At 64.9% G+C, this 57,671-nt stretch carries 18 protein-coding genes; 11 read left to right on the top strand and 7 right to left on the bottom strand.

The genetic code is table 11. The features are described from left to right. Nucleotides 1-29 precede the first annotated feature (29 nt). On the top strand, nucleotides 30-920 hold the full coding sequence (locus tag MFF34_RS06955; protein ID WP_099430907.1) for a LysR family transcriptional regulator: 891 nt from the start codon (nucleotides 30-32) through the stop codon (nucleotides 918-920). A gap of 77 nt (nucleotides 921-997) precedes the next feature. Here the strand turns inward: MFF34_RS06955 and MFF34_RS06950 are convergent, their stop codons facing one another. Beyond that, on the bottom strand, nucleotides 998-1,252 hold the full coding sequence (locus MFF34_RS06950) for a PAAR domain-containing protein (protein ID WP_283236615.1): 255 nt from the start codon (nucleotides 1,250-1,252) through the stop codon (nucleotides 998-1,000). A 707-nt stretch (nucleotides 1,253-1,959) separates the two neighbouring features. Here MFF34_RS06950 and MFF34_RS06945 point away from each other — a divergent pair. The 3 genes from MFF34_RS06945 to MFF34_RS06935 all read left to right on the top strand — a co-directional run bounded on the left by MFF34_RS06945 (nucleotide 1,960) and on the right by MFF34_RS06935 (nucleotide 3,930). Next, nucleotides 1,960-2,403, top strand: a complete 444-nt coding sequence (locus tag MFF34_RS06945) for a carboxypeptidase regulatory-like domain-containing protein (RefSeq protein WP_238211680.1) — start codon at nucleotides 1,960-1,962, stop codon at nucleotides 2,401-2,403. A 57-nt stretch (nucleotides 2,404-2,460) separates the two neighbouring features. Then, nucleotides 2,461-3,207 carry a phytanoyl-CoA dioxygenase family protein gene (locus MFF34_RS06940; RefSeq protein ID WP_238211677.1) on the top strand — a complete coding sequence of 249 codons (747 nt, stop codon included), beginning with the start codon at nucleotides 2,461-2,463 and terminating at the stop codon, nucleotides 3,205-3,207. A 201-nt stretch (nucleotides 3,208-3,408) separates the two neighbouring features. Next, nucleotides 3,409-3,930: an acyloxyacyl hydrolase gene (locus tag MFF34_RS06935; RefSeq protein ID WP_027596791.1), complete on the top strand. Its 522-nt coding sequence runs from the start codon at nucleotides 3,409-3,411 to the stop codon at nucleotides 3,928-3,930. Nucleotides 3,931-4,044: 114 nt separating this feature from the next. Here the strand turns inward: MFF34_RS06935 and MFF34_RS06930 are convergent, their stop codons facing one another. From MFF34_RS06930 to MFF34_RS06915, 4 genes are all read right to left on the bottom strand, one after another. Further along, the gene (locus MFF34_RS06930; protein WP_186676896.1) at nucleotides 4,045-6,180 is read right to left on the bottom strand and encodes a TonB-dependent siderophore receptor; all 2,136 of its coding nucleotides are present in this window, start codon (nucleotides 6,178-6,180) and stop codon (nucleotides 4,045-4,047) included. Nucleotides 6,181-6,474: 294 nt separating this feature from the next. Then, nucleotides 6,475-7,365: a universal stress protein gene (locus tag MFF34_RS06925; protein ID WP_238211675.1), complete on the bottom strand. Its 891-nt coding sequence runs from the start codon at nucleotides 7,363-7,365 to the stop codon at nucleotides 6,475-6,477. A 55-nt stretch (nucleotides 7,366-7,420) separates the two neighbouring features. Continuing rightward, entirely contained in the window at nucleotides 7,421-8,887 is a 1,467-nt protein-coding gene (locus MFF34_RS06920) for an efflux transporter outer membrane subunit (RefSeq protein ID WP_238211657.1), read from the bottom strand. 17 nt (nucleotides 8,888-8,904) lie between these two features. Then, the gene (locus MFF34_RS06915) at nucleotides 8,905-9,687 is read right to left on the bottom strand and encodes a helix-turn-helix transcriptional regulator (protein WP_238211655.1); all 783 of its coding nucleotides are present in this window, start codon (nucleotides 9,685-9,687) and stop codon (nucleotides 8,905-8,907) included. Nucleotides 9,688-10,102: 415 nt separating this feature from the next. Between MFF34_RS06915 and MFF34_RS06910 the strand changes: the two genes are divergently transcribed. The 5 genes from MFF34_RS06910 to MFF34_RS06890 all read left to right on the top strand — a co-directional run bounded on the left by MFF34_RS06910 (nucleotide 10,103) and on the right by MFF34_RS06890 (nucleotide 53,654). Beyond that, nucleotides 10,103-16,471, top strand: a complete 6,369-nt coding sequence (locus MFF34_RS06910; RefSeq protein ID WP_238211652.1) for a non-ribosomal peptide synthetase — start codon at nucleotides 10,103-10,105, stop codon at nucleotides 16,469-16,471. Between the two features lie 303 nt (nucleotides 16,472-16,774). Next, nucleotides 16,775-39,106 (top strand): non-ribosomal peptide synthase/polyketide synthase, encoded by a 22,332-nt coding sequence (locus MFF34_RS06905; RefSeq protein WP_238211651.1) that lies wholly within the window; start codon nucleotides 16,775-16,777, stop codon nucleotides 39,104-39,106. Beyond that, nucleotides 39,103-50,427: a non-ribosomal peptide synthetase gene (locus tag MFF34_RS06900; RefSeq protein WP_238211649.1), complete on the top strand. Its 11,325-nt coding sequence runs from the start codon at nucleotides 39,103-39,105 to the stop codon at nucleotides 50,425-50,427. Before MFF34_RS06905 ends, MFF34_RS06900 begins: the two co-directional genes overlap by 4 nt. A 63-nt stretch (nucleotides 50,428-50,490) precedes the next feature. Continuing rightward, complete coding sequence (gene macA, locus MFF34_RS06895; protein ID WP_238211647.1) at nucleotides 50,491-51,648, top strand: macrolide transporter subunit MacA; 1,158 nt, start codon at nucleotides 50,491-50,493, stop codon at nucleotides 51,646-51,648. Between the two features lie 2 nt (nucleotides 51,649-51,650). Next, on the top strand, nucleotides 51,651-53,654 hold the full coding sequence (locus tag MFF34_RS06890; protein ID WP_027596799.1) for a MacB family efflux pump subunit: 2,004 nt from the start codon (nucleotides 51,651-51,653) through the stop codon (nucleotides 53,652-53,654). Between the two features lie 149 nt (nucleotides 53,655-53,803). On the opposite strand, the gene MFF34_RS06885 is transcribed toward MFF34_RS06890, so the two are convergent. Beyond that, nucleotides 53,804-54,448 (bottom strand): LuxR C-terminal-related transcriptional regulator, encoded by a 645-nt coding sequence (locus tag MFF34_RS06885; protein ID WP_238211645.1) that lies wholly within the window; start codon nucleotides 54,446-54,448, stop codon nucleotides 53,804-53,806. A 220-nt stretch (nucleotides 54,449-54,668) separates the two neighbouring features. On the opposite strand from MFF34_RS06885, the gene hisN reads away from it, so the two are divergent. Continuing rightward, nucleotides 54,669-55,460: a histidinol-phosphatase gene (gene hisN, locus MFF34_RS06880; protein WP_238211642.1), complete on the top strand. Its 792-nt coding sequence runs from the start codon at nucleotides 54,669-54,671 to the stop codon at nucleotides 55,458-55,460. An 88-nt stretch (nucleotides 55,461-55,548) separates the two neighbouring features. Then, complete coding sequence (locus MFF34_RS06875) at nucleotides 55,549-56,280, top strand: hypothetical protein (protein WP_238211625.1); 732 nt, start codon at nucleotides 55,549-55,551, stop codon at nucleotides 56,278-56,280. Between the two features lie 8 nt (nucleotides 56,281-56,288). On the opposite strand, the gene MFF34_RS06870 is transcribed toward MFF34_RS06875, so the two are convergent. Then, nucleotides 56,289-57,263 (bottom strand): LysR family transcriptional regulator, encoded by a 975-nt coding sequence (locus tag MFF34_RS06870; protein ID WP_238211623.1) that lies wholly within the window; start codon nucleotides 57,261-57,263, stop codon nucleotides 56,289-56,291. Nucleotides 57,264-57,671: the final 408 nt, after the last annotated feature.

The following is a 57,671-nucleotide window of genomic DNA, read 5'->3' as shown; positions in this document are numbered from 1 at the left end:
AGCGAAACATTCACGTTTGGAGAATGACTGTGGACCTGGTGCAACTGGAAATCTTCAAGGCAGTGGCCGAGCAAGGCAGCATCAGTGCCGCCGCGCAGCATATCCATCGGGTGCCCTCGAACCTGACCACACGTATCAAACAGCTGGAGGAAGACCTGGGCGTCGAGCTGTTCATCCGCGAGAAAAGCCGCCTGCGCCTGTCGCCAGCGGGCTGGAACTTTCTCGAATACACCCGGCGCATTCTCGACCTGGTGCACGAGGCGCGGCTAACGGTGGCCGGCGAAGACCCGCAGGGCACCTTTGCCCTGGGTTCGCTGGAAAGCACCGCAGCCGTGCGGATCCCGGCCTTGCTGGCGGCCTATAACCAGCGCTACCCCAAAGTCGACCTGGACCTCTCGACCGGGCCGTCGGGGACGATGCTAGAAGGGGTGCTGTCTGGGCGATTGGTCGCGGCCTTCGTCGATGGGCCGGTGTTGCACCCGACGCTGGAAGGCATGCCGGTATTCGAGGAAGAGATGATGGTCATCTCACCCCTCAACCATGCGCCGGTAACCCGCGCCCAAGACGTCAACGGCGAGAATATCTACGCGTTTCGGGCCAACTGCTCGTACCGCCACCACTTCGAGAACTGGTTTGTGCAGGATCAGGCCGTGCCGGGCAAGATCCACGAGATGGAGTCGTATCACGGCATGCTGGCATGTGTAAGTGCCGGTGCCGGGTTGGCCATGATGCCGCGCAGCATGCTCGACAACATGCCGGGGTGCAGCACGGTGAGCGCCTGGCCGATGTCGGAGGATTTCCGGTATTTGAAGACCTGGTTGGTGTGGCGGCGGGGGGCGGTTTCGCGCAGTTTGAGTATGTTTGTGAAGTTGTTGGAAGAGCGGCAGGGGAGTTTAGGTATGGCTGTAGATACCGTATAGATCAACTTGTGAGAACAGGGGCGTAGCTACCGGCGCTTGCCACGACCCGAAGGCTCTCTCTTCTTGGTTTAATCAACTCAGCGATGGACGCTGCTGTGTGATGCGCTGGCAATCAAGCTGGCGCCGCACGCGGTTTTCATGCCGTCAAGGGCGACGGGTACTCCGTTGACGCGGTACGTGTCACTGCCTTCGATGATTGGAAACTCGCCTTTGCACAGAGGGCAGAAAACCATGCTGCCTTCGCCGGCCATTGGTTTGCCGTTGAGGTTAGTATTGTCTATGGAGCCGATCACCATACCACCATGGTCGGTTGGATCCCCCGTCCTTACAATGCTCTACATGTGAATTTCTCTTGTGTGTTTCAGGTAGGGTAGGTCACTCAAATGACCCTTAATGCGGCGAATGCTACTGTGAGGGGATTTTAAGTGCGTACAGATTTTTGTAAAAGTCCCAATGAATAATTTTTGAGTTATTTTCATTTACGTATAGAGTGTTTACGTAATCTAGTTCTTGTGCGTATGGTTGCCATTCTTTCAGAGTGGTTGTAATTGCTGGGAAGGCATCATCTATGTTGATGATCATTATGGTTTCTGATTCCTTTAGGTCTATGAGTGATGCTGCGGCGAATGCCCATGATTATGCCTGTCGTGGCGCTATTTGATCTGTGTTGATGTAAGTCATGTTGTTTGATGATGGCTGTGTTCGATCGGTGTATGTTTAAAAGTTTGTAGGAAAAGTCGCTATCGCGTTCGTCGAAACTAAACAGCTCGAGCACTAGAGTGCATTCTTCCGGAAATTCACGATGTACTGGGTGATGGTTTCCTGTCGAGTATTTGGGTGTAAGAAAATGTGTGTTCGCTAGTCGTTTGCCGATCCAGCCGTTTTTGAATAAAGAGTGCAATATGCCCATGAAATATAAATGCGCACGTTGAAGCGCCGACTTGCTGCCCGTGCCCGGACGACCCTCTGTCAGCAAGAAAACGAGTGTCGTTAGAGGGCGTAATAATAGGTAAACCATCCTCAGAAGGAGGGTTCTACCATGCGTAATCATCACTATGCCCTTGGCGCTGCGCTACTGCTCACCCTGGCCATGCCCTGGACGTTGGCGGCGGCTGCCGACCTCAATGCGCCTATCGACATGCAGGCTGTCCAGCTGCAGTCGCAAGAGCAAAACGGCATCCGTTACCTGGAAGGCGGTATAGGCCAGGATGAAGCCAATGCCCTGCGCAAGACCAAAGGGTACGACTTGCATGTCGAACTCTCGGCAGGCCCGGGAAGCGAGTTCCAGAGTGGCGCCACAGTCGACATCCAGAGCGCACAGGGCCAACCCGTGCTGAGCGTTACCGACGTAGGCCCACTGCTCTATGTGCAGTTGCCACCGGGCCATTACAAAGTTACCGGCAACGCCCAAGGTGAGACGGTACAACAGCAGGTGGCCGTCGACGGCAAAGCGCCTGCCACGGTGAACCTGCACTGGCGTTGAATGGCACAGTCCGGGCAGGAGTACATCTGTACTCCTGCCGAATGGGAGCGCACCGCCATGAGCGTGGACCTTCAGCTGGAGATGTTGGACGAGCGGGGTTTTGTGTTGATCCCCGGTGTGCTCGAACCCCTGCGTATCGCTTTGCTGCGCTGCGCCATCGATGACTTGCAGCCCATTCACTGGGATTACCAAGGGCTGCTCGAACACTACAAGTGCGTGTTCAACCGCAACCCCCTGTGGTTGCCCTTTCTTGATCTGCCACCGCTTATCAACCTGGCCGAGGCCGCGCTCGGCGAGGACTGCCACGTGATCGGCCAGACTGCATGGCGCAGCCACCCCGGCTACCCCGGTATGGCGCTGCACCTTGATCACCTGCCCATGCAACTGCCTGCCTGGCTCAGCGAGCGAGGTGCCTTTACCCAGCCCATGCAGATCCTCACGGTGCAGCTGTACCTCAGCGATATCGATCACAGCATCGGGCCGACCTGGATCGTACCGGGTAGCCATCGGGCAGCACGCCCACCCGAGACCGGCGAATCCGACTGGCAAGGGCGTGAAGCGCATCCGGTGTTGTGCAAGGCGGGGGATGCATTGGTGTTTCGCAGTGATGTCTGGCACAGCGGCGGCGCCAATTGCACGCAGTCGCGTGAGCGCGACATGCTGCAGGTGCATTACGGCCGGCGCATGGTGGCGCAGAAGTTTTCGCCGTATTTGCACTGGCAATTCAACCCCCAGGTGCTGGAGGAGGCGACGCCGAGGCAGCGGCGGCTGTTGGGTGAGCATGAAGAGGCGGCCTACGACTGAATGGCGACAGGGCCCGTGATAAGGCGGTCGCCCTGGTATTAGCCAATGGTGGCAAACAGCTTTCAACTTTCTGATTATTTGGACAATAATCAGAGAAGTATTACTTGGTGTGACCGGTTTGGATGCGCCGGCCACCGCATAAGCTCGAGGGGCTCAAGCCCCCACTTTGCCCGTGTTGTAGACCATCAGGAGATGTCATTGATGAAAACCCGTCTCGCTGCTTCGCTGGCCGCTGCAGTGCTGGCCTTCGCGGGGGCCAACCTGGCCCAGGCCGCGCAGGTATCGGCTGCAGTTGGCGCCACCAGCCAAGGCGACATGACCTACCGTATCGGCCTGTCGTTCGACTGGGACAAGAAATGGCTGGAAAGCAGTACCGGATATGTGACCGGTTACTGGGATGCGGCCTACACCTATTGGGAAGGCGGCGACGCCAGCGGCGCGCACTCGTTGTCGTTCAGCCCGGTATTCACATACGAGTTCAGCGGTTTCACCTACACCCCCTACATCGAGGCCGGCATTGGCCTGGCGGCGTTTTCCAAGACTGAAGTGGGCGACCAGCGCCTGGGTTCGGCGGTCAACTTCGAAGACCGCATTGGTTTTGGCCTGAAGCTGCCAGGTGCGCAGAAGGTCGGCATCCGCGCGATGCATTACTCCAACGCGGGTATCAAACAGCCTAACGACGGGATCGAGTCGTACGCGTTGTTCTACAGCAAGGCGTTCTGATTTTGATGCGCTTTTTGTAGGAGCAGCCTTGCGCTGCGAAGAGGCCGGTACTGGCACTGCATATATGTTGCCGGTACCGGCCTCTTCGCAGCACAAGGCTGCTCCTACAGTCAGCTAGAAGGTGTACGAAACCCCGGCTTGCACCGTTCGCGGTGCGCCCGGGTACACGTAGTTGTTGAACGCCCCTTCGTCATACCCCTTGTTGAAGACGTTCTTCACATCCAGGTTCAGCCGCACGTGTTCATTGACCTTGTAGAAGCTGAGCAGGTCAACCACGCTGTAGCGCTCCATGGTGTAGGTCGTCACGGCTGTCTGGCCGGCGCGATCATCCACGTATTTCAGGCCAACCCCCAACCCCAGGCCTTTGACCGCGCCGTCCTGGAATTCGTAAGTGTTCAGCAGGCTGAAACTGTTGCGCGGGATGTTGGCCAGGTGGGTGCCGGTAGGCAAGCTGGTGTCCTTGGTGACTTCGGCATCGACATAGGCGTAGCCACCGATCACGCGCCACTCAGGGGTGATGTTGCCCGCAATGTTGATGTCCAGCCCGCGGCTGCGTACCTCACCTGCTGCGATGCTGTAGACCCCGGTGGGGTCGTTGGGGTCGCGTGCCAGCACGTTTTCCTTGACGATGTGGTACACCGCCGCATCGATGCTCAGCTGGCGATCGAGCGCTTCCCACTTCACACCCAGCTCGTAGGATTTACCCTTCTCCGGGTCGAAGCTGCCGCCCCCCGCAGGGGCGCCACTGTTGGGCTTGAATGAACGCGCCGTGTTGGCATAGACCGCCACCGTGTCGGTCAGGTCGTAGATCAGGCCAACGCGCGGGGTGACGCCGTTCTCGCCTTTGCTGAAGTCACGGGTGTCGACCAGCTTGTCGTCATAGTCATGCTCGAAGCGCTCGAAACGGATGCCGGCCAAGGCCTTGAGGCGCTCGGTCAACGCCACCTGGTCCTGAATGAAGAAGGCCCAGGTCTGCAGGTTTTCCTTGTCCCAGGTGGTGGTGCGTGTCAACGCGGGCCTTGGCTGGCCGAGCACCGGGTCGTAGATATCGATGGGGTAGGTGCCGACGGCTGCCGAGGAACGCTGGATGATCGAGTTGTAATCGTAGTTTTCGTACTCGATGCCGGTCAGCAGGGTGTGGCTGAAACCACCGGTGTCGAAATGCCCGGTAAGGTTTAACTGCCAGTCACGGTCAGTCCATTCCAGTTTGCGGTAGTTGAAGTTGCGCTGCAGGGTACGCCCGTCAGCGGGTGCGCCGTTGGCTTCCACCGCGTTGCCCTTGAGCGAGCCATCGAGAAACTGGAACCCGCCCCCCAACGTCCAGTTGTCATTGAGCAGGTGCTCGAAGCGCACCTGGGCCATGTTGTTGTCGTTGTGCAGCACGTTGTCGCTGCCTTTCTCCCAGATATAGGTGTCGCGCGAGGCGCTGCCGGTCTGGGTGGCATAGCGGGTCAGGCCGCGGTCCAGTGGGTGGTTGTTGCGCATGAAGTCGCCTTCGAAGACGATTCTGGTGCTGTCGTTGACCTGCCAGCTGACCACGGGCGCCACGTCATAGCGCTCGCTCTCGACATCATCGCGAAAGCTCTCGCCACCTTCGCCAAGCACGTTCAACCTGTAAGCGAGCGAGCCGTCCTCATTCAGCGGGCCGGTGGCATCGAGGGTGGCGCGGTGCATGCCTTGGTCGTCGATCTGGCTGCCCAGGGTGACCTTGCGTTCAGCCAGCGGTTGCTTGCTGACCACGTTGAAGGTGCCACCAGGGTCGCCACGGCCATACAGGCTGGTGGCCGGGCCGCGGATCACTTCAAGGCGCTCGACGGTGTTGGCGTCGGGGGCGTTGGGGTAGCCGCGGTTGATCGGGAAGCCATTGCGGTAGAACTCGCCCGTGGTAAAGCCACGCACCGTGAACGTGGTCAGGCCCTGGCCGCCAAAGTTGTTGGCGCGGCCAACGCCGCCGGCGTAATCCAGGCCATCTTGCAGCCGCGTGGCGCCGGTGTCTTCGAGCACGTCCTTGGGGACCACGCTGACCGATTGCGGGGTTTCGTGCAGGGCGGTGTCGGTGCGCGTGGCACTTGCCGAACGGCTGGCCTTGTAGCCGACGACCGGGCCATCGGCGCGTTCACTGTCGGCAGTACCGGTGATACTCAAGGCCTGGAGTTCAATCCGGGCGGGGTCGCTGGGCGATTCGGGCTCAGCCCAGGCCAGCGGGGAGACAGCATGAAGCACACAAAGCGAAACGAACGTGCGACGCATCGACGGTACGATCCTGGAGTAGGGCGCTAGCGGGAGGGTAGAAAGCGTCGCGAAACTACTACGAATCATTATCAAATGCATTCTTTTTAAATGGAGCGCGCGTGCCAAATGCCTACCTTCACCGCCGGCCCCTGTAGGAGCGGCCTTGCGTCGCGAAAGGGCCGCGCAGCGGCCCCCGATTTCAGTGTCACCTACAAAATTGCTGGGGCTGCTCCGCAGCCCTTTCGCGACGCAAGGCCACTTCTACAGGGGCTGCGGATTAATGACGAATCGGGCACATAGTTCGCCGAATACTCAATGCATCGCCTTGATCGCCAGCACATTGCACAGCGGATGCTCCAGCACATGCGCCGTGGTACCGCCCAAAAAGGTCTGCATGGCGTCGTGGCGGTGGCTGCCCATGACGATCACATCGACCCGGCTATGGCTGACGAACTGGGCAATCGCACGAATAGCTGGCCCCTCGACGAAATGCCTGCGCTCCAAGGGCACCTGGTGATGGTCGCCCAGGCGGTTGAATGCTGACCGTTGCGCAGCTCGCACACTGCCATCGAAGCCAGGCATGGTGACGGTGCCGGCACCGAAGTCGGCGATGTGGGTTCTGGCCGCGTCGCACACATGCAGCAGGTGCAGTTCGGCATTGCACTGCAGCGCCAGCGCATGGGCGCTGTGAATGACCTGCTCGTCGAGGTGTTCACCGGCGCCATGGCTGTTCAGGTCCACCGCGGCGGCAATCTGCTTGGGCAAGGGCAGGCGGATGTCACTGACCAGGTGCACGGCGACCGGGCTGTCCTTGAGCAACTGCCAGTCCAGCGGTGTCACCAGCAAGCGTTTGAGCACCGGTTCGTGCTGCACGTCCTTGATCAGCAGGTCGCAGCCCAAGCGTTCGATGCGCTCGAGCACGCTGGCCAACGGATCGCGGGTCAGCAGCAGTTCGGTCGACACATCCAGGCCGGCGTCGGCCATCTGCTCGGCTTCATCGGCCAGCCACTGGCGATTGTCGCTGAGCAGCCGTTCACGCTCCCGGCCATCGCTCATCAAACCGAAAGTGTCGACATCGTCGACGAATACGTTGATATCGAGTAGCGCACCGCTTGACTCTGCCAACGCCGCCGCGCGTTGTAGAGCCGGCGTGTGGCGCATCTGCGGGCCGAGCATGACGAACAAACGCTTGAACTGGCTCATCTCACACCTCCGCGTGTGGAAGCCCCCCGGTTCATGCCTGGTGATCTGGCCCTGTTCAGTCTAGACCCACGTAGGCACCCTTGGGCGCCGCTTCGCTTGCGCTTGCCGCAGACGGAGCCTGGGTGTCAGCGGCCTCTTTCCACCCGCCACCCAACGCCGCGTACAGATTCACCTCTGCCACCAACTGCGCCAGGCGGTTATTGATCAGCCCCTGCTGGGCACTGAACAACGAGCGCTGCGCGTCGAGAAAGGTCAGGCTGCTGTCCACGCCGATCCGGTAGCGGTGTTCAGCAAGGTTGTAGTAACGCTGGTTGGAGGCCACCAAGTCGCGTTGCGCCTGCAATTGCCGCTGGTAAGTCGCCCGTGCCGCCAAGCCGTCCGCCACTTCCTGAAAGGCGCTTTGGATTGCTTTTTCGTACTGCGCTACCTGAATGTCCTTCTGCAACTGGGCATAGTCCAGGCTGGCACGCAGGCTGCCGGCGGTGAAGATCGGCAGGTTGATCTGTGGCTGGAACAGCCAGGTCCCTGACCCTGCATCGAACAGCCCACTGAGCGCCGGGCTGGTACTGCCGGCATTGGCGGTCAGGCTGATGCTCGGGAAAAACGCCGCACGCGCGGCGCCAATATCGGCGTTGGCCGCACGCAGCTGGTATTCGGCCTGGAGGATGTCGGGGCGGCGTTGCAGCAGGTCTGACGGCAGCCCGGCTTGCAAACCGGCGATCTGTTCGTCGGCCAGCGGCAAGGCGCCGAGGCCGTCGGCCACAGGGGCGCCGACCAGTACCGTCAGTTGGTTGAGGTCTTGGGCGACTTGGCGTTTGTAACGGGCGACGGCCGCCCGGGTACTGTCGACGCTGGTCCGCGCCTGAATCTGGTCCAGGGCCGACACTGTGCCAGCGCGGCGCTGGTTGGCGGTCAGGCGCAGGCTGCGCTCGTCTGCGGCCAGGGTTTCGTTGGCCAGCGTCAGCAGTTCCTGGTCGGCACGCCAGGTCAGGTACACGCTGGCGACACTGGCCACTAGGCTCAATTGGGTGCTGCGCCGGGCCTGGTCGCTGGCTAGGTAAGTCAACAGCGCTTGGTCACTGAGGCTGCGCAGGCGACCGAACAGGTCCAGTTCATAAGCACTCACGCCTAGCGTCGCAGCAGTGGTGGAACTGATCATGCCCTGGTCGGTACCGGTCATGCGCCGCGGCAGGTACTGGCGTTGCCCCTGGCCATTGGCCGAGACCTTTGGCAACAGCTCGGCTCGCTGAATGCGGTATTGGGCGCGGTAGGCTTCGACATTGAGCGCCGCGCTGCGCAGGTCGCGGTTATTGGCCAGGGCGCTGTCGATCAGTTGGCGCAGGGCAGGGTCGTGGAACACCTGGCGCCAGTCCTCGATGGCCGGGTGCTTCTGCACATCGCCGGCGTAGGCCGGCCCTTGCGGGTACTGGAGGGAGACGGGTGTGTCCGGGCGCTGGTAGTCAGGGGCCAACGAACAGCCGCACAACAGCGCCGCGCACAGGATAAGGCTGGATCGGGGCATCAGAGGGTCTCGCAGAGTCAGGCGCCTGCCATCCACTTGGTCAAACCATGGCGGCCACTGACCCCCAGCTTGGCGGTGGCGCGCTTGAGGTAGGTTTCGATCGAGCTGTTCTTCACGTTAAGCCGCTGCGCCATTTCTGGCACCGTGCCGCCCGTCAGCAGGCCCAGGCAGACCTCCTGCTCACGCGTCGAAAGCCGCACGGCTTCTTGCACCAGCCGTTCGCCAAAGGAGTGGCGTAACGCGCCCGCCTGCAAATCGCACAGCGGCGAGCCGGCCTGCCGCGCGGCCCCTTGGTTGAGCAACTGGCCGTGGTGCTCGACCAGGGGCAGCAAGGTGTCGGACAGGCTTTTCAACTGCGACAACTCACTCAACGAAAAGCCCCGCTGGCTGGGCAGGCGGTGAAAGCAGATGACCCAGCGCCGGGCACCGCTGCAAGACACCAAGTTGCACTGGTGGGCGCTGTGGCGCGGGTGGTCGGTGTCCGGAGGGGCCTTGAACTCGATCAGCAGCGGGTCCTTCATCTGCATGATGCTCTGCAGCAGTGGGTGGCGCAGAGGGTCGACGCCGGGCAGTTCAGGTGCAGGGCCGGCGCTGCCGAGTACCCTGATGCGGCTGATGCTGGCGCCGTGTGGGTCGAGGGTCCATTCGCTGAGGTCGAGCCTGTGGATCGGCACTTGGGCATCGACCAGGTGCAACATCTGTTCGGCAAAGCCCTCGGCGCCGGTACTGGCGATCAGCTCGCCAAGTTGCAGATACAGCTGGGGGTCGGGGCGGTGTTCGAGGCTGTCGGTCAGCTTCATAGCGTTGTCATCCTTGATCCAAAGCATTACGGCGGGTGGTGTCGCTGGCGAGTCCTCCGGGTGGCGAGTGGTTTGTGGCGGTATTCAAGCCCGGCCTGGGGGCCGCGTCTGTAATGGAAAACAGGGACAGAAAGTGCCACCGATTACGGATCAGTGGGGCAGGGCACTTACAGGCGAGACGCTGCACATGAACGGATCAGCCAGCCAATTGACGTCAGAAGCGTGGCGATCAAGGCCTGATCACGACCGATGGCCCCTTCCGTAGGCCAAACCGGGCAGCCGCTGTGGCAAATCTCCTACATGTTTTTCAGCAGCCATCGACAGGCCCGGTGCGTGTCCGGGTTTCGGGGGCCATACAGCCTGAAGGTAGGGTGCTTGAATCCGCGGATGATCAACCAGAAGGACCTGACGAACCATGCCTGCCGCCCAAACCTTTGCCCTGACCGTTGCCCAGCGCGACATCTGGCTGGACCAGATCAGCCACGGCGACTCGCCGCTGTACAACATCGGCGCGTACGTCGAACTGGCCGGCGGGGTGGATGCCGAGCGGCTAAACCGGGCACTGGCGCACCTGGTCGCCCAGCATGATGGCCTGCGCACTGTGCTGGTGACGCACGCGGGCCAGGGAGGGGTAGCCCGCCAGTACTTTGCCGAGGCCCTCGATGTGCAGCTGGTGCAGCAAGATGTCCGCAGCGCGGATGACCCGTTCGGCGCTGCCCAAGGCCTGTTGCAAACACAGATGCAGACACCGTACCGCCTGGATGCCAGCCCACTGTGGGGGGCGACATTGATCCGCCTGGGCGAGCAGCGGTACCTGTTTGCCGTGCAGGCTCATCACCTGATTCTCGATGGCTGGGGTGTGGACCAGTGGTTCAAGCAGATCGCCGACTATTACCGCCTGCTTGAACAGGGGCTGGCATTGCCAGATAGCGCCCCGTCTTACCGCGCGTTCATCGAGGACGATGCCCAGTACCAGGGTTCGCCACGCCATGACCGCGACCGCGATTACTGGCTGGCCAAGTACCAGCAGCTACCCGATGCTTTGCTGGCACCCCGCGAGCGCAATGCGCAGCACGTGTCGCCGCCCAGTGCGGTACTCGAACAGCCCTTCGATACCCGCTTGCTGGCACGTATGCGGGCCCTCGGCACCACGCTGCAGGCCTCGCCCTTCCATGTGCTGCTGGCGGCGTTGCATGTGTGCAGCGCACGTACCTGGCAGCGTGACGAGTGGGTGGTCGGCCTGCCGGTGCGCAACCGTGGCAACGCCCAGTTCAAGTCGACCCTGGGGCTGTTTACCCAAGTCAGCGCGCTGCGCATGGACTTTGGCCGTGAACGCTCGTTTAGCGCGCTGGTACACGGGATCCGCGATGCGCTCAAGCAAGACTTTCGCCATCAGCGTTTCGCCCTCAGCGAACTCAACCGCAGCCTCGGCGCATTGCGTGAAGAACGGCCTCAACTGTTCGAGCTGATGGTGTCATTCGAGGAGGATGGCAACGACCTACGCTTCGGTGACGTGCCCGGCCACACGGTGATGGTCTGCAATGGCCACGAGCCCACGCCCCTGAGCATCCACCTGCGTTGCAACAGCCAACGCGACAGCGCGTGCCTGCACCTGGTGCACAACCGCGCCTGGTTCAGCGAAGAGGACGTTACGGCGTTGGCCGAGCGCTTGCTGCATGTGCTGGAGCAAGGCCTGGAGCAGCCCGAACAAAGTATCGCGGCGTTCGACCTGCTGACCGCCCGCGAGCACGCCCGCCTGCGGCAGTGGAATGCGACGGCGCAAGCAGCGCCTGAACAGGCTGAGGCGTTGATCCATCGTCGTATCCAAGCCCAGGCCAACGCCACGCCACACGCCGTGGCGGCGCTGCACGACGGCCAGCGCCTGAGCTATGGCGAACTCGACCGGCGTGCCGACGCGCTGGCCCGGCACCTGGCAGCCCTTGGCGCCAAGCCTGACCAACGGGTAGCGGTGGTCGCCCAGCGCGGCCTGGACACCTTGGTCGGCCTGCTGGCTGTGCTCAAGGCCGGGGCCGCTTACGTGCCGATCGACCCAGCCCACCCGCAGGAGCGCCTGGCCTATCTGCTGCAAGACAGCGCGCCAGCCGTGGTGCTGACCCAGTCGCGGCTGCTCGGCCGCCTTCCGCCCCATGGCCTGCCACAGATCGTGTTGGACCGCTGGAACTGGAACACGGCAACCGCCGCAATGCCAGCGCCTGTGCAGCCGCAAGCGAGCGACCTGGCCTATGTCATCTACACCTCTGGCTCCACCGGCCAGCCAAAGGGCGTGATGGTCGAGCACCACATGCTGGCCAACCTGGTCGACTGGCACTGCAGTGCCTTCAACTTGGGCCCCGGGCGCCACCAGTCGAGCCTGGCCGGCTTCGGCTTTGACGCCATGGCTTGGGAGGTGTGGCCCGCGCTGTGCAGTGGCGCTACTTTGCACCTGGCACCGGTGCGTGATGGTGCTGAAGACATCGAAGCCTTGCTCAGTTGGTGGCGCGCCCAGCCGCTGGATGTCAGCTTCCTGCCCACCCCGGTGGCCGAGCATGCCTTCGCCCAGGGCGAGCTGCACCCGACCTTGCAGACCCTGCTGATTGGCGGCGACCGCCTGCGGCGCCTGGCCCGCGAGCGGCGCTATCGGGTCATCAACAACTATGGCCCCACCGAAACCACGGTGGTGGCGACGTCGGGCGAAGTAAACGCCGGCGGCCCGCTCCATATCGGCCGCCCGGTGGCCAACACCCAGGTGTACGTCCTCGATGAGCAGTGCCGTCTACTGCCGATCGGCGCCCCAGGCGAATTGTATGTGGGCGGCAAGGGGGTGGCCCGGGGTTACCTCAACCGGCCGCAGATGACCGCCGAGCGTTTTCTCGACGACCCGTTCAGTGCGCTGCCAGGGGCACGCATGTACCGCACGGGCGACCTGGTGCGCTGGCTGCCCGATGGCACGCTGGAGTACCTCGGGCGCAATGACGACCAGGTGAAAATCCGCGGTGTGCGGGTTGAACTGGCCGAAATCGAAGCTGCCCTGGCCAGCCATGCGTCAGTGCGCGAGTGTGTGGTGATGCTGCGCGAAGGCCAGTTGCAGGCTTGGTTCATTGGCGAGGCGGCGGTGGAGCCCAGGGCGCTGCATGACCACTTGCGCGAGCGGCTGCCAGTCGCTCTGTTGCCGGTGGCCTATGTCAACTTGACCAGTTGGCCATTGACTGCCAATGGCAAACTCGACCGCCGTGCCTTGCCGACAGCGGACGAAGCCGCCAAGGTGCGTCGCGAGCACGAGGTACCGATCGGCGACGTCGAGCAACGCCTGGCCTTGCTGTGGGCCGAATTGCTGCAGGTCGAGCGGGTAGGGCGCCAGGACCACTTCTTCGAGCTGGGCGGCCACTCGCTGCTGGCCGTGCAACTGATCGAGAGGATGCGCCAGCAGGGCCTGCAAGCCGATGTACAGGTACTGTTCGGCCAATCGACCCTGGCCAGCCTTGCGGCCAGCGTAGTGGTCGGCGAAGCCGCGCGCGTGCCGGCCAACCGGGTTCCGCCAGGGTGCCAGCACATCACGCCGAGCATGCTCACCCTCAGCGAACTCTCGCAGGTTGATATCGACCGCATCGTTGCCACGGTGCCGGGCGGCGCAGGCAACGTACAGGAAATCTATCCGCTGGCGCCCCTGCAACAAGGCCTGCTTTACCACCACGTCACCGATGCTCGCGACCCGTACCAGCAGCAGGCGTTGTTTACCTTTGCCAGCCGCATGCAGTTAGAGGCCTTCACCGAAGCGTTGCAGCAGGTGATAGACCGTCACGACATCTTGCGCACCAGCCTGGCCTGGGAGGGGCTTGAACAGCCCCAGCAGGTGGTCTGGCGCCAGGCCCTTCTGACGGTCGACAACTGGGTGGGGGAGGCACACGCAGGCAACATTGCCGGGCAAATGCGCAGCCAGTTCGACCCCCAGCAACGGCCCTTGGACCTGCGCCAGGCACCGATGATGGCGCTGGCCTGCGCCGAGGATGCCCAGCACGGGCGTTGGTTGGGCTTGCTGCGCTTCCACCACTCGGTCAACGATGCCGTTTCGCTGCAGGTGCTGTTGGGCGAGCTGGACGCCTTCATGGCGAGGCGCGGCGAGCCGTTGCCGGCACCTGTGCCGTATCGTGACTACGTGGCGCTAAGCGCTGCCCCCGAGCGTCAGGCTCGGCACGAAGCCTTCTTCCGCGAGCAACTGGCTGGCGTCGAACCACCAGCGCCGATTGCCGGGCTGGGTGGCGAGCCGGTCGACGAGGGTGACCTGCACAGCCACAGCCAGGTGATCGATGCGCCGCTGGCAGGCCTGTTGCGCGCTCAGGCCCGGCACCATGGCGCAAGTCTGGCCAGCCTGCTGCACCTGGCCTGGGCCCAGGTGCTTGGCGCCCTCGGAGGGCGTGATGAGGTCACCCTGGGCACCGTGTTGCTGGGCCGCAGCATGGCTGGCAACGGGGCTGATCGTGCCCTAGGCATGTTCATCAACAGCGTGCCCTTGCGGGTAGGCCTGGCGAATCGCTCGGTCGACCAGGCGCTGAGCGAGACCCACGCGCGGCTGGCGGCCTTGCTCGGCCATGAAGATGCGCCGCTGATCCTCGCCCAGCAGTGCAGTGGCTTGCCCGCTGGCACGCCGCTGTTCAACAGCCTGATCAACTACCGCCAAGGGGCAGTAATGCTCGGTCCGGTATTGCCGGGCGTAGAGCTGGCCGAAGCCAGTGAAGTACACAGCCATGGCCTGGTCCTCACGGTGGACGACCATGCCGACGGGCTACAGTTCGCCCTGCGCGCGCCGCGTGCGATTGGCGCGCAGCGGGTGCTGAACTACCTGTTGACCACCTTGCGCCAACTGGGCAATGCCCTGGCCGAGCGCCGCAGCACGCGCCTGGATGCACTGTGCGCGGTGCCAGACGGCGAGCTGCACCGCTTGCTGCAGGGTTTTAACGCCACCGAAGACCCGCAAAGCCCGGTCAGGCAGACCTTGCCGGCGCTGTTTCAGGCCCAGGTGCGGCGTACACCCCACGCCATCGCGCTGCAGGCTGAGGACGGCTGCCTCGATTACCAGACCCTCAACGCCCAGGCCAACCGCCTGGCCCACCACCTGATCGCCCTGGGTGTTAAGCCCGACGCGCGGGTGGCGGTTTGTGTCGAACGTGGCGTTGCACTGATGGTCGCCTTGCTGGGCGTGCTCAAGGCCGGCGGCGCCTACGTGCCACTCGACCCTGCTTACCCGGCCGAGCGGCTGCGCTTCATGTTGGAAGACAGCACGCCGTCGGTGGTGCTGGTGCACGGCGCTACCCTGGGCCTGTTCGAGCCAATGCCAGGCCCTGTGCTTGACCTTGACCGTGGCGATTGGCACGCCTGCTCGGCAGCCGACCCGCAAGTGCCGGGCCTGGGCCCGAGGCAGTTGGCCTATGTGATGTACACCTCGGGCTCCACCGGCACCCCGAAGGGGGTGATGGTCGAACACCGGGGCCTGTGCAACCTGATGCACTGGGGTTCGCGCATCTGCCCGCCACGCCCGGGCGATGCCTTGCTGCAACGGGCGCCGTTCACCTTCGACGGTTCGGTCTGGGAGCTGTTCTGGCCGCTGACCGCCGGCTTGCGCCTGGTCCTGGCGCGCCCTGACGGGCACCGTGACCCGGCGTACCTGGTGCAGTTGGTGCAGGCCAGGCAGGTGACCACGATCAAATTCGTCCCGGCGCTGCTTCATCAGTTTCTGGAAGAGCCGGGTGTTGAGCGTTGCACTAGCCTGACGGACATCTTCTGCGGCGGCGGTGAACTGACATTGGCGCTGGTGCAACGCCTGCGCGAACGTCTGCCCACGGTGCGCCTGCACAACGTCTATGGCCCTACCGAAGCGACAGTCGACAGCACCGCCTGGACCCTGCAGCCCCACGAACCGCTGCCATTGATCGCGCCGCCGATTGGCCGGCCGATCGCCAATACCCGCCTGTATGTGCTCGATGCGCATGACCGCCCGGTGCCACTCGGCGCGGTGGGCCAGTTGCACATTGGCGGCGTCGGCGTGGCCCGCGGCTACCTCGGGTTGCCGGCATTGCAGGCTGAGCGCTTCATCGCCAGCCCGTTCGTCGAGGGCGACCGCCTGTACCGCACCGGCGACTTGGTGCGCTACCGCCTGGACGGTGAGCTGGACTTTGTCGGCCGCAACGATTTCCAGGTCAAGCTGCGTGGGTTGCGGGTCGAGCTGGGGGAAATCGAAGCGTCGCTGACGGCGCATCCGGCCATTGGGCAGGCCGTGGTGCTGATGCGCGAAGAGCGCCTGGTGGCCTACTTCACCTGCTGCGAGGGCAGCAGCGCGCCCGCGCTTGAAGTGCTGCGCAGCCACGTGCTGGCGCGCATGCCCGACTACATGGTGCCGCAGGCGTTCGTGGCCCTGGCCGAGCTGCCGTTGAGCAACAACGGCAAGGTCGACCGCCAGGCCTTGCCAGCGCCCGGGGCCGAGTCGGTGATCAGCCGCCAGTACCATGCCCCGCGTGGCGAGCTGGAAACCGCGCTGGCCGAGATCTGGACCGATGTGCTGAAGATCGAGCAGGTTGGGCGTGACGACAACTTCTTCGAACTGGGCGGCCACTCGCTGCTGGCGGTCAGCCTGGTGGCACGCATGCGCCAGGCCGGGTTGCATGTGGATGCCCGCACCTTGTTCAGCCAGCCGACCCTGGCTGCGCTGGCCGCCAGCACCCGCCTCGAGCAGGTCGAGGTGGTGATACCGCAGACCACCATTCCCAGCCTGGGTAAACGCAGGCGCATCTAAGATCGCCGGGGCCGCGTTGCGGCCCATCGCCGGCAAGCCAGCTCCTACAGGGGCCTCACAAGGTCTGAGCCTGCGCAGATACCTGTGGGAGCGGGCTTGCCCCGCGAAGAGGCCGGAACAAGCACCACAAGACAGTTCATCCCACAGGTACCCCTCGGGCCTCAAGGCATAACGATACCTGTGGGAGCCATCTTGCCGGCGATCGCTATCCGAAATTGTCCCCGCTTCCCATGTCAGACCGACCGGTCACGATCCCGTAGCGTGTCCACGATTCCCATTCCAGGCAAAGCAGGATGCTTACCGATGCACTTCAGCGAACTGATGGCTGCTCTTTCCACCCGTGCGATCCGACTCCAGCGTGAAGACCAGGACCTGATCGTCCTCGGCGATGACGATACCCTGGACGACAGCTTGTGGGAGGCGTTGTCACGGCACAAGCCGGCGTTGCTGGAGATGCTCGCCGAACGCGATGACGACTGGCTCAGCCCGGCCTTCCGCATAACCCCCGACATGCTGCCGCTGGTCACGCTGGATCAGGAAGCCATCGACCGCATCGTCGCCAGCGTGCCGGGCGGCGCAGCCAACGTTCAGGACATCTACCCGTTGGCCCCGCTGCAGCAGGGCATGCTGTACCACCACCTGTCCGCCACCGAGGGCGACCCGTACCTGTCGCAGGTGCAACTGCGCTTCGCCAGCAAAACCCACCTGGAAGCCTTCGCCGAGGCGCTGCAGTGGGTGATCCAGCGCCATGACATCCTGCGCACCGCACTGCACTGGGAATACCTCGACCAACCGGTGCAGGTGGTCTGGCATGAAGCGACGCTGGTCCGCGAAGCCGTGCCAGTCGCTGGCAGCACAGCCCTCGCCGAGCTGTGCGCGCGCTTCGACCCGCGCCAGTATCGTCTCGACCTGCGCCAGGCACCGCTGATGCAGCTGATGCACGCGCAAGGCGAGGGCACTACGTGGGTGGCGCTGCTGATGTTCCACCACGTGGTGATGGACCATACTGCCCTGGATATCGTGCGCCGTGAAATCCAGGCGCACATCGCCGGCCAGTCCGACCGACTGGCGGCCCCCATGCCGTTTCGCAATGTGCTGGCCGCCGCTCGCCAGGCACTGGATGAGGACGCCCATGAGCGCTTCTTCCGCGAGATGCTGGGCGACATCGATGAGCCCACGCTTGCCTTCGGCCTGCAGGACAAAGGTGATGTGCAACTGGAGCAAGCACGCCTGACCCTGCCGCCTGCGCTCAGCCAGCGCCTGCGCAGCCAGGCCCGGCAACTCGGCGTGAGCCCGGCAAGCGTGTTGCACCTGGGCTTTGGCCGGTTGATCGGGCAACTGTCGGGCCGCCAGCAGGTGGTGTTCGGCAGCGTGCTGCTGGGCCGCATGACCACCGGCGACGGCAGCGAGCAGGCGCTGGGGATGTTCATCAACAGCCTGCCGTTGCGCATCGACCTGGGCCCAACCAGCGTGCGTGACGCCCTGCTGGCCACCCACCGACGGCTCAGCGCCTTGCTCGGCCACGAACAAGCATCGCTGGCCCTGGCCCAGCGCTGCAGCGGTGTGGCCGCGCCGGCGCCGCTGTTCAATAGTCTGCTCAACTACCGGCACAGTGACGCCGGTGATGCCGCCGAGATCATCCCGGTGGCTGCTGGCATCGATATCGTCGGCGCCGAGGAACGTACCGATTACCCGCTGACTGTCAGCGTCGACGACCTGGGCGACGCGCTGCGCCTGACCGTGCAGAGCCTGCCGGCGTGGAGCGCGTCACGCCTGTGCACGCAGTTCGAACAGGTATTGGCAAGCCTGGTCGACGCCCTGGAACACACCCCCACGGCAGCGCTGCAAGGGTTGCAGGTATTGCCGCCTGCCGAGCGTGATCAGGTGCTGCAACAGTTCAACCACACCGCCCAGCTTTATCCGCAGGGGCAGACCGTACACGCCATGGTCGAGGCCCGCTCCGCCACCGCGCCAGCAGCGGTTGCGCTGTTGCAGGATGGCCAGGCGCTGCGTTACGACGAACTCAACCGCCGTGCCAACCAACTGGCTCACCAGCTGATCGAACGCGGCGTTCAGGTGGGGGACCGCGTGGCCCTGTGCCTGCCGCGCAACAGTGGGCGCGTGGTTGCGTTGCTGGCAGTGCTTAAAGCGGGCGCGGCCTATGTGCCGGTGGACCCGGCGTACCCAGCAGAGCGCATTGCCTACCTGCTGGCTGACAGTGCCCCGGCACTGGTCGTGAGCGAGACTGCGGTAAATGGGCTGCCGGCCGAGGTGCCGCGCCTGGACCTGGACCACATCAGCACCTGTACTGCGCACGACAGCAACCCACAGCGACCTGGGCTGGACGCGCAGCAACTGGCCTATGTGGTCTACACCTCCGGCTCCACCGGCCAGCCCAAGGGGGTGATGATCGAGCACCACACGCTCGCCAACCTGGTGCATTGGCACTGCCAGGCCTTTGCGCTGGACGCGGATGCGCACACGTCAAGCGTGGCAGGTTTCGGGTTTGACGCCATGGCCTGGGAGGTCTGGCCAGCCTTGTGCGCCGGGGCCACGCTGCACCTGCCACCCGCGCACATCGCCAACGAGCATGTCGATGAGTTGCTCGACTGGTGGCTGTTGCAGCCACTGAAGGTCAGCTTCCTGCCCACCCCGGTAGCGGAGCAAGCCCTGCGTCGCGAACACCAGCACCCGACCCTGCGCACCTTGTTGGTGGGCGGGGACCGCCTGCGCCAGTTCGAGCGAGCGCCAGGCTTTACCCTGATCAACAACTACGGGCCGACCGAAACCACTGTTGTCGCCACCTCTGGGCAGGTCTTGCCCAACGGCGCACTGCACATCGGCCGGCCCATCGCCAATACCCGTGTCTATGTACTGGACGAAGGCTTGCAGCCAGTCCCGGTTGGCGTCGCGGGGGAGCTGTTCATCGGCGGCGTGCAAGTGGCGCGGGGCTACTTCAATCGCCCGGCGTTGACCGAACAGGCTTTTCTTGTCGACCCGTTCAGCGAGCAGCCCAACGCACGCATGTACCGCAGCGGTGATCGGGTGAGCTGGAATGCCGACGGCACCCTCGACTACCTCGGCCGCAACGACGACCAGGTGAAGATCCGCGGTGTGCGGGTTGAGCTGGGTGAAATCGAGGCCACCCTCGCGGCGCAGCCGGGTATCGACGCCGCCGTGGTGCTGGTGCGGGGCGAGCGTTTGCTGGCCTGGTTCACCGAGACCGCCCCTGTCGCCCTCGACGCCTTGCGCCAGGCCCTGCAGGCCCGCTTGCCGGCGCACATGGTGCCGCTGGCGTTCGTGCGCCTCGATGAGCTGCCGCTGACCAGCCATGGCAAACTCGACCGCCGTGCGCTGCCTGACCCAGAGGCCTCGCAGTTGTTCGGCCACGCCTACGAAGCGCCCACGGGCGAAACCGAAGCGACGATGGCGGCGATCTGGGCCGATGTGCTGGGTGTGCAGCAGGTGGGGCGCCATGACAACTTCTTCGAACTGGGCGGCCACTCGCTGCTGGCGGTGACGTTGGTCGAGCGCTTGCGCAAGGCTGGCCTGCTGATCGATGTGCGGGTGCTGTTCGCCCAACCGACCCTGGCTGCCCTGGCCGGCGCGGCGGGCATCGGCCACGAAGTGAAGGTGCCTGCCAACCGGGTACCCGCGCAGGCCCAACGCATCACGCCGAGCATGCTCAGCCTGATCGACCTGGACCAGGCAGCCATCGACGACATCGTCGCAACGGTGCCGGGTGGCGCCGCCAACGTGCAGGAAATCTACCCGCTGGCCCCGCTGCAGGAAGGCATTCTCTATCACCACCTGAGCGCCGAGCAGGGCGACCCCTACCTGCTGCAGACCCGTCTGGCCTTCGACAGTGTCGAGCGCTTGCTGGCCTGGGCCGGTGCGCTGCAACAGGTCATCGATCGTCACGATATCCTGCGCACCGCCGTGCTTTGGCAAGGGCTGGCGCAGCCGCTGCAGGTGGTTTGGCGCAAGGCCGAGTTGGTGGTCAGCGAAATCGACGACCTGGCCGATGACGATGGCCTGGCGCGGGTCGAACAGTTGCATGCCCGGTTCGATGCGCGGCACCACCGGCTGGACCTGACCCAGGCGCCATTGACCCGCCTGTATTACAGCCTGGACCCCTCCAACCAGCAGGTGGTGGCGATTCTGCTGTTCCATCACCTGACCCTCGACCACACGGCCATGGACGTGGTCGCCCGCGAGATGCGCGCCTTGCTGTTCGGCCAGGGGCACACACTGCCGGCAGCGGTGCCATACCGCAATTACGTGGCCCAGGCTCGCCTGGGCGACCAGGCGGCCCACGAAGCGTTCTTCCGCGAGATGCTGGCGGATGTCGAAGAACCGACCTTGCCACTGGGCTATGCCGATGTGCAGGGCGATGGCCGCGGCATCGAAACGGCGTTCCAGGCGCTGGACGGCGAAGTTGCCCACGGTTTGCGCACCCAGGCGCGGCAACTGGGCGTCAGTACCGCCAGCCTCATGCACCTGGCCTGGGCGCGCGTACTGGGCGTGCTGGCCAACCGCGATGATGTGGTGTTTGGCACGGTACTGATGGGCCGCCTGCAGGGCGGCGAGGGCGCCGACCGGGCGTTGGGGATGTTCATCAACACCCTGCCGCTGCGGGTGGACACCACGCTGGCCGTGCGTGCCGCCGTGCGCGCCACCCACCGCAACCTCTCGGCCTTGCTGGGCCATGAGCACGCGCCGCTGGCCTTGGCCCAGCGCTGCAGCGGCGTGGCCGCGTCCGCGCCGTTGTTCAGTGCCTTGCTCAACTATCGGCACAGCGCCGACGCGGCCGCCGGCGAGGCAATCTGGGAGGGTGTGCGCCTGCTCGGTGGCGAGGAGCGCAGTAACTACCCGCTGACCCTCAGCGTCAATGACCTGGGTGAAGGTTTCACCTTCAGTGTGCTGGCTATCGCAGGGATGGGTGCGGCACGGGTCGCCGCCTGGATGGTCAATGCCGTCACCCAGCTGCTGCAAGCATTGCAGCAAGGGCAGGAGGCGCGGGTCGACAGCTTGTCGATCTTGAGCGACGAAGCGCGCCAACAGCTGCTGGGCAGTTTCAACGCCACCGCACAGCACTACCCGCAAGGGCTGACGGTGCACGCGCTGGTGGAGGCCCGAGCAGCCGAGACCCCGGATGCCACGGCCGTGAGCCAGGATGGCCAGGCACTCAGCTATGGTGACCTGAACCTGCGGGCCAACCGCCTGGCGCATCAGTTGATCGCACGCGGCGTGCGCGGCGGTGACCGCGTCGCATTGTGCGTGGGCCGCAGCGCCGAACGGGTAATCGGCCTGCTGGCTGTGCTCAAGGCCGGCGCCGCCTATGTGCCGGTCGACCCGGGCTATCCTACCGAACGCATTGCCTACCTGCTGGCCGACAGCGTGCCCGCCCTGGTGCTGAGCGAAACGGGCATTGCCGGCCTGCCTGCTGACATACCCCGCCTGAACCTCGACCAGGCCGCCGCCGATGATGCCCTGGACAGCAACCCGCACGTACCTGGGCTGGATGCGCACCACTTGGCCTACCTGGTCTACACCTCCGGCTCCACTGGCCAGCCCAAGGGCGTGATGATCGAACACCACACCCTGGCCAACCTGGTGCACTGGCACTGCCAGGCCTTCGCGCTGGAGGCCGGTGTGCGTACCTCGAGCGTCGCAGGCTTTGGCTTCGACGCCATGGCCTGGGAAGTATGGCCGGCGCTGTGTGCCGGTGCCACGCTGCACCTGCCACCTGCGCACATCGGCAATGAACATGTGGATGAACTGCTCGACTGGTGGCTCGAGCAGCCGCTGGCGGTCAGTTTCTTGCCCACGCCGGTGGCCGAACAGGCGCTGCGCCGCGAACGGCAACACCCCACCTTGCGCACCTTGCTGATCGGTGGCGACCGTCTGCGACAGTTCGACCGCGATCCAGGCTTCGCCTTGGTCAACAACTATGGGCCGACCGAGACCACGGTGGTCGCTACCTCTGGCCAGGTCTTGCCGGGCGCGGCGTTGCACATTGGCAAGCCCATCGCCAATACCCGTGTCTATGTGCTCGATGCCCATCGCCAAGCGGTGCCCGTGGGCGTCGTGGGCGAGCTGTACATCGGCGGCGCGCAGGTAGCGCGGGGCTATTTCAATCGCCCTGAACTGACCGAAGAGCGCTTCCTCGCCGACCCGTTCAGCCGCAAGCCTGGCGCGCGCATGTACCGCAGTGGCGACCTGGTGCGCTGGAACGCCGATGGCACGCTGGACTACCTCGGCCGCAATGACGACCAGGTGAAGATCCGCGGCGTGCGCGTGGAGTTGGGTGAAATCGAGGCGGCGCTGACGGCCCAGGCCGGTATTGCCGATGCCGTGGTATTGGTGCGCGGCGAGCGCCTGGTGGCCTGGTTCACCGAACAGGTGCCGGTGGCGGTCGAGGCTTTGCGTCAGGCGCTGCAGGCCAGCTTGCCGGGGCACATGGTGCCGCAGGCGCTCATCCGCCTGGACCAATGGCCGTTGACCAGCCATGGCAAGCTGGACCGCCGGGCCCTGCCTGAGCCGGACGCGGCCCAACTGATCAGCCAGGGCTATGAAGCCCCTGCCAGCGAGACCGAAGCGGCCATGGCCAGCGTCTGGGCCGACGTGCTGGGCGTGGAACGGGTAGGGCGGCACGACAACTTCTTCGAGCTGGGCGGCCACTCGCTGCTGGCTGTGACCCTGATCGAACGCTTGCGCCAACAGGGCCTGCAAACCGACGTGCGGGTGCTGTTCGGCCAGCCCACCGTGGCTGCACTGGCTGCCGCGCTGGGCAAAGGTCGCCAAGTCAGCGTGCCCGAGAACCGTATTCCAGCGGGCTGCACCCACATCACCCCCGCCATGCTGCCTTTGCTGACGTTGGACGCCAGTACCCTCGAGCGCATCGTCGCCACGGTGCCAGGTGGTGCTGCCAACGTGCAGGACATCTACCCGTTGGCACCGCTGCAGGAGGGCATTCTCTACCATCACCTGAGTGCCGCAGACGAAGACCCGTACCTGCTGCAGTGGCGCGTGGCATTCGACAGCCAAGACCGCCTGCTGGCCTTCGCCCGGGCCTTGGACAAGGTCATCGCGCGCCACGATATCCTGCGTACCGCCGTGCTCTGGGACGGCCTGGTGCAGCCGGTGCAGGTGGTATGGCGCAGGGTGCCGGGCTCGGTGCTGGTCAATAGCAGCGAAGCCACCGGGCCTCTCGACCTGAGCCAAGCCCCACTGATCCGCCTGCTGCAGACCCCACAGCCAGGCACCGAAGGTCTGGAAGCCACCCTGCAGTTCCACCACATCGCCCTGGACCACACGGCCATGAAGGTGGTGCTGGAAGAAATCCGCGATCACTTGCGCGGCCAGCAGCCCAGCCAACCGGCCGTGCCGTACCGCAATTACGTGGCCCAGGCGCGCCTGGGCATCAGCGAGGCCGAGCACGAGGCGTTCTTCCGCGCCGAACTGGCCGACATCGGCGAACCGACCTTGCCCTATGGCCTGGCCGACCTGCAGGGCCAGGCCAGCGCCTTCGAGTTGGCTACGGTGCAACTGGCCCCTGAGCAATACCGGCGTCTGCGCAGCCAGGCCCAGCAGTTGGGCGTGAGCGCCGCCAGCGTGCTGCACCTGGCCTGGGCGCGGCTGGTGGCCGCCACCAGTGGCAACGACCGCGTAGTGTTCGGCACCGTGCTGTTGGGCCGCCTGCAAGGGGGCGCCGGCGCTGATCGGGGCCTGGGCATGTTCATCAATACCTTGCCACTGCGCCTGGACCTGCAAGGGCTAGGCGTGCGTGCAGGGGTGCGCCTGGCCCACCAGCGGCTGAGTGCATTGCTGGTGCACGAGCACGCTTCGCTGGCCTTGGCCCAGCGTTGCAGCGGCGTGGCTGCGCCGACGCCGTTGTTCAGTGCCATGCTCAACTACCGGCATGGCGCCAGCCAGCCCGAGCAGCAAGCGCAACGCGAAGCCCTGGAAGGCATCCAGGCACTGCCCAGCGGCGGCCACGGCAACTACCCGCTAAGTGTCAACGTGGACGACCTGGGCGATGGCCTGCGGCTGACGGCCCAGGTCAGCGCTCAGGTGGGGGCGCAGCGTGTCTGCGACCAACTGCTGCAGGTGCTGCACGGGTTGCTGGATGCGCTTGAGCACGCGCCTGACACGCCAGTGCAGCAGTTGCCGGTACTGACGCCTGATGAGCGCCGGCGACTGCTGGCCAATGCCCCGCAAACGCCTCACGACATGGCGCAACCGCTGCACGGGCTGTTCGAGGCCCAGGTACGGCGCACGCCCACTGCCATTGCACTGGTCGCCGAGGAAGGCGAGCTGAGCTATCGCCAGCTCGATGAGCAGGCCAATCGGCTTGCCCATCATTTGATTGTCTTGGGCGTCAAACCGGATGATCGTGTAGCGATCTGCGTCGAGCGCGGGCTGTCGATGGTGGTCGGCTTGCTGGCCATCCTCAAGGCAGGCGGCGCCTATGTGCCAGTTGACCCGGGTTACCCGGCTGAACGTATCCGCCACATGCTGAGCGACAGTGCGCCGCTGGCCGTGCTGGTGCACAGCGCTACCCGTGAGGTCGTATACGGCACCCCGGTGCAGTTGATCGACCTCGATCAGCCTTGCTGGGAAGCCCAGCCGATCAGCAACCCTCGCGTAGCCGCGCTGAACGCGAGCCACCTGGCGTATGTGATCTACACCTCCGGCTCCACAGGCCAGCCCAAGGGGGTGATGGTCGAACACCGCAACGTGGTCAACCTGGTGCGCTGGAGCCAGCGCCTTTGCCAGCTACCTGGCAAAGGTGCTGTGCTGCACAAGACCCCGGTCAGCTTCGATGCCTCGGTGTGGGAACTGTTCTGGCCGTTGTGCAGCGGCCTACGCCTGGTACTGGCGCGCCCGCACGGCCAGCGTGACCCGCACTACCTCGCGCAATTGATCGAGGCGCAGCAGGTCAGCGTGGTGCAATTCGTGCCGGCGTTGCTGCAGCAGTTCCTTGAAGCACCTGCGAGCGCTCGCTGCGCCAGCCTCAGCGATATCGTCTGCGGTGGCGGTGAGTTGACCCAGGTGCTGGCCGCCCAGGTACGCGAGCGCCTGCCGGGTGTGCGCCTGCATAACGTGTATGGCCCGACCGAGACCACCGTCGATTGCAGCGCCTGGACGCTGGAACCGGGCGCGGATCTGCCGCACGGGGCTTTGCCGATTGGTACTGCCATCGACAATACCCGGCTGTATGTACTCGACCACTACGACCAACCCGTGCCGTGGGGCGTGGTCGGCCACCTGCATATCGGCGGCGCGGGCGTAGCGCGGGGTTACCTGGGTTTGCCCGAACAGCAGGCCGAACGCTTCATCGCCAGCCCCTTCGTTGACGGCGATCGCCTGTACCGCAGCGGTGACCTGGTGCGCCAGCGCGAGGATGGCAACCTGGTCTTCCTCGGCCGTAACGACCACCAGGTCAAAATCCGCGGCCTGCGCATCGAGCCGGGCGAGATCGAAGCCTGCCTGGTGCGTGTGCCCGGTGTGCGCGAGGCCGTGGTACTGGCTTACGATGCCCCGGCCAGTGGGCCACGCCTGGTCGCCTACCTCACCGGTGAGCCACCCGAGGCGGACAGCCTGCGCCAGGCACTGCTGCACGACCTGCCGGAATACATGCTGCCGGCACAGTACATCCACCTCGACCAGCTGCCGTTGACGCCCAATGGCAAGCTCGACCGTAAAGCGCTGCCGGCGCCGGATGCTGCCTTGCATGAACGCCCCTACCAGGCGCCGCAGGGCCAGACCGAAACCCTGCTGGCCCAACTGTGGGCGCAACTGCTGGGCGTCGAGCACGTGGGCCGTCACGACAACTTCTTCGAGCTGGGTGGCCATTCGCTGCTGGCGGTAAGCCTGACCGCGCGGCTGCGCCTGGAAGGGCTGCAGGTCGATGTACGGACCCTGTTCGGCCAGCCTACCGTCGCGGCCCTGGCCGAGACCTTGGGGCGCAACCAGCAAGTGCTGGTACCTGAAAACCGCATCCCTGCCGGTTGCACCCACATCACCCCAGGCCTGCTGAGCCTGATCGACCTCGACCAACCCGCAATCGACCGCATCGTCGCGCGCGTGCCGGGCGGTGCGGCCAATGTGCAGGACATCTACCCGCTGGCTCCGCTGCAGGAAGGTATCCTTTACCATCACCTGAGCGCCGAGCACGATCCCTATGTGCTGTATTCCCGGCTGCGTTTTGACAACGGCGAACGTCTGCAAGCCTTCGCCAGCGCGCTGGACCAGGTCATCGCCCGCCACGACGTGCTGCGCACAGCAGTGCTATGGGACGGCCTGCCGCAGGCTGTGCAGGTGGTCTGGCGTCACGCACCGCTGCAGGTCCTGCGCGACGACGATGCGGCTACCGTTGGCCTGGACTTGAGCCAAGCGCCGCTGATTCGTCTGCTTCATCGCCAGGCACCGGGCAGCGGGTGCATCGAAGCCACCTTGCAGTTCCACCACATCGTCCTCGACCACACCGCCCTGGAGGTGGTCGGTGAGGAGTTGATTGGCTTCCTGCAGGGCACGCCGCCGGTCCAAACCCCCGTGCCGTATCGCAACTACGTGGCCCAGGCGCGCCTGGGTGTCAGCCAGGCCGAGCATGAGGTGTTCTTCCGCGAGCAGTTGGCGGATGTCGACGAGCCGACGTTGCCGTTCGGCCTTAGCGATGTGCAAGGCGATGGCCTTGGCATGCAAGAAGCCAAGCTGGCGCTGTCGGCCGAGCTGGCCGCAGGGCTGCGGCGCCAGGCACGGCACCTGGGCATCAGTGTCGCCAGCCTGTTCCACCTGGCTTGGGCGCGCCTGTTGGCCGCTGCCAGCGGCAAGGACCGCGTGGTGTTCGGCACGGTGTTGCTGGGGCGTTTGCAAGGCGGTGAGGGCGCCGAGCGGGCGCTCGGCATGTTCATCAATACCTTGCCGCTGCGGGTCGACCTGGGCGAGGTGAGCCTGCGCGAAGGGGCGCAGGCCGTGCATCAGCGCCTCAGTGCACTGCTGGCGCACGAACACGCGTCCTTGGCGTTGGCCCAGCGCTGCAGCGCTGTGGCTACACCGTTGCCGTTGTTCAGCGCCATGCTCAACTACCGCCATGGCGCAGAAGCCAGCGCCGAACAGCGGCAGGCGTGGCAAGGCATCGACGTACTCGAAGGCCAGGAGCGCACCAACTACCCGTTGAGCCTGAACGTGGACGATTTGGGGGTGGGCTTCCGCCTGGTTGCCATGACCCCGGCCGACGTAGGCGCGGCGCGTATCTGTGGGCAGATGAACCAGGTGTTGGAGGCCATGATTGAGGCCCTGGAGCAGACGCCGGAACTGCCGGTGCAGCGCTTGCCGGTGCTGGAGGCGCAGGAGCGTGAGCGTGTGCTGCTGGGCTACAACGATACGGCGGTGGATTATGACCTTGAGCAGACCCTGCACGGGATGATCGAGGCGCAGGTGTTGCGTACGCCGGATGCGTTGGCGGTTAAGGCCGAAGAGGGGGCGCTGAGCTATCGCGAGCTGAATGAGCAAGCCAACCGGCTGGCGCATCACCTGATCGGCCTGGGTGTTAAACCCGATGATCGGGTAGCGATCTGCGTCGAACGTGGGCTGTCGATGGTGGTTGGCCTGCTGGCCATCCTCAAGGCGGGTGGCGCGTATGTGCCGGTTGACCCCGATTACCCAGCGGAGCGCGTGCGGCATATGCTGAGTGACAGCGCGCCGGTGGCGGTGCTGGTGCACAGTGCTACGCGTCATGTACCGGATTCGTCCCAGGTTATCGACCTGGATCAGCCGACCTGGAACGCCCAGCCGTCCAGCAATCCAGTTGTCACCGGTTTGACCCCGCGTCACCTGGCCTACGTGATCTACACCTCAGGCTCCACCGGTTTGCCGAAAGGCGTGATGAACGAGCATGCCGGCGTGGTTAACCGCCTGTTGTGGATGCAAGACGCCTATAACCTCGGCGCTGAAGACGTGGTCTTGCAGAAGACCCCGTTCAGCTTCGACGTGTCGGTATGGGAATTCCTCTGGCCCCTGCAAACCGGCGCGCGCCTGGTCATGGCGCGTCCCGGCGGCCATCGCGATCCGGAATACCTGCGTCAAGTGATCCGTAGCGAAAACGTCACCACCTTGCACTTCGTGCCCTCGATGCTGGATGTGTTCCTGGCTCACGGCCAAATATCGGCAGATGGTCTCAAGCGCGTCCTGTGCAGCGGCGAAGCCTTGCCAGGCGGCCTGGTCCGACGCTTCCACACGCAATTGCCAACTGTCGAACTGCACAACCTGTACGGCCCGACTGAAGCAGCGGTGGACGTGAGCGCCTGGCACTGCGTGACGGCACCGGACAACACCCCCATCGGCAAACCCATCGCCAACACCACGCTGTATGTACTCGATACGCTGGGGCAACCCGTACCGCAAGGCGTGGCCGGCGAGCTGTTCATCGGCGGCGTGCAAGTCGCCCGAGGCTATCTGAACCGCGCCGAACTGACCGCTGAACGCTTCATCGACGACCCGTTCAGCACCCGCCCTGGTGCACGCCTGTACCGCACCGGCGACCTGGCGCGGCACCTGGCCGATGGCAACATCGAATACCTGGGCCGTAACGATGACCAAGTGAAGCTGCGCGGCCTGCGCATCGAGCTGGGTGAAATCCAGGCTGGCCTGACGGCCATCGAAGGCGTGAAGGAGGCAGTTGTTGTCGCCCGCGACCAGCGTCTGGTGGCGTACTACACCGGAGAGCAACAGGCCGCAGACGTTCTGCGCACGGCATTGCTGGCCCACCTGCCGGAGTTCATGGTGCCCGCGCTGTTCCTGCACCTGGACGCATTGCCCCTGAGCCCCAACGGCAAGCTCGACCGCAAGGCTTTGCCATTACCGGATACCGACGCCCTGCAAAGCCGCGTGTACGAAGCCCCAGAAGGCGAAACCGAAACCCTGCTGGCTGCGATCTGGGCTGAGCTGCTGGGCGTTGAGCGGGTAGGGCGCCACGACAACTTCTTCGAACTGGGCGGCCATTCGCTGCTGGCGGTGACCCTGACCTCGCGCCTACGCCAACAAGGCCTGCATGCCGATATCCGCGTACTGTTCGGCCAGCCGACCTTGGCAGCGCTCGCCGCTGCGGTGGGCGGTGAAACCCGTATCAGCGTGCCAGCCAACCGCATTCCGGCAGAGGGCACACGCATCACGCCGGACATGCTACCGCTTGCCGAGCTGTCCCAGGCGGCCATCGACACCCTGGTCGCGCAGATCCCCGGTGGCGTGGCCAATGTCCAGGATGTCTACGGCCTGGCCCCGCTGCAGCAAGGCATCCTCTACCATCACTTGGCCAGCGAAGGCGCAGACCCCTACGTGCTGCAGGCACGCTTCGCCTTCCCGACGCAAACCGAGCTCAATGCCTTTGCCGCAGCGCTCGACCAGGTCATCGCCCGTCACGACATCCTGCGCACCAGCATCCACTGGCAGGGCCTTGAGGAGCCCGTGCAGGTCGTCTGGCGCACTGTGCCGGCAGTCGGCGCAGCCGTGCGCGGTGATGAAAGCAGCACCACGCTCGACTTGAACAAGGCCCCCTTGATCCGCCTGCTCCCTAGCCACGGCAAGGGGCGCGTGGAAGCCACGCTGCTGATCCACCACATCATCCTCGACCACGCAGCCGTCGAACAGCTGGTGGCCGAGATCACCGCTGTGCTGCAAGGCCAGGCCCTGTCGCAGGCCAGCGTGCCCTACCGCAACTATGTGGCGCAGGCACGCCTGGGCGCCGATACCCAGGCTGACGAAGCACTGTTCCGCGAGTTGCTGGGCGACATCGACGAACCCACCACGGTATTCGGCCTACGTGATGCGCTCAGTGACGGCAGCCGTGTACTGGACAGCCGTCTGGCCCTGGATACGGCACTGGCCGGCCGCCTGCGCGAGCAGGCCCGCCTGCTTGGCATCAGCGTTGCCAGCCTGGTGCACCAGGCCTGGGGGCAGGTGCTGGCGCAACTGTCAGGGCGCGAGGAAGTGGTGTTCGGCACGGTGTTGCTCGGTCGTCTGCAAGGCGGCGAGGGGGCTGAACGGGCCCTGGGCATGTTCATCAACACCTTGCCGCTGCGGGTGAGCGTGGGTGCCACGGCGGTGGCCGAGGGCGTACGCCTGACCCACCAGCGGCTGGCCCGCCTGCTGGCCCATGAGCAAGCCTCGCTGGCGTTGGCTCAGCGTTGCAGCGCAGTGCCGGCGTCCCAAGCGCTGTTCACCAGCCTGCTCAACTTCCGCCACAGTGCACCGGCCAAGGCCGAGCTGCGCCAGGCCTGGCAGGGTATCGAACAACTGGCCGCGCATGAGCGCAGCAACTACCCATTGGTGGTCAACGTCGACGACGTGGGCGACGCCTTTGTGCTGACCGTACAAGCGGTGCCGGAGGTCGATGGCGCGCAGGTCTGCCGCCTGCTCAGCACCGCCCTTGAGCAACTGGCCGAGGCCCTTGCGCAGGCGCCGACCACGGCCCTGCACAAGGTGAGCCAGCTGGCAGTTGCCGAGCGCGAACTGGTGTTGCAAGGCTTCAATGCCACCCGCCGCGATTACCCACGGGAACATGCGCTGCACACCCTGTTTGGCACCTATGCCGCGCTCAGCCCTGCTGCACCGGCGGTGGTTCACGGTGGCCGGCAGTGGAGCTATGAGCAGCTCGAACAGCACGCCAACCGCCTGGCTCACCACCTGCTCGCCTTGGGCGTGCGCCCTGGCGATCGTGTGGCCCTGCTGCTGCCCCGCAGCATCGAGTTGCTGGCGGCGCAACTGGCGGCGAGCAAATGTGCGGCGGTGTTCGTGCCGCTGGACAGCAACGCGCCTGCCGAGCGCCAGGCCTTCATGATCGAAGACAGCCAGGCGTGTGTCTTGCTCACCTTCAGCAGCGAACAGCGTGTAGGCGATGCCATGCGCGTCGAACTGGACCGCCTCGACCTCACCGGGTATCCGCAGCAGTCGCCGGGCCTGGTGGTAGCCGCCGAAAGCGCCGCCTACATCATGTACACCTCTGGCTCTACCGGCACCCCTAAGGGGGTGCAAGTGCCGCACCGGGCCATCGTGCGCCTGGTGATCAACAACGGCTTTGCTGAATTTACCTGCCAGGACCGCGTCGCGTTCGCCTCCAACCCTGCGTTCGACGCCAGTACCCTGGAAGTCTGGGCGCCGCTGCTCAACGGCGGCACGGTGGTCGTCATCGACCAGGACCAGGTGCTGTCGCGTCAGGCATTGCGTGAGGTGTTGCTGGAGCAGCGCGTCAGCGTGCTGTGGCTGACTGCCGGCCTGTTCCATCAGTTTGCCGATGACCTGCTGCCGGCATTCGCCAAGCTTCGCTACCTGATGGTGGGCGGCGATGTGCTGGACCCGGCCATCGTCGGCCGGGTGCTGCGCGAAGGCGCCCCACAACACCTGCTCAATGGCTATGGCCCGACTGAAGCCACCACCTTCAGCACCACCCACCTCATCGCCACGGTCGGCGAGGGCAGCATCCCGATTGGCAGGCCGATCGGCAATGCCCGTTGCTACGTGCTCGACGCCCGTCAGCAGCCGTTGCCGGTTGGCGCGGTCGGTGAGCTGTACATCGGCGGCGCTGGCGTCGCCTTGGGGTACCTCGGCCAGCCGGCACTGACCGCCGAACGCTTCCTCGACGACCCGTACAGCCGTGAGCCGGGGGCGCGCATGTACCGCAGTGGCGACCTGGCCTGCTGGCAGGCCGATGGCACGTTGCGTTACCTGGGCCGTGCCGACCAGCAGATCAAGCTGCGAGGCTTCCGCATCGAGTTGGGTGAAATCGAAGCGCGCCTGGGCGCGTGTGCCGGTGTGCGTGACACGGCCGTGGTGGTGCGTGAGGACGTGCCCGGTGACAAGCGCCTGGTGGCCTATTTCACCGCCAACAACCCAGCCCCTGGCATTGCCGAGCTGCACCAACAGCTGCAAGGCCAGTTGCCGGACTACATGCTGCCAGCGGCCTACGTGTGCCTGGATGAATTGCCGCTGACCGCCAACGGCAAGCTCGACCGACGTGCCTTGCCGCAGCCCGGCAACGAGGCAGTACTCAGCCGTGCCTTTGAGGCGCCACAAGGCGAGGTTGAAACCACCTTGGCAGCGATCTGGGCCGACCTGCTCAAGGTCGCGCAGGTCGGGCGCCACGACCACTTCTTCGAGCTGGGCGGCCACTCGCTGCTGGCCGTGACCCTGGTCGAGCGCATGCGCAAGGCCGGCCTCAGTGCCGATGTGCGTGTGCTGTTTGCCCAGCCCACCCTGGCGGCGCTGGCCGCCGCCGTGGGCAGCGGTCGCGAAGTGCAGGTGCCGGCCAACTGTGTGCCGCATGCTGCCCGTCACATCACCCCGGACATGCTCAGCCTGATCGAGCTCGACCAGGCCAGTATCGACCGTATCGTCGCCACGGTGCCGGGCGGCGCTCTTAATGTGCAAGAGATCTACCCGCTGGCCCCGCTGCAAGAGGGCATCCTGTACCACCACTTGAGCGCCGCACAGGGCGACCCGTACCTGCTGCAGTCGCGCCTGGCCTTCGACAGCCTGGCGCACTTGCAGCGCTGGGCGGGCGCCTTGCAGCAGGTCATCGACCGGCACGACATTCTGCGCACCGCAGTGGTCAGCGAAGGGCTTGCGCACGCAGTACAAGTGGTTTGGCGGGAAGCGAGGATGCAGGTGAGCGCAATCGAAGGCCTGGCTACCGGGTCGGTGATCGATGCCTTGCAGGCGCGCTTCGACGCCCGTCACCAGCGCCTCGACCTGTCGCGGGCACCCTTGCTGCGCCTGCTGCATGCCGATGACCCGGCCAACCAGCGCGTGGTGGCGATTCTGCAATTCCATCACCTGGCCCTGGACCATACCGCCATGGAAGTCATCGCCAGCGAGATGCAGGTGTTGCTGGCGGGCCAGGGCGAACGCTTGCCGGCGCCAGTGCCTTATCGCACCTATGTTGCCCAAGCCCGCCTTGGGGCCGACGATGCCAGCCATGAAGCGTTTTTCCGCGAGATGCTGGGTGACCTTGACGCCCCGACCTTGCCGTTTGGCCTGAGCGACGTACAGGGTGACGGCCACGCTATCGAAGAAGCCCACCTGGCCATCGACGCCAGCGTGGCCCGCGGATTGCGCGAACAGGCTCGGCAGTTGGGCGTGAGTGCCGCGAGCCTGGCGCACCTGGCCTGGGCACGGGTGCTGGGTGTGCTCGCCAACCGCACCGATGTGGTGTTTGGCACCGTGCTGATGGGGCGCTTGCAGGGCGGTGAAGGGGCCGACCGGGCATTGGGCGTGTTCATCAACACCTTGCCGCTACGCATCGACTTGACTGCACCGGTGGCGCAGGCGGTGCGCGCCACCCATCAGCGGCTTTCGGCGCTGTTGGCGCACGAGCATGCCTCGCTGGCGTTGGCCCAGCGCTGCAGTGGCGTGGCGGCGTCCACACCGTTGTTCAGCGCCTTGTTCAACTACCGCCACAGCACGGCAGGGGTGCCTGCCGACGGCGATACCCACAGCCAGGGTGTTCGTCTGCTGGGCGGTGAGGAGCGTAGCAACTACCCGCTGACCCTCAGTGTCGACGACCTGGGCGAAGGCTTTGCCTTGAGTGTGCTGGCCCAGGCAGGCATTGGCGCCGAGCGGGTCGCTGGCTGGATGAACCAGGCCCTGGTCGAACTGCTGCAGGCGCTGACGCAGTCTGCGGCCAAGCCGGTCGAGGCATTGTCGATCCTGGACCCGGTGGCACGGCAGCAGGTGCTGGAAGCGTTCAATGCCACTGCACGCGACTACCCGAAAGGGCAGGCCGTGCACGCCCTGGTCGAGGCCCAGGCGGCCCGCGCACCGCAAGCGGCAGCGCTGGTGCAGGATGGCCAGGTACTGAGCTACGGCGAGCTTAATCGCTGCGCCAACCGCCTGGCGCATCACCTGATCAGCCGCGGGGTGAAGGTCGGCGACCGGTTGGCATTGTGCTTGCCGCGCACCCTGGAGCGCCTGGTCGGCCTGCTGGCCATCCTCAAGGCCGGTGCGGCCTATGTGCCGATCGACCCGGCCTACCCAGGCGAACGCATCGCCTACCTGCTTGAAGACAGCACGCCGGCATTGGTGCTGGTCGATGCGGCCACCCTGGCGCTGGTGGGGGACACCCCACGTGTCGAGCTGCACCGCGATGCCTGGCAGGGCGCAGCCGAAAGCAACCCCTGCGTGGCAGGCCTGGATGATCGCCAACTGGCGTATGTGATCTACACCTCCGGCTCCACCGGCCAGCCGAAAGGGGTGATGGTCGAGCATGCGACCCTGGCCAACCTGGTGCACTGGCACTGTGAAGCCTTTGCCTTGAAAGCCGGCAGCCATACCAGCACGGTGGCCGGTTTTGGTTTCGATGCGGTGGCCTGGGAGGTGTGGCCGGCGCTGTGCACGGGGGCCGTGCTGCACGTACCGCCCGCACGCATTGCTGGTGAGCACGTCGACGAATTGCTCGACTGGTGGCTGGAGCAGCCGCTGGCCGTCAGCTTCCTGCCCACACCCGTGGCCGAACAGGCGCTGCGCCGCGAGCGTCAGCACCCAACCTTGCGCACGCTGCTGGTCGGCGGCGATCGCCTGCGCCAGTTCGAGCGTGACCCAGGTTTTGCCCTGGTCAACAACTATGGCCCGACCGAAGCCACTGTGGTGGCCACGTCCGGGCAACTGCTACCCGCGGGGGCGCTGCATATCGGTAAGCCTATCGCCAACACCCAGGTGTATGTGCTCGACGAGCGCCGCCAGCCGGTGCCGGTGGGCGCCGTGGGCGAGTTGTACATTGGCGGCGCCGGCGTGGCCCGCGGTTACTTCAACCGCCCGGCACTGACCGAGGAGCGCTTCATTGCCGATCCGTTCACCGCCCAACCCCATGCGCGGCTGTACCGCACAGGTGACTTGGTGCGCTGGAACGCTGACGGCACCCTGGATTACCTGGGCCGTAACGACGACCAGGTGAAGATCCGCGGCGTACGGGTGGAGCTTGGCGAGATCGAAAGCGTACTTGCCGCACAGCCTGGTATCGGCGATGCGGTGGTGCTGGTGCGTGGCGAGCGGCTGCTGGCCTGGTTCACTGAAACCACACCGGTGGCAGTGGACACACTGCGCCAGGCTTTGCAGGCTAGCCTGCCCGCACACCTGGTGCCGTTGGCCTTCACCTGCCTGCCAGCACTGCCGTTGACCAGCCATGGCAAGCTCGACCGCAAGGCGTTGCCCGACCCGGATCCGGCGCTGCTTGCAGGCCAGGCCTATGTCGCCCCGCAGGGCGAAGTGGAAATGGCCCTGGCAGCGGTGTGGGCCGACATGCTGGGCGTTGAGCGAGTGGGCCGGCACGATAACTTCTTCGAGCTGGGTGGCCACTCGTTGCTGGCGGTGAACCTGACCGCGCGCTTGCGCCGCGAGGGCGTGCAGGTGGATGTGCGTACGCTGTTTGGCCAGCCGACGGTGGCGGCACTGGCGACGACCCTGGTCCAGGTGCAACAAGTGCAGGTGCCGGACAACCTGATCCCGGCCGGCTGCCCGCACATCACCCCCGGCATGCTGCCGCTGGTGGCGCTGGAGCAGGCGGCCATCGACCGTATCGTTGCCCAGGTACCCGGCGGTGCCCGCAATGTGCAGGACATCTACCCGCTGGCACCCTTGCAGGAGGGCATCCTGTACCACCACCTCAGCGCGCAGGGGCACGACCCTTATGTGCTGCAGTCGCGCTTCGGGTTCGCCAGCCGCGAACACTTGAACAACTTCGCGGCAGCATTGGACAAGGTCATCGCCCGCCACGACGTGCTGCGCACAGCGGTGCTCTGGGAAGGCCTGCCGCAGCCGGTGCAGGTGGTCTGGCGGCAGGCGCCGTTGTCGGTCATGGCGCGTGGCCGCGACAGCGAGGCAATGCTTGACCTGAGCAAGGCACCGCTGATCCGTCTGCTGTACACGCAGCAGCCGGGCGCGGCCCGCATCGAAGCCACCTTGCAGTTCCACCACATCGTGCTCGACCACACGGCCATGGAAGTGGTCGGCGAGGAGCTGATCGGTTACCTGCAGGGTGCGGCCGAGCCGGCCCAGGCACCGGTGCCGTACCGCAACTACGTGGCCCAGGCGCGGCTGGGTATCAGCCAGGCCGAGCATGAAGCGTTCTTCCGCGGGCAACTGGCGGATATCGACGCGCCAACGCTGCCGTTCGGCCTTAGCGATGTGCAGGGTGACGGCCGTGACATCGAGGAGGCCCAGCTGTGGCTGCGTGACGACCTGGCACAACGGCTCCGCCAACAAGGCCGGCAATTGGGTATCAGCGTCGCCAGCCTGTTCCACCTGGCCTGGGCGCGCCTGCTGGCGGCCGCCAGTGGCCAGGACAGCGTGGTGTTCGGCACCGTACTGTTGGGCCGCCTGCAAGGCGGTGAAGGCGCCGAGCGGGCGCTCGGCATGTTCATCAACACCTTGCCGCTGCGGGTCGACCTGGGCGGTATCAGCCTGCGTGTAGGAGCCCGTGCTACCCATCAGCGCCTCAGTGCCTTGCTGGCCCACGAGCATGCATCGCTGGCTTTGGCCCAGCGCTGCAGTGGCGTGGCTGCGCCCTTGCCGTTGTTCAGCGCCATGCTCAACTACCGGCACAGCACGCAGGTCACTGACAGCCAGCGGCAGGCGACGCAAGGTATCGACAACCTGGAAAGCCAGGAACGCAGCAACTACCCGCTGGGGTTGAACGTGGATGACCTGGGGGAGGGCTTCCGCCTGGTTGCCATGACCCCGGCCGACGTAGGCGCGGCGCGTATCTGTGGGCAGATGAACCAGGTGTTGGAGGCCATGGTCGAGGCGCTGGAGCAGACGCCGGAACTGCCGGTGCAGCGCTTGCCGGTGCTGGAAGCGCAGGAGCGTGAGCGTGTGCTGCTGGGCTTCAACGACACGTCGGTGGATTATGACCTTGAGCAGACCCTGCATGGGATGATCGAGGTGCAGGTGTTGCGTACGCCGGATGCGTTGGCGGTTAAGGCCGAAGAGGGGGCGCTGAGCTATCGCGAGCTGAATGAGCAAGCCAACCGGCTGGCGCATCACCTGATCGGTCTGGGTGTTAAACCCGATGATCGGGTAGCGATCTGCGTCGAACGTGGGCTGTCGATGGTGGTTGGCCTGCTGGCCATCCTCAAGGCGGGCGGCGCGTATGTGCCGGTTGACCCCGATTACCCAGCTGAGCGCGTGCGGCATATGCTGAGCGACAGCGCGCCGGTGGCGGTGCTGGTGCACAGTGCTACCCGTCATGTACCGGATTCGTCCCAGGTTATCGACCTGGATCAGCCGACCTGGAACGGCCAGCCTTCCAGCAACCCAGTTGCAACCGGCTTGACCCCGCGTCACCTGGCTTACGTGATCTACACCTCAGGCTCCACCGGCTTGCCGAAGGGCGTGATGAACGAGCATGCCGGCGTGGTTAACCGCCTGTTGTGGATGCAAGACGCCTATAACCTCGGCGCTGACGACGTGGTCTTGCAGAAGACCCCATTCAGCTTCGACGTATCGGTATGGGAATTCCTCTGGCCGCTGCAAACCGGCGCACGTCTGGTCATGGCGCGCCCCGGCGGCCATCGCGATCCGGAGTACCTGCGTCAGGTGATCCGTAGCGAAAACGTCACGACCTTACACTTCGTGCCTTCAATGCTGGATGTATTCCTGGCCCATGGCGACGCCTCGGCGGCTTCGTTGAAGCGCGTCCTGTGCAGCGGCGAAGCTTTGCCAGGCAGCCTGGTCCGACGCTTCCACACGCAATTGCCAACTGTCGAACTGCACAACCTGTACGGCCCGACTGAAGCAGCGGTGGACGTGAGTGCCTGGCACTGCGTGACGGCACCAGACAACACCCCCATCGGCAAACCCATCGCCAACACCACGCTGTATGTACTCGATACGCTGGGGCAACCCGTACCGCAAGGCGTGGCTGGCGAGCTGTTCATCGGCGGCGTGCAAGTCGCCCGAGGCTATCTGAACTGCGCCGAACTGACCGCTGAACGCTTCATCGACGACCCGTTCAGCACCCGCCCTGGTGCACGCCTGTACCGCACCGGCGACCTGGCGCGGCACCTGGCCGATGGCAACATCGAATACCTGGGCCGTAACGATGACCAAGTGAAGCTGCGCGGCCTGCGCATCGAGCTGGGTGAAATCCAGGCTGGCCTGACGGCCATCGAAGGCGTGAAGGAGGCAGTTGTTGTCGCCCGCGACCAGCGTCTGGTGGCGTACTACACCGGTGAGCAGCAGGCCACAGACGTTCTGCGCACGGCATTGCTGGCCCACCTGCCGGAGTTCATGGTGCCCGCGCTGTTCCTCCACCTGGACGCATTGCCCCTGAGCCCCAACGGCAAACTCGACCGCAAGGCTTTGCCACTGCCGGACACCGACGCCCTGCAAAGCCGCGTGTACGAAGCCCCCGAAGGCGAAACCGAAACCCTGCTGGCCGCGATCTGGTCCGAGCTGCTGGGCGTTGAGCGGGTAGGGCGGCATGACAACTTCTTCGAACTGGGCGGCCATTCGCTGCTGGCGGTGACCCTCACCTCCCGCCTGCGTGATCAAGGCCTGGAAGCCGACGTGCGCGCCCTGTTCGACCAACCGACCTTGGCGGGCTACGCAGCCATCACAGACAGAATGGAGATCGTCCTGTGAGCATCAACCAACTACTGGCAACACTGACGGCCAAAAACGTGCAACTGGCGTTGAAGGACGGCCAACTGGCCGTCCAGGGCAACCGTCAGGCCCTGACCGACCCCGCGTTGGTGGCGCAACTGCGTGAACACAAGCCAACGCTGGTGGCGATGATCGAGCGCGGCGAGTACGTGGCCGTGAAACAGGGCGCGGTGCACGTGCCGTCCAACCTCATCGGCCCGGGCTGCACGCGCATTACGCCGCAGCACCTCAACCTGATCGACCTGGACCAGGGCACCCTTGACCGCATCGTCGCTTGCATCCCCGGCGGCGCGGCTAACGTGCAAGACATCTACCCACTGGCACCGCTGCAGCAGGGCATGCTGTTCCACCACGCCAGTGCCACCGACAGCGACCCGTACGTGATGCAGGCGCGTTTCGTGTTTGCCAACGAGGCCCGCTTGCAGGCGTTTGCCGATGCGCTGCGTGGTGTAATTGCCCGCCACGACATCTTGCGCACCTCGGTGCACTGGGAAGGGCTGGAAACGCCGGTGCAGGTGGTCTGGCGCCGCGCTGACCTGCAGGTGTCGACGTTACCCGACAACGACCCCATGCGCGGCAGGCTCGACCTGACCCAGGCACCGCTAATCCGCCTGCTGCGTGAGGCCGAGCAAGCCGATGGCGCACTGACCGCCACCCTGCAGTTCCACCATATCGCCATGGACCACAGTGCCTTGGAGGTGGTGCGTCACGAGCTGATCGCGTTTCTGGCCGGCGAGGGTGATCGGCTGGGCACCCCGGTGCCGTTTCGCAATTATGTGGCACAAGCCGTGCTGGGTATCAGCGAGGCCGAACACGAGGCGTTTTTCCGCGACATGCTGGGTGGGATCGACGCGTCGACCCTGGCCTACGGCATCCAGGATGTGCAAGGCGTGGGCGAGGTGCACAACGAGCACGCACTCGACCTGCCACTTGCGCTGTGCCAGCAGCTACGCAGCCAGGCGCGTATCCTGGGCGTGAGCGTCGCCAGCCTCTTCCACCTGGCCTGGGGCCGCGTGCTGGGCGGGCTGACGGGGCGCGAACAGGTGGTGTTCGGCACAGTGCTGATGGGGCGCTTGCAGGGCGCCGAAGCCACCGACCGGGCGCTGGGGATTTTCATCAATACCCTGCCGGTACGCGTTGACCTGGACAGTGCTGACTTGCCGACGGCGATCCGCGCCACCCACCAACGGCTGAGTGCATTGATGCGCCATGAACACGCGCCATTGGCCCTGGCCCAGCGGTGCAGCGGTGTGGCGGCGCCGGCGCCGCTGTTCAATGCCTTGCTCAACTACCGCCACAGCGCAGTGGACAGCACCCAGCCACGCCGCGCAGCCCTGGCCGGCATCGACATCGTCGAGTCGGCCGAGGCCACCAACTACCCCTTGACGCTCAGCGTCGACGATTTGGGCGAAGCGTTTCGCCTGACCTTGCTGGCCAGCGCCGAAGTGCCGGCGCAGCGCGTCTGTGCTTACCTGCAGCAGACCCTCGAAAGCCTGGTGCTGGCACCGCAGTCGTCGGTCCTGGCGCTGGCCATGCTCCCCGACAGCGAGCGCACGGAGCTGCTGGAAGCGTTCAACGATTATCCGGCCCCGTATGAGCGGCAACTGACCCTGCACCAACGCATTGCACACCGCGCCGAGCTGCACCCTGACGCCGTTGCCGCCACCTGTGACGGCGCGCGCTTGAGTTACGCCGAGCTCAACCGCCAGGCCAATGCCCTGGCGCAGCACCTGATCAACCTGGGCGTGCGGCCTGACGACCGCGTCGCCGTGGTGGCGCGGCGCAGCCTTCAGACGCTGGTGGGCTTGTTGGCGGTACTCAAGGCCGGAGCCGGTTACGTGCCGGTAGACCCCGCCCACCCGGATGAGCGCGTGCACTACCTGCTGAATGACAGCGGCCCGGTAGCGGTGCTGACGCAGCAGGCGCTGCGTGAGCGCCTGGGGCCTGTCGCGGTGCCGGTGGTGCTGCTCGACCAGCCGCACTGGCCTGTATGCGAGAGCGACCCGGTTGTGCCGGGGCTGAGCGCGAGCCACCTGGCCTATGTGATCTACACCTCCGGATCCACCGGGCAGCCCAAGGGTGTGATGGTCGAGCACCAGACCGTCAACAACCTGGTCGACTGGCACTGCCGCGCCTTCGACCTGTGCCATGGCCGGCACACTTCGAGCCTGGCCGGTTTTGGTTTCGACGCCATGGCCTGGGAAGTCTGGCCGGCGTTGTGTGCCGGGGCTACGTTGCACCTGGCGCCGGCGTCGGAGGGCAACGACGACCTGGATGCCATGCTTGCCTGGTGGCAGGCGCAGCCCTTGGACGTGAGCTTCTTGCCGACGCCGGTGGCCGAGTATGCCTTCAACCATCAGCTCGAACACCCGACCCTGCGCACCCTGTTGATCGGCGGTGACCGCCTGCGCCAGTTCAACCGCACCCAGCGCTTTGCCGTGGTCAACAACTACGGCCCGACCGAAACCACGGTGGTGGCCAGCTCCGGCGCGGTGGAAGCGGGCGGGGCGCTGCATATAGGTCGGCCGGTCGATAACGCCCGTCTGTACGTACTCGACCCACACCTGCAGCCTGTCGCGCTGGGTGTGCCAGGTGAGCTGTACATTGGTGGCGCCGGGGTTGCCCGGGGCTACCTGAACCGCCCGGCGCTCACCGCCGAGCGCTTCCTGGACGACCCCTTCGTCGCCCGTGGGCGCATGTACCGCACAGGCGACCTGGTGCGCTGGCTGGCGGACGGCACCCTGGACTACCTGGGGCGCAACGACGACCAGGTCAAGATCCGCGGTGTGCGCATCGAACTGGGCGAGATCGAAAGTCGGCTGAACGCCCTGGCTGGCATCGATGAAGCCGTGGTACTGGCCCGTGAGGACCAGCCCGGCCAGCCGCGCCTGGTGGCCTACTTCACCGCCCAGGCAGACGTCGAACCGCTCACCCCAGAAGGCCTACGCAGCCAATTGCAGGCGCACCTGCCGGAATACATGGTGCCGGTGGCCTATGTCGAGCTGCCGGCGTTGCCGCTGACGGCCAACGGCAAACTCGACCGCCGCGCATTGCCACGCCCGGAGCGCTCGGCGCTGTTCGAGCAGGTCTACGAGGCCCCCGAAGGGGCGTTGGAGCAGGCGCTGGCAACACTATGGGCCGAGTTGCTGCACGTTGAGCGAGTCGGCCGTCGCGACCATTTTTTCAGCTTGGGCGGGCATTCACTGCTGGCGATGCGCATGGTCTCCCAGGTGCGCCTGCGCTTGGGTGTCGAACTGAGCCTGGCCGACCTGTTCGCCAACCCCGAGCTGGCCGCCGTTGCCGAGGTACTGGCCCATGCCGGGCGCAGTGAGCTGCCAGCGATACGCCCGGTGCCGCGCGATGCGCCGCTGCCGATGTCGTTCGCCCAACAGCGGCTGTGGTTCCTGGCGCAAATGGAAGGCGGCAACCAGGCTTACAATGTGCCGCTGGCCCTGGGCCTGCGCGGGGCACTGGATGCCGATGCGCTGGAAGCAGCCTTGCTGGGTATCATCGAGCGCCACGAGACCTTGCGCAGCCGCTTCGTACCACGCGATGAAAGTGCCGAGGTGGTGCTGGCTACCACTGCGGGTGCCGATTGGTTCCAGCGTGAAGACCTGAGCGTCGATGCGCTGCCGGCCCGCTTGTATGAAGCGGCCAGTGCGCCTTTCGACCTGGCTCACGGGCCGCTGTTGCGAGCGCGTTTGCTGCGTCTAGGCGCAGAACACCATGTGCTGGCACTGACCGTGCACCACATCGTTGCCGACGGCTGGTCGCTGGGCGTGCTGACCCGCGAACTGAGCGCGCTGTATACGGCCTGCTGCCAGGGCCAGGATAATCCGCTGCCGGCCCTGGACATCCAGTACGGCGACTATGCCGTGTGGCAGCGCCGCTGGTTGGCCGGCGCCCAGCTGCAGCGCCAGGCCGATTACTGGCGCCAGGCCCTGGACGGCGCGCCCAGCCTGCTCAAGCTGCCCAGTGATCGCCCACGCCCCGAACGCCAGGACTTTGCCGGCGCAAGCCTGCCACTGCAGTTGCAGTCCCGCCTGGCGGCTGGCCTGCGCAGCCTGGCCCAGCGCCACGGGGTAACCCTGTACATGGCCGTGCTCAGCGCCTGGGCCGCCATGTTGACGCGGCTGTCCGGTCAGGGCGAAATCGTCATCGGTTGCCCTGTGGCGGGCCGCGGCCGTGCCGAGCTGGAGCCGCTGGTGGGCTTGTTCGTCAATACCCTGGCCGTGCGCATCGACACGGCTGCCGCACCGACGGCGCAAACCCTGCTGGAGCAGGTCCGTACGCGCGTGCTGGAGGCACAGGCGCACCAAGACCTGCCGTTCGAACAGGTGGTGGAAATCGTCCGCCCAGTGCGCAGCCTCGGCCACACCCCCTTGTTCCAGGCCACGCTCAACTGGCAGGCGATCGAAGGTGGCGCCTTGCAACTGCCGGGCCTGCAGTTGGAGGCCGTGGCCCAGGCTGGCCAGGTCGCCAAGTTCGACCTGACGCTGAACCTCGGCGAATTCGGCGACACGCTGGCCGGCAGCCTGGACTACGCCACTTCGCTGTTCGACGAAGCAACCGTGCGGCGCTATGTCGGCTACTTCGAAACCGTGCTCTGGGCCATGATCGGCGATGATCAACAGCCGCTGGCACAGGTGCCGTTGCTTGGCGACGCCGAGCGCCAGACCCTGCTGCACAGTTTCAATGCCACGCAGCGCGATTACCCCCGTGACCTGGCCGTGCAGCAGCTGTTTGAGCAGCGCGTAGCGCGCCATCCCCTGGCCGTGGCGGCAGTGCAGGGCGACCAGGCGCTGTGCTACGGGGCACTCAACGAACGCGCCAACCGCCTGGCCCATTACCTGATGGGCGCAGGTGTGGCACCGGGTACCTATGTGGCCGTGCTGCTGCCGCGCACGTTGCACTTGCTGGTGGCGCAACTGGCCGTGCTCAAGTGTGGCGCGGTCTATGTACCGCTCGACATTCATGCCCCGACCGAGCGCCAGGCCTTCATGGTCGAGGATTGCCAGGCCACCGCGCTGCTGACGCTTGCTGGCACACCGGTTGAGTATGCGGTGCGGCGGGTCGACCTGGACCAACTGGTCCTCGATGACCAGCCTGGCCACAACCCTGGGGTGGCCCAGGACGCTGGCAGTGCGGCCTATGTGATGTACACCTCTGGCACCACGGGCAAACCCAAGGGCGTGTGCGTGCCGCACCGGGGTATCGCGCGGTTGGTGCTGAACGAGCGGTATGCCGGGTTGCTGGCCAGCGACCGCATCGCTTTCGCTTCCAACCCGGCGTTCGATGCCAGCACCCTGGAAGTGTGGGGCGCGTTGCTCAATGGCGGGCAGGTGCGGGTGATCGACCACCGCACGCTGGTCGACCCAGCGCTTTTCGCGAAGGCGCTGGCGGAGCAGGGCATCACCGTTCTGTTCTTGACCACGGCGTTGTTCAACCAGTACGTGCAGTTGATCCCCGAGGCCCTGGCCGCGCTTCGCGTGCTGATCAGCGGCGGTGAGCGTGCCGAACCTGCAGCCTTCCGCACGCTGCTGCACAAAGCACCTGGGCTGCGCCTGCTCAATGGCTACGGGCCCACCGAAACCACCACGTTCGCGGTGACTTGCGAGGTGCGTGAATTGGCGCCCGATGCAGCCCAAGTGCCGATTGGCCGGCCGATCGGCAATACCCAGGTGTATGTGCTGGACGCCTGGCAACAGCCCGTGCCGCAAGGCGTGGTCGGTGAACTGTATATCGGCGGCGACGGCGTGGCCCTGGGTTACCTGAACCGCCCAGAACTGACGGCGCAGCGGTTTATCGATGACCCGTTCAGCCCGCAGCCGGGCGCTCGGCTGTACCGCACCGGCGACTTGGTACGCTGGCAGGCCGACGGCCAACTGGAGTGCCTGGGGCGCAATGACGACCAGGTCAAGATTCGCGGTTACCGGATCGAGCTGGGCGAAATCGAGCAGCAGTTGGCACTGGCACCGGGTGTCGGTGAAGTCGTGGTGATGGCTGTGCCGAACGAGCAGGGCCCACTGCGGCTGGTGGCCTGGTTTACCCGGCACGAGGCCCCAGTGGAGGCTGCTGACCTGCGTGCCTTCCTGCGTGGGCGCTTGCCGGATTACATGGTGCCTACCGCATTTGTGGCATTGCCGCGGATGCCACTGAACAACAATGGCAAGGTTGATCGCCAGGCGTTGCCGGCGCCGGCGCCCCAGGACCTGGCGGTGACAGTGTACGAAGCACCGGAAGGCGAGCGCGAGCAGGCGCTGGCCACGTTGTGGGGCGAACTGCTGCACCTGGAACGCGTCGGGCGTCACGACCGCTTCTTCGAATTGGGCGGCCATTCACTGCTGGCGATGCGCATGCTGGCCCAAGTTCGCCAACGCCTGGGGCTGGAGCTGGCATTGGGCGACCTGTTTGCCGATGACAGCCTGGCAGCGGTGGCCGCCTGCCTTGCGCGTGACGGTGATGCCTTGCCGGCCATCCAGCCGGGCACACGTGACGGTGCTTTACCGCTTTCGTTCGCCCAGCAGCGGCTGTGGTTTCTGGCGCAGATGGAGGAGGCCAGCGCGGCCTATCACATTCCCCTGGCCCTGCGCCTGGAGGGCCGTTTGGACTCTGGGGCGCTGGAGCGCGCGTTAAGGCGCCTGGTCGAGCGCCATGAAAGCCTGCGCAGCCATTTTGTCGAACAGGAAGGCGAGCCGCAGGTGGTGTTAGCAACCGGTAGCGAAGGCTTCCTGTTTGGCCGGGACCTTTGCCAGGGCCTGGATGAAACCGCTATTGCGGCGTTGATCCGCCAGGAGGCGAGCCAACCCTTCGTGCTTAGCCGCGACCTGCCGGTGCGTGGGCGCCTGCTGCAGCTGGCCGAGGACCACCACCTGCTACTGCTGACCTTGCACCACCTGGTGGCCGACGGTTGGTCGCTGGGGGTGTTGGTGCGCGAGCTTGGCGAGTTGTACCAAGCCTTCAGTTGCGGTGGCGACGACCCCTTGCCGGCCTTGCCCGTGCAGTACATCGACTATGCCTTGTGGCAGCGGCGCTGGCTGAGCGGCGATGCGCTGCGCCAACAGGCCGATTACTGGGTTGGCCTGCTGGCCGGGGCACCGGCGCTGCTCAGCTTGCCCTGGGATCACCCACGGCCGGAGCGTCAGCAGTATGCCGGTGACAGCGTCGCGCTGAGCCTGGACCCGCGCCTGAGTATCGAGCTCAAAGCCGTGTGCCGGCGCCATGGCGTCACGCCTTACATGCTGTTCATGGCGGCCTGGGCGGTGCTATTGAGCCGGCTGGCCGGCCAGGATGAAGTGGTGATCGGCTCGCCGGTAGCCAACCGCAGGCAGGCTGAAGTGGATGGCCTTGTCGGCATGTTCGTCAATGCCATGGCGTTGCGTGTGGACACCTCGGGGGCACCGGATGTGGCCACGCTGCTGGCCCGGGTAAAGGCCGTGGTGCTGGGCGGGCAGGCGCATCAAGACTTGCCGTTCGAGCAGGTGGTCGAGTTGCTGCGTCCGCGCCGAAGCCTTGCGCATACGCCGCTGTACCAGGCCACCCTGGACTGGGACGCCAGCCCGGAGCGCCAGGCGCTGCAACTGGCCGACCTGTCGGTGAGCGCAGTGAGTGGGCCTGCGTGCATTGCCAAGTTCGACCTGAGCCTGAGCCTGGGTGAGCGCGCCGAAGGTTTTGCCGGCGGTATCGTGTTTGCCACAGCCCTGTTCGAGCGGGCGACCATCGCGCGTTATGCGGGGTATTTCCAACAACTGCTGTGGGCCTTCGTGGAGAGCGATCGGGCCATTCCGGGCCATGTCGGGTTGCCGGATGACGATGAGCGCAAGCGCTTGTTGCAGGGCTTTAACGACACGGCGGTGGATTATGACCTTGAGCAGACCCTGCACGGGATGATCGAGGCGCAGGTGTTGCGTACGCCGGATGCGGTCGCGGTTAAAGCCGAAGAAGGGGTACTGAGCTATTGCCAGCTGAATGAGCAGGCCAACCGATTAGCGCATCACCTGATTGAACTGGGTGTTAAACCTGATGATCGGGTGGCGATCTGCGTTGAACGTGGGCTGTCGATGGTGGTTGGCTTGCTGGCCATTCTTAAGGCGGGCGGCGCGTATGTGCCGGTTGACCCCGATTACCCAGCGGAGCGCGTGCGGCATATGCTGAGCGACAGCGCGCCGGTGGCGGTGCTGGTGCACAGTGCTACGCGGCACGTACCGGATTCGGCCCAGGTTATCGACCTGGATCAGCCGACCTGGAACGCCCAGCCGTCCAGCAACCCAGTTGTCACCGGCTTGACCCCGCGTCACCTGGCCTACGTGATCTACACCTCAGGCTCCACCGGCTTGCCGAAGGGCGTAATGAACGAGCATGCCGGCGTGGTTAACCGCCTGTTGTGGATGCAAGACGCCTATAACCTCGGTGCAGACGACGTGGTCTTGCAGAAGACCCCGTTCAGCTTCGACGTGTCGGTGTGGGAGTTCCTCTGGCCGCTGCAAACCGGCGCACGTCTGGTCATGGCGCGTCCCGGCGGCCATCGCGATCCGGAATACCTGCGTCAAGTGATCCGTAGCGAAAACGTCACCACCTTGCACTTCGTGCCCTCGATGCTGGATGTGTTCCTGGCCCATGGCGACGCGTCGGCCGATGGGCTCAAACGCGTGCTGTGCAGCGGCGAAGCCTTGCCGGGCAGCCTGGTCCGACGCTTCCACGCGCAATTGCCAGCCGTCGAACTGCACAACCTGTACGGCCCGACTGAAGCAGCGGTGGACGTGAGCGCCTGGCACTGCGTGACGGCACCGGACAACACCCCCATCGGCAAACCGATCGCCAACACCACGCTGTATGTACTCGATACGCAGGGTCAACCCGTACCGCAAGGCGTGGCTGGCGAGCTGTTCATCGGCGGCGTGCAAGTCGCCCGAGGCTACCTCAACCGCATCGAACTGACCGCCGAACGCTTCCTCGACGACCCGTTCAGCACCCGCCCTGGTGCACGCCTGTACCGCACCGGCGACCTGGCGCGGCACCAGGCCGATGGCAACATCGAATACCTGGGCCGCAACGATGACCAGGTCAAAATCCACGGCTTGCGCATCGAACTGGGCGAGATCCAGGCCTGCCTGACGCGAATAGAGGGGGTCAAGGAGGCCGTGGTGATCGCTCATGAGCAGCAGTTGCTCGCTTACTACACGGGCGAGTCGTTTCCGGTAGAGGCGCTGCGCTCGGCATTGCTCGGGCGCCTGCCGACCTTCATGGTGCCGGCGCTGTTCGTCCACCTGCAGGCACTGCCCTTGAACCCCAACGGCAAGCTCGACCGCAAGGCTTTGCCATTACCGGATACCGACGCCCTGCAAAGACGCGTGTACCAAGCCCCAGAAGGCGAAACCGAAACCCTGCTGGCCGCGATCTGGGCCGAGCTGCTGGGCGTTGAGCGGGTAGGGCGGCACGACAACTTCTTCGAGCTGGGCGGCCACTCCCTGGCGGCAATCCGGCTGGTCGACAAGATGACCAAGACGGGCCTGAAGGTGGCCATCAACGATGTGTTCCAGCACCCCAGCGTAGCGTTGCTGGCGGCCAGGCTCGGCAGCCCTGACGCTGCGCACCGCGGGGTGATCCGGGTGCGTGCAGGGGGCAGCCAGACGCCGCTGTTCCTGGTTCACGAATTCACCGGCCTGGATTTCTACTTCCCGGTGCTGGGCCAGCACTTGCCCGGTGATTTCGCCCTCTATGGGCTGCCCGGCATCCCGGCCGATCAAGCGCAGCCACAGACGCTCGAGTGCCTGGCCCGCTACCAGATCGATCAGATGCGCAGCGTGCAGCCACACGGGCCGTATCGCCTGGCAGGTTGGTCGTTCGGCGGAGTATTGGCCTTCGAAATGGCTAACCAATTGCTGGGTGTGGACGAGGAGGTCGAATTCCTCGGTTTGATCGACACCTATGTGCCGCGCCTGGCCGACCAGGGCAAGGCGCGCTGGGAGGGGCCACGTGCACTCGAACGGCAATTGTTGTTGAACTGCAGCACGTTCTGGCGCACGCAAGGCCCGGCAGGCGCCGACAAGCTGGCACGCCTGCAGCAACTGGAGGCCGGTCAGGCCGATTTTGCCACGCTGGTCGCCAGCTGCCGCGAGCACCAGTTGCTCTATGGGCTGTGGGCGAGCATGAGCGACGTGCAACTGCTGCACTACTTCACCCGTGAACTGGCACACGGCCATGCGCTGGCACATTACCGCCCTTCACCGTTGAGCGTGCCGGTGCACCTGCTGCGCGCCGAACAGGGCAGTGACAGCCAGTCGACTCTGGGCTGGCGCGAGACGCTGCCGTCCCAGGCCCTGGTGCTCCTGGGCGTGCCGGGGGACCACCGCAGCATGATGCAGGCGCCCCACGTGGCTGCGCTCGGTCAGGCGCTTGGCCAGCTACTGGGCAGTGTGCCTAGCACGAACATCACCAAGGCAGCGGCTTATCAGCCCTTGGTGGCGATCCAGACCGGTCAGCACGGGCATGCACCGTTGTTTTGCGTGCCGGGGGCTGGCGACAGCGTCACCAGTTTCATAGGCCTGGCCGAGGCCCTGGGCCCGGACTGGCCGCTGTACGGCCTTCAGGCGCGGGGGCTGGACGGCTGCTCGGTGCCGCACACTTCGGTGGAGGCTGCTGCCGATTGCCATGTGCAGGCCATCGAGGCGCTTTATCCGCAAGGGCCGCTGAACCTGGTCGGGCATTCGTTTGGTGGCTGGGTGGCACATGCCATGGCTGCCCGGTTCGAGGCCAAGGGGCGGCAGGTGCGTTCATTGACACTGATCGACAGCGAAGCGCCGGGCGAGGGCGGCACCTGTGGCCAGCCCTACACCCTGGGCGAAGCGTTGCAGCGGCTGATCGAGGCGTTGCAGCTGTCTACCGGCAAAACCCTGGGTATTGACCCAGGCGCCTTTGCCGAGGCCAGCGACGACCAGCAGTTGAGCCAGCTGCACGCGGCCATGGTGCGGGTCGGATTACTGCCGGCGCGGTCGCAGCCAGGGGCGCTGGACGGCACCGTACGGACCTTCGCCACGGCGTTGCGCACGGCCTACCGGCCAACGTTGAGCTACCACGGGCCGGTCGGCCTGGTGCTGGTGGATGACCCGGGCCTGGATGCCTTGGGCAATGCCCGCGAGCATGCCGCCATGCAGGCCGGTTGGCAGCAACTGATGCCCAAGCTTGCGCTGTGGCAGGGGCCCGGTGACCACTTCAGCATCCTCAAGGTGCCGGATGTGTTCAGCCTGGCGGCCTGGTGGCACGACGGGCAGGCGCTGCACCACGGCAAGGTTACCCGTTAAAGATGGGCCTTCCCGGCCCCACTGGGGCCGGGTCATGCGAACCCGAAGAGATAGTGAGTGTTCATGGAAAAGTCCAGATTCCGCAAATACAGCCTCGGCATCGCCGTGGCCCTGGTCGCCGGCATCACGCTGTATGCCGTCCAGGCCCCGGCCAAGCCGCCGCAGTACATCACCGCCACGGTCGAGCGTGGCGACATCGAAAACGCCGTGTTGGCCACCGGCACGTTGCAGGGCATCAAGCAGGTGGACGTCGGCGCCCAGGTGTCGGGCCAGTTGCGCTCGTTGAAGGTCAAACTGGGTGACAAGGTCACCGAGGGCCAGTGGCTGGCCGAAATCGACCCGCTGGTGCTGCGCAATACCTTGCGCCAGGCTGAGGTCGACGAGGACAAATTGCAGGCCGAGCGCCGTTCTAGCCTGGCCCAGCTCAAGCAGGCCAGGCGGGTCTATGAGCGCTATCGCGAACTGCAGGCCGACGAGTCGGTGTCGCGCCAGGACTTCGAGAACGCCGAGTCCGAATACGAGGTGCAGCAGGCCGCCGTGCGCTCGCTCGATGCGCAAATCCAGAGTGCCCGGGTCGAGATCGACACGGCCAAGGTCAACCTGGGCTACACCCGTATCAATGCACCGATCAACGGCCATGTGGTGGGCATCGTCACGCAAGAAGGGCAGACCGTGATCGCCAACCAGTTGGCGCCCGTGCTGCTCAAGCTGGCCGACCTCGACACCATGACCGTCAAGGCGCAGGTGTCGGAAGCCGATGTGATCCACATCAGCCCAGGCCAACCGGTGTACTTCACCATCCTCGGTGAAGACAAACGCTACTACGCCAAGCTGCGCGGCACCGAACCGGCCCCGCAGAACTACGCGCAAAGCACCGACAACAGCGATGGCAGCGCTACGAAACCCAATGGCGCGGTGTTTTACAACGCCCTGTTTGAGGTGGCGAACCCCGAGCACCGCCTGCGCATCTCGATGACCGCGCAGGTGCACATCGTGCTCGACACGGCCCAAGGCGTGCTCACTGTGCCGGTGGCCGCCCTGGGCGCGCGCAATGGCGACGGCAGCTTCCCGGTGCGGGTGCTCGATGCCAAGGGCTTCGCTCAGGTGCGCAACGTGCAGGCGGGGATCAACAACAACGTCAAAGTGCAGATCAAGGATGGCCTGGCCGAAGGTGACCGTGTGGTGATCGGCGAACCGGTGTCTGGCGAAGCAGGGGCGTGAGCATGAACATGAATGTCGAGCTGAGCGCACACAGCGCCGTTGCCTGCAGCAACGGCGAGCCGTTGTTGCGCCTGCAGGGGGTCAGCCGCAGTTTTCTGGCCGGCGACCGCGAGTTCTTGGCGCTGAAGGGTATCGACCTGCAGATCCACAGTGGCGAGTTGGTGGCGATCATCGGCGCTTCCGGGTCCGGTAAGTCGACCCTGATGAATATCCTCGGCTGCCTGGACAACGCCAGCAGTGGCAGCTACCAGGTCGGCGGCCAAGAGACGCGCACGCTGGACGACGATGCCTTGGCGGCGCTGCGCCGCGACCATTTTGGCTTCATCTTTCAGCGCTACCACCTGCTGCCGCACCTGGATGCCCTGCACAACGTCGAGATTCCAGCAGTGTATGCCGGCACTGCGCACGGGCAACGCCACGACCGGGCACGTGAGCTGCTCACGCGCTTGGGCCTTGCCGGGCATCTGGAACACCGCCCCAGCCAGTTGTCCGGCGGGCAGCAGCAGCGGGTGAGTATCTGCCGGGCGCTGATGAACGGTGGCCAGGTGATCCTCGCCGACGAGCCGACCGGTGCTCTGGACACGGCCAGCGGCAAAGAGGTGATGAATATTCTGCTGGAGCTGCACGCAGCCGGGCACACGGTGATCCTGGTGACCCACGACCCCAAGGTCGCCGCGCATGCTGAACGGGTCATCGAGGTCAGCGACGGTCAAATCGTCAGCGACCGGCGCACGGGCACCGCAGCCATGCCCACCCCGGTGGCCGAGCCTGCACCGGCCGCTTCGCCAGCAAGGCGCCTGGTCGCTAGCCTGGGGATGTTCCGCGAGGCCTTCAAGATGGCCTGGATCGCTTTGATCTCGCACCGCATGCGCACCTTGTTGACCATGCTCGGGATTGTCATTGGCATCACCTCGGTGGTGTCCATCTCGGCCATCGGCGAAGGGGCCAAGGGCTACGTGCTCAAGGACATCCAGGCAATTGGCAGCAACACCATCGATATCTATTCGGGTAGCAACTTTGGAGACAGCCGGGCGAAGACCATCGAAACCCTGGTGCCCGCCGACGTCACTGCGCTCAACGCGCTGTACTACGTCGACAGCGCCACCCCGGTGATCGGCCAAAGTACCTTGGTGCGCTACCGCAACCTCGATGTCGATGTGCAGCTCAATGGCGTCAGCGAACACTACTTCCAGGTGCGCAACATTCCCCTGGCCGCCGGTATTGTGTTCAGTGCCGAGGACGCACGGCGCCAGGCCCAGGTGGTGGTGATCGACCACAACACCCGCAAGCGCCTGTTCGGCCCCAACGTAGATCCGCTGGGGCAGGTGATCCTGGTGGGGAACCTGCCGTGCACGGTGATCGGCGTTACCGCCGAGAACAAGAACCTGTTCGTCGCCAGCAACCAGCTGAATATATGGGTGCCGTACGAGACTGCTGCCGGCCGCGTGCTTGGCCAACGCCACTTGGACAGCATCAGCGTACGCATCAAGGACGGCGTGCCCAGCAAGCGGGTCGAGGAGGAGGTGACCAAGCTGATGCTGCAACGCCATGGCACCAAGGATTTTTTCACCAACAACCTCGACAGCATCATGCAGACCGTGCAAAAGACCAGCCGCTCGCTGACCCTGCTGCTGTCGCTGATCGCGGTGATTTCGCTGGTGGTGGGCGGTATCGGGGTGATGAACATCATGCTGGTGTCGGTGACCGAGCGTACCCGCGAAATTGGCATTCGCATGGCGGTGGGGGCACGGCAGTCGGACATTCGTCAGCAGTTTCTGGTGGAGGCGGTGATGGTCTGCCTGTTTGGCGGGCTGGTCGGTATTGGCTTGTCGTATGGGATCGGCTACCTGTTCGAGTTGTTCGTCAAACAGTGGGAGATGGTGTTCTCACCGGCGTCGATCGTGATGGCGTTTGCCTGTTCGACGTTGATTGGGGTGGTGTTCGGCTTTGTGCCAGCGCGCAACGCGGCACGGCTTGACCCGATCGAGGCGCTGGCGCGGGATTGAGGTGCCCTGTACCTCAACCCTTGTAGGAGCAGCCTTGTGCTGCGAAGAGGCCGGTAATAGCAACGAAGATTCACGGTGTTATCACCGGCCTCTTCGCAGCACAAGGCTGCTCCTACACGGCGATTCGCGCCCGAGTGGGGATTACAAGATCAAACTGCCGTATACATCCAGCGCATCAAAGAATGCCGCCCGCTGATGCCAAGCTTGATCGCCGCCCGGCGCAAATAGCTTTCGACCGTATTCACCTTCAACTCCAGCCGCTCGGCCTGCTCCGGTGCGGTATGCCCGGCCAGCAGGCCAAGGCACACCTGACGCTCCCGTTCGGACAGCTTCAGCTCCGATTGCGCCAGGCGGTCGAGAAAACGCTGTTCGAGGCTCTCTTGCGTGGCGCGCTCGGCGGCGGGTTGCAGGGCATCGATGTGCTTTTCCAGCATCGGCAGCAGCAGGGGCGAGATGTCGTCCAGGCGGTTGCGTTCGAAGGCGGAGAAGCCGTAGGTGGAGTCAGCGCGCAGCACCTGGATTTCGTAGCGGGCGTCGCCTTTGCGGCGAATCAGGTGCAAGCGCGTCGGGTCGCTGCAGTCCCTGCTTGGCTGCACGTCCGAGGAAAACACGGTCTCGTTGATCACGGGCGCGTTGGCGTCAGGGCCGGCCGGGGCCACGGGCAGCAGGCGTATGTGCGTGGCGTCGATGGTCAGGTGGGCCTGGATCAGGTCGTGCAGCATGCGCGGGAATTGGCGGCTGCCGGTGCTGGCAATGACTTTGCCGATTTGTGGGTAGAGCAGGTGCGAATTCATCGTGTCGTCCATGAGGTCCGGTGGTGCAATTTCCCGTCTGGCTGTAGGCCCGCATCCTGGGCCGCATTCGGGAGGTGATGGGTATCCTAGTACAACGATTGAGTGACGGTTAAATGAAGTAACGATAGTGGCATAATAACGGCCTCCATGGCAGGCGACTGCTGTGGCGCGGGTTGTCGGGTATGATGCTGGCCTCCATCATCTTCAAGAGGCCTGCCCCATGTCCCTGAGTGCTGAACAGATTGGCGAATTCCGCGCCTTTGCCGAGCAGTTGGCCGATGCCGCCGCTGTGGCGATCACGCCGTATTTCCGTGCCAGCCTGGACGTCGAGGACAAAGGCGGGCGGTTGTACGACCCGGTGACGGTGGCCGACAAGGCGGCTGAAGATGCCATGCGCGCGCTGATCCAGGCGCGCTATCCCGAGCACGGCATTTTGGGTGAAGAGCAAGGCGTGGCAGTGGGCACCAGCCCCTTGACCTGGGTACTCGACCCGATCGACGGTACCCGCGCGTTCATCACCGGCCTGCCGCTGTGGGGCACCTTGATTGCCTTGAACGATGGCACGCGTCCGCGGGTAGGGGTGATGAACCAACCCTTTACCGGCGAACGCTTCGTCGGCACCCCGGAAGGTGCCTGGCGCAGTGGCACGCCGCTGAGAACCCGTGCCTGCGCCGACCTGGCCTCGGCCACACTGATGTGCACCACCCCGGACATGTTCGACACCGCAGCGCGCAAGGCAGCGTTCGAGACCGTGGCCGGCAAGGCCCGGCTGATGCGTTACGGCGGCGACTGCTATGCCTATTGCATGCTGGCGTCGGGCTTTGTCGATGTGGTCGTGGAGGCGAGCTTGCAGCCGTATGACGTGCAGGCATTGATTCCGATCATCGAAGGGGCGGGTGGTGTGATCACGGCCTGGGATGGCAGCTCGGCGCAGCATGGCGGGTGTGTGGTGGCTTGTGGTGACCCGGCGTTGCATGCGCAAGTGGTGGAGATGTTGCGTCACGCCATGTGACCATCGCACTTTTTCGGTTTCCTGGGCTCTATGCTTGGCCAGGCTGCACTGATCCCCGGTGCGGCCGCCGAATATCGACCCGGTGCCGATGGTTGCAAGCCCTTTCAGAATAGTCCCCGGCCTGCTGTTGGCAGGCGCCCTGACGTGCCTGTGCGCCTGTACCCAAGAGCAGGGCCGTGACATCGTCAGCCAGTTCGGCAACGGCAAGCCCAGCGAGCTGTTCCAGACCAGCGTCGACCGCCTGGCGACACTGTCGATGCGCGACAACCTGCAGAGCTTGTACCTGCTGATGAACAAGCTGTACCTGCGCAACCCCAACCAGTGGAAGATGTCTGGCTACGTCGATGCCGCCACGGCCGAGCGGCAGATCCGCATCGCCATCGAACAGCGCCAACCGTTGGCGCAACTGGGCAATCGCCGCGACCTTGCCGCCTTGAGTTACGCGCTGAGCCCGGAGTTTCGCGGGGACCGGGTCGGCGCGTTCATCTATGCCATCGGCAGCATGCTGATTACCGCCCATGGCGGGCGCACCGAGTTCTACATGACGGACACCATCGACCCGCTGTTCGTCAACAACGCGGCACGCAATATCGAGAAAGCCACCTGGATGCTGAGCCAGCGGCAGGATGCGAATGGCGTGCTGTTGCTGTTCTCCAACGAGATTTCGGAGGAGGGCAGCAACCTGAGTTTCGCCGTCGAGTTCGGCAAGATCGTGGCGCGGCTGGATTTGCTGGCAGAGCTGCTGGACGAGCGCTATCGCCGGATCGGGCTCAATTATGCGCAAAGCCTGTTGTTGATGAATTTCTTGCCGGTGCAGTGACCCGGGCCTTAAGTGGCGGCCGTCAGCAACGGCTGAAACTCCGCCAACAACCAGTCGCGCAACCGTCGGCAACTGGCGTCATGTTCCTTGTCTTCGTTGAAGGCCAGGAAATGGAAGGTGTCCTTGAGCACCAACTGCTGGTCGACCGGCCGCACCAGCAAGCCTTGCTCCACCAGCGGGCCCACCAGGTGGTGCCAACCCAATGCCACGCCCTGGCTACTCAGGGCAAGCTGCACCAGCAGGTTGTAGTCATTGGCATTGAAGAAATGCGGCGCCGTGCTGGCACGGCTCTTCAGGTCGACATCATGGAACGCCAACCAGACATTCCAGTCGACGTGCTCGGCCACCTGTGAGCGCCCATAGGGGCTGAGGTTGAGCAGCGAGCCGTCGCGAATCCCTTCCAAGGTAGTCAGCTGTGGGTGCTGCGCCAGGTACTGCGGGCTGCATACCGGGTAGACCACATCATGGTTGAGCGGGTGGCAGCTGTAGCCGGCCTGGATCTTGCCCAGCTTGGTGATGTAGATGTCCGGCCGTACGCCAGGCTCCATCGACAGGAAGTTCTGGGTGGTCACCAGGTTGATGTCGATGTCCGGGTTTTGCTCGAAGAACTTCGGCATCCGTGGCCCCAGCCACAGGGCGGCAAACGCTGGCGAGCAGCACAGGGTAACCACGTGTTTGGGGTTGATGTTGCTGCGGATTCGCTCGGCCGCCTGGGAGATGTTGACGAACGATAACTGCACCGCATCGAAGAAGATTGAACCCGCCACGGTCAGCTCTACCGCACGGCCGACACGGGTAAACAGTTCGGCACCCAGGTAGGTTTCCAGCTCACGGATCTGCCGGCTCACGGCGGCCTGGGTGACGCACAGGGCCTCGGCGGCACGGGTGAAATTCTGGTATTTGGCGGCCGCGACGAAGACTTTGACCGCGCGCAGCGAAGGCATCTTGATCAAGGTCTGATCGGGTTCAGAGTGTCTGACCATGTCGGTAGGGTTCAGGTCCTGTGTAGGAGCAGCCTTGTGCTGCGAAAGGGCCCTTACCGGCATCCCATAGCCAGTGTATGAGCGGGCCTCTTCGCAGCACAAGGCTGCTCCTACAAGTGCAGGGTGGGTTCAGGCCTTGATTGATAACTTCAGGTAATGATTAGCGCCCTGCAAATGTCGTTGGACCCACCCTGGGCCAAGGCATAACGTAAATCCCACGGCGCGACATTGAGACATCGATGTCGAATAACTTTTTGAAGCAGGACTTTCTGCGTGCCGGTGTTGACTCACGTTCGCTCTTGAACGGACTGCCAAGCGTACTCGCACTGATCTACTCGCCTTACCGAACAGTGCGATGTTGATAGATTGGTTAATAAGCATAATAACGAGGGTCGTATGAGCCATGCC

The sequence above is a fragment of the Pseudomonas sp. PAGU 2196 genome (assembly GCF_022179005.1).
In the GTDB taxonomy this organism is placed as follows: Bacteria; Pseudomonadota; Gammaproteobacteria; order Pseudomonadales; family Pseudomonadaceae; genus Aquipseudomonas; species Aquipseudomonas kermanshahensis.
The sequence above is the reverse complement of the archived record's forward strand: the minus strand, read 5'-3'. Positions and strand labels throughout refer to the sequence as shown.

Bases quoted from the DNA above. Each gene is read 5' to 3' on its own strand.
- MFF34_RS06925 (WP_238211675.1), bottom strand. From the start codon at position 7,365: ATGAGCCAGTTCAAGCGTTTGTTCGTCATGCTCGGCCCGCAGATGCGC.
- MFF34_RS06890 (WP_027596799.1), top strand. From the start codon at position 51,651: ATGAACATGAATGTCGAGCTGAGCGCACACAGCGCCGTTGCCTGCAGC.
- MFF34_RS06870 (WP_238211623.1), bottom strand. From the start codon at position 57,263: ATGGTCAGACACTCTGAACCCGATCAGACCTTGATCAAGATGCCTTCG.
- MFF34_RS06935 (WP_027596791.1), top strand. From the start codon at position 3,409: ATGAAAACCCGTCTCGCTGCTTCGCTGGCCGCTGCAGTGCTGGCCTTC.
- MFF34_RS06875 (WP_238211625.1), top strand. From the start codon at position 55,549: ATGGTTGCAAGCCCTTTCAGAATAGTCCCCGGCCTGCTGTTGGCAGGC.
- hisN (WP_238211642.1), top strand. From the start codon at position 54,669: ATGTCCCTGAGTGCTGAACAGATTGGCGAATTCCGCGCCTTTGCCGAG.
- MFF34_RS06930 (WP_186676896.1), bottom strand. From the start codon at position 6,180: ATGCGTCGCACGTTCGTTTCGCTTTGTGTGCTTCATGCTGTCTCCCCG.
- MFF34_RS06915 (WP_238211655.1), bottom strand. From the start codon at position 9,687: ATGAAGCTGACCGACAGCCTCGAACACCGCCCCGACCCCCAGCTGTAT.
- MFF34_RS06905 (WP_238211651.1), top strand. From the start codon at position 16,775: ATGCACTTCAGCGAACTGATGGCTGCTCTTTCCACCCGTGCGATCCGA.
- MFF34_RS06920 (WP_238211657.1), bottom strand. From the start codon at position 8,887: ATGCCCCGATCCAGCCTTATCCTGTGCGCGGCGCTGTTGTGCGGCTGT.
- MFF34_RS06940 (WP_238211677.1), top strand. From the start codon at position 2,461: ATGAGCGTGGACCTTCAGCTGGAGATGTTGGACGAGCGGGGTTTTGTG.
- MFF34_RS06885 (WP_238211645.1), bottom strand. From the start codon at position 54,448: ATGAATTCGCACCTGCTCTACCCACAAATCGGCAAAGTCATTGCCAGC.
- MFF34_RS06945 (WP_238211680.1), top strand. From the start codon at position 1,960: ATGCGTAATCATCACTATGCCCTTGGCGCTGCGCTACTGCTCACCCTG.
- macA (WP_238211647.1), top strand. From the start codon at position 50,491: ATGGAAAAGTCCAGATTCCGCAAATACAGCCTCGGCATCGCCGTGGCC.
- MFF34_RS06910 (WP_238211652.1), top strand. From the start codon at position 10,103: ATGCCTGCCGCCCAAACCTTTGCCCTGACCGTTGCCCAGCGCGACATC.